Source organism: Geodermatophilus sp. SYSU D00758 (genome assembly GCF_054049955.1).
In genome coordinates this window covers 1-55,839 of the sequence record NZ_JBJGYK010000018.1, presented here as the reverse complement: position 1 = coordinate 55,839, position 55,839 = coordinate 1, and the positions used below count along the sequence as shown (strand labels likewise).

General features: G+C 76.1%; 51 protein-coding genes, 1 tRNA gene and 1 riboswitch. Of the genes, 20 read left to right on the top strand and 32 right to left on the bottom strand.

Annotated elements, in window-relative coordinates; all coding sequences use genetic code 11:
* The first annotated feature begins 114 nt into the window (after positions 1 to 114).
* From ACI8AC_RS14875 to ACI8AC_RS14865, 3 genes are all read left to right on the top strand, one after another.
* Positions 115 to 1,815, top strand: a complete 1,701-nt coding sequence (locus ACI8AC_RS14875) for a CocE/NonD family hydrolase (RefSeq protein ID WP_456898569.1) — start codon at positions 115 to 117, stop codon at positions 1,813 to 1,815.
* Complete coding sequence (locus ACI8AC_RS14870; RefSeq protein WP_456898568.1) at positions 1,812 to 4,214, top strand: ATP-binding cassette domain-containing protein; 2,403 nt, start codon at positions 1,812 to 1,814, stop codon at positions 4,212 to 4,214. The genes ACI8AC_RS14875 and ACI8AC_RS14870 overlap by 4 nt, the downstream gene beginning before the upstream one ends.
* 72 nt (positions 4,215 to 4,286) lie before the next feature.
* Positions 4,287 to 5,204, top strand: a complete 918-nt coding sequence (locus ACI8AC_RS14865) for an oxygenase MpaB family protein (RefSeq protein WP_456898567.1) — start codon at positions 4,287 to 4,289, stop codon at positions 5,202 to 5,204.
* Here the strand turns inward: ACI8AC_RS14865 and ACI8AC_RS14860 are convergent.
* The 7 genes from ACI8AC_RS14860 to paaA form a co-directional block, all read right to left on the bottom strand.
* The gene (locus ACI8AC_RS14860; protein WP_456898566.1) at positions 5,198 to 5,995 is read right to left on the bottom strand and encodes an SDR family NAD(P)-dependent oxidoreductase; all 798 of its coding nucleotides are present in this window, start codon (positions 5,993 to 5,995) and stop codon (positions 5,198 to 5,200) included. The genes ACI8AC_RS14865 and ACI8AC_RS14860 overlap by 7 nt on opposite strands.
* A gap of 75 nt (positions 5,996 to 6,070) precedes the next feature.
* Complete coding sequence (locus ACI8AC_RS14855) at positions 6,071 to 6,472, bottom strand: thioesterase family protein (protein WP_117376860.1); 402 nt, start codon at positions 6,470 to 6,472, stop codon at positions 6,071 to 6,073.
* 1 nt (position 6,473) lies between these two features.
* Entirely contained in the window at positions 6,474 to 7,550 is a 1,077-nt protein-coding gene (gene paaE, locus ACI8AC_RS14850) for a 1,2-phenylacetyl-CoA epoxidase subunit PaaE (RefSeq protein WP_456898565.1), read from the bottom strand.
* Positions 7,550 to 8,068: a 1,2-phenylacetyl-CoA epoxidase subunit PaaD gene (paaD, locus tag ACI8AC_RS14845; protein WP_456898564.1), complete on the bottom strand. Its 519-nt coding sequence runs from the start codon at positions 8,066 to 8,068 to the stop codon at positions 7,550 to 7,552. The genes paaE and paaD overlap by 1 nt, the downstream gene beginning before the upstream one ends.
* Positions 8,069 to 8,073: 5 nt before the next feature.
* Positions 8,074 to 8,985 (bottom strand): 1,2-phenylacetyl-CoA epoxidase subunit PaaC, encoded by a 912-nt coding sequence (paaC, locus tag ACI8AC_RS14840; RefSeq protein WP_456898563.1) that lies wholly within the window; start codon positions 8,983 to 8,985, stop codon positions 8,074 to 8,076.
* A gap of 154 nt (positions 8,986 to 9,139) precedes the next feature.
* Entirely contained in the window at positions 9,140 to 9,511 is a 372-nt protein-coding gene (gene paaB / locus ACI8AC_RS14835; protein WP_456898562.1) for a 1,2-phenylacetyl-CoA epoxidase subunit PaaB, read from the bottom strand.
* Complete coding sequence (gene paaA, locus ACI8AC_RS14830) at positions 9,508 to 10,482, bottom strand: 1,2-phenylacetyl-CoA epoxidase subunit PaaA (protein WP_456898561.1); 975 nt, start codon at positions 10,480 to 10,482, stop codon at positions 9,508 to 9,510. Before paaA ends, paaB begins: the two co-directional genes overlap by 4 nt.
* Positions 10,483 to 10,677: 195 nt before the next feature.
* Between paaA and paaK the strand changes: the two genes are divergently transcribed.
* Genes paaK through paaZ form a run of 3 tightly spaced genes read left to right on the top strand, consistent with a single transcriptional unit; the run spans position 10,678 to position 14,674 of the window.
* Positions 10,678 to 12,018, top strand: a complete 1,341-nt coding sequence (gene paaK / locus ACI8AC_RS14825) for a phenylacetate--CoA ligase PaaK (protein WP_456898560.1) — start codon at positions 10,678 to 10,680, stop codon at positions 12,016 to 12,018.
* Complete coding sequence (locus tag ACI8AC_RS14820) at positions 12,015 to 12,629, top strand: TetR/AcrR family transcriptional regulator (protein WP_456898559.1); 615 nt, start codon at positions 12,015 to 12,017, stop codon at positions 12,627 to 12,629. The genes paaK and ACI8AC_RS14820 overlap by 4 nt, the downstream gene beginning before the upstream one ends.
* Positions 12,626 to 14,674 (top strand): phenylacetic acid degradation bifunctional protein PaaZ, encoded by a 2,049-nt coding sequence (paaZ, locus tag ACI8AC_RS14815; protein WP_456898558.1) that lies wholly within the window; start codon positions 12,626 to 12,628, stop codon positions 14,672 to 14,674. Before ACI8AC_RS14820 ends, paaZ begins: the two co-directional genes overlap by 4 nt.
* Positions 14,675 to 14,716: 42 nt before the next feature.
* On the opposite strand, the gene ACI8AC_RS14810 is transcribed toward paaZ, so the two are convergent.
* Genes ACI8AC_RS14810 through ACI8AC_RS14800 form a run of 3 tightly spaced genes read right to left on the bottom strand, consistent with a single transcriptional unit; the run spans position 14,717 to position 18,279 of the window.
* On the bottom strand, positions 14,717 to 16,039 hold the full coding sequence (locus ACI8AC_RS14810) for a cytochrome P450 (protein ID WP_456898557.1): 1,323 nt from the start codon (positions 16,037 to 16,039) through the stop codon (positions 14,717 to 14,719).
* Between the two features lie 12 nt (positions 16,040 to 16,051).
* A complete protein-coding gene (locus tag ACI8AC_RS14805; protein WP_456898556.1) occupies positions 16,052 to 16,906 on the bottom strand; it encodes a 3-hydroxyacyl-CoA dehydrogenase family protein in 855 nt (284 codons plus the stop codon).
* On the bottom strand, positions 16,903 to 18,279 hold the full coding sequence (locus ACI8AC_RS14800) for an MFS transporter (protein ID WP_456898555.1): 1,377 nt from the start codon (positions 18,277 to 18,279) through the stop codon (positions 16,903 to 16,905). The genes ACI8AC_RS14805 and ACI8AC_RS14800 overlap by 4 nt, the downstream gene beginning before the upstream one ends.
* 244 nt (positions 18,280 to 18,523) lie before the next feature.
* Here ACI8AC_RS14800 and ACI8AC_RS14795 point away from each other — a divergent pair, with 244 nt between their 5' ends.
* Positions 18,524 to 19,087: an AAA family ATPase gene (locus ACI8AC_RS14795; protein ID WP_456898554.1), complete on the top strand. Its 564-nt coding sequence runs from the start codon at positions 18,524 to 18,526 to the stop codon at positions 19,085 to 19,087.
* Between the two features lie 11 nt (positions 19,088 to 19,098).
* Positions 19,099 to 19,830, top strand: coding sequence for a glutamine amidotransferase (locus ACI8AC_RS14790; protein WP_456898553.1), 732 nt, complete (start codon positions 19,099 to 19,101; stop codon positions 19,828 to 19,830).
* A gap of 16 nt (positions 19,831 to 19,846) precedes the next feature.
* Here ACI8AC_RS14790 and ACI8AC_RS14785 read toward each other — a convergent pair whose 3' ends face one another.
* Positions 19,847 to 21,475, bottom strand: a complete 1,629-nt coding sequence (locus tag ACI8AC_RS14785; protein WP_456898552.1) for a glycoside hydrolase family 13 protein — start codon at positions 21,473 to 21,475, stop codon at positions 19,847 to 19,849.
* 236 nt (positions 21,476 to 21,711) lie between these two features.
* Here ACI8AC_RS14785 and ACI8AC_RS14780 point away from each other — a divergent pair, with 236 nt between their 5' ends.
* A complete protein-coding gene (locus tag ACI8AC_RS14780; protein ID WP_456898551.1) occupies positions 21,712 to 23,220 on the top strand; it encodes an AAA family ATPase in 1,509 nt (502 codons plus the stop codon).
* Here the strand turns inward: ACI8AC_RS14780 and ACI8AC_RS14775 are convergent.
* From ACI8AC_RS14775 to ACI8AC_RS14765, 3 genes are read right to left on the bottom strand one after another with little or no spacing between them, the layout of a single operon-like run.
* On the bottom strand, positions 23,208 to 23,840 hold the full coding sequence (locus ACI8AC_RS14775) for a LutC/YkgG family protein (RefSeq protein WP_456898550.1): 633 nt from the start codon (positions 23,838 to 23,840) through the stop codon (positions 23,208 to 23,210). The genes ACI8AC_RS14780 and ACI8AC_RS14775 overlap by 13 nt on opposite strands.
* Positions 23,837 to 25,357: a LutB/LldF family L-lactate oxidation iron-sulfur protein gene (locus tag ACI8AC_RS14770; RefSeq protein WP_456898549.1), complete on the bottom strand. Its 1,521-nt coding sequence runs from the start codon at positions 25,355 to 25,357 to the stop codon at positions 23,837 to 23,839. The genes ACI8AC_RS14775 and ACI8AC_RS14770 overlap by 4 nt, the downstream gene beginning before the upstream one ends.
* Positions 25,354 to 26,142, bottom strand: a complete 789-nt coding sequence (locus ACI8AC_RS14765; RefSeq protein WP_456898548.1) for a (Fe-S)-binding protein — start codon at positions 26,140 to 26,142, stop codon at positions 25,354 to 25,356. The genes ACI8AC_RS14770 and ACI8AC_RS14765 overlap by 4 nt, the downstream gene beginning before the upstream one ends.
* A 147-nt stretch (positions 26,143 to 26,289) precedes the next feature.
* Between ACI8AC_RS14765 and ACI8AC_RS14760 the strand changes: the two genes are divergently transcribed.
* From ACI8AC_RS14760 to nhaA, 3 genes are all read left to right on the top strand, one after another.
* Entirely contained in the window at positions 26,290 to 27,147 is an 858-nt protein-coding gene (locus ACI8AC_RS14760) for an aldo/keto reductase (RefSeq protein WP_456898547.1), read from the top strand.
* Between the two features lie 114 nt (positions 27,148 to 27,261).
* The gene (locus tag ACI8AC_RS14755; protein ID WP_456898546.1) at positions 27,262 to 28,812 is read left to right on the top strand and encodes an MFS transporter; all 1,551 of its coding nucleotides are present in this window, start codon (positions 27,262 to 27,264) and stop codon (positions 28,810 to 28,812) included.
* A complete protein-coding gene (gene nhaA, locus ACI8AC_RS14750) occupies positions 28,809 to 31,505 on the top strand; it encodes a Na+/H+ antiporter NhaA (RefSeq protein ID WP_456898545.1) in 2,697 nt (898 codons plus the stop codon). The genes ACI8AC_RS14755 and nhaA overlap by 4 nt, the downstream gene beginning before the upstream one ends.
* A gap of 6 nt (positions 31,506 to 31,511) precedes the next feature.
* Here nhaA and ACI8AC_RS14745 read toward each other — a convergent pair whose 3' ends face one another.
* From ACI8AC_RS14745 to ACI8AC_RS14735, 3 genes are all read right to left on the bottom strand, one after another.
* Entirely contained in the window at positions 31,512 to 32,375 is an 864-nt protein-coding gene (locus tag ACI8AC_RS14745; protein WP_456898544.1) for a hypothetical protein, read from the bottom strand.
* Between the two features lie 83 nt (positions 32,376 to 32,458).
* Positions 32,459 to 32,764 (bottom strand): hypothetical protein, encoded by a 306-nt coding sequence (locus tag ACI8AC_RS14740; protein ID WP_456898543.1) that lies wholly within the window; start codon positions 32,762 to 32,764, stop codon positions 32,459 to 32,461.
* Positions 32,765 to 32,831: 67 nt separating this feature from the next.
* Positions 32,832 to 33,404 (bottom strand): hemerythrin domain-containing protein, encoded by a 573-nt coding sequence (locus ACI8AC_RS14735; protein ID WP_456898542.1) that lies wholly within the window; start codon positions 33,402 to 33,404, stop codon positions 32,832 to 32,834.
* A gap of 195 nt (positions 33,405 to 33,599) precedes the next feature.
* Between ACI8AC_RS14735 and ACI8AC_RS14730 the strand changes: the two genes are divergently transcribed.
* Positions 33,600 to 33,860: a hypothetical protein gene (locus ACI8AC_RS14730; protein ID WP_456898541.1), complete on the top strand. Its 261-nt coding sequence runs from the start codon at positions 33,600 to 33,602 to the stop codon at positions 33,858 to 33,860.
* 14 nt (positions 33,861 to 33,874) lie between these two features.
* On the opposite strand, the gene ACI8AC_RS14725 is transcribed toward ACI8AC_RS14730, so the two are convergent.
* A complete protein-coding gene (locus ACI8AC_RS14725; RefSeq protein ID WP_456898540.1) occupies positions 33,875 to 35,059 on the bottom strand; it encodes an acyl-CoA dehydrogenase family protein in 1,185 nt (394 codons plus the stop codon).
* Between the two features lie 102 nt (positions 35,060 to 35,161).
* Here ACI8AC_RS14725 and ACI8AC_RS14720 point away from each other — a divergent pair, with 102 nt between their 5' ends.
* A complete protein-coding gene (locus ACI8AC_RS14720; protein ID WP_456898539.1) occupies positions 35,162 to 36,193 on the top strand; it encodes an NAD-binding protein in 1,032 nt (343 codons plus the stop codon).
* 111 nt (positions 36,194 to 36,304) lie between these two features.
* Here ACI8AC_RS14720 and ACI8AC_RS14715 read toward each other — a convergent pair whose 3' ends face one another.
* Genes ACI8AC_RS14715 through ACI8AC_RS14700 form a run of 4 tightly spaced genes read right to left on the bottom strand, consistent with a single transcriptional unit; the run spans position 36,305 to position 39,631 of the window.
* On the bottom strand, positions 36,305 to 36,811 hold the full coding sequence (locus tag ACI8AC_RS14715) for a mycothiol transferase (protein WP_456898538.1): 507 nt from the start codon (positions 36,809 to 36,811) through the stop codon (positions 36,305 to 36,307).
* A 2-nt stretch (positions 36,812 to 36,813) separates the two neighbouring features.
* Positions 36,814 to 38,250, bottom strand: a complete 1,437-nt coding sequence (locus tag ACI8AC_RS14710) for an arylsulfotransferase family protein (RefSeq protein ID WP_456898537.1) — start codon at positions 38,248 to 38,250, stop codon at positions 36,814 to 36,816.
* Between the two features lie 2 nt (positions 38,251 to 38,252).
* Complete coding sequence (locus ACI8AC_RS14705; protein WP_456898536.1) at positions 38,253 to 39,473, bottom strand: serine/threonine-protein kinase; 1,221 nt, start codon at positions 39,471 to 39,473, stop codon at positions 38,253 to 38,255.
* A 29-nt stretch (positions 39,474 to 39,502) separates the two neighbouring features.
* Entirely contained in the window at positions 39,503 to 39,631 is a 129-nt protein-coding gene (locus ACI8AC_RS14700; protein ID WP_456898535.1) for a hypothetical protein, read from the bottom strand.
* A 161-nt stretch (positions 39,632 to 39,792) separates the two neighbouring features.
* Between ACI8AC_RS14700 and ACI8AC_RS14695 the strand changes: the two genes are divergently transcribed.
* A complete protein-coding gene (locus ACI8AC_RS14695; protein ID WP_456898534.1) occupies positions 39,793 to 40,314 on the top strand; it encodes a universal stress protein in 522 nt (173 codons plus the stop codon).
* Between the two features lie 53 nt (positions 40,315 to 40,367).
* Entirely contained in the window at positions 40,368 to 40,826 is a 459-nt protein-coding gene (locus tag ACI8AC_RS14690) for an N-acetyltransferase family protein (protein WP_456898533.1), read from the top strand.
* A gap of 138 nt (positions 40,827 to 40,964) precedes the next feature.
* Here the strand turns inward: ACI8AC_RS14690 and ACI8AC_RS14685 are convergent, their stop codons facing one another.
* The 8 genes from ACI8AC_RS14685 to ACI8AC_RS14650 form a co-directional block, all read right to left on the bottom strand.
* Positions 40,965 to 42,032 (bottom strand): DUF222 domain-containing protein, encoded by a 1,068-nt coding sequence (locus ACI8AC_RS14685; RefSeq protein ID WP_456898532.1) that lies wholly within the window; start codon positions 42,030 to 42,032, stop codon positions 40,965 to 40,967.
* A 270-nt stretch (positions 42,033 to 42,302) separates the two neighbouring features.
* The gene (locus ACI8AC_RS14680) at positions 42,303 to 43,055 is read right to left on the bottom strand and encodes a DUF2505 domain-containing protein (protein WP_456898531.1); all 753 of its coding nucleotides are present in this window, start codon (positions 43,053 to 43,055) and stop codon (positions 42,303 to 42,305) included.
* 277 nt (positions 43,056 to 43,332) lie between these two features.
* Positions 43,333 to 44,202, bottom strand: coding sequence for an alpha/beta fold hydrolase (locus ACI8AC_RS14675; protein WP_456898530.1), 870 nt, complete (start codon positions 44,200 to 44,202; stop codon positions 43,333 to 43,335).
* Complete coding sequence (locus tag ACI8AC_RS14670; protein ID WP_456898529.1) at positions 44,199 to 45,092, bottom strand: metallophosphoesterase; 894 nt, start codon at positions 45,090 to 45,092, stop codon at positions 44,199 to 44,201. The genes ACI8AC_RS14675 and ACI8AC_RS14670 overlap by 4 nt, the downstream gene beginning before the upstream one ends.
* On the bottom strand, positions 45,089 to 46,555 hold the full coding sequence (locus tag ACI8AC_RS14665) for a phosphatase PAP2 family protein (protein WP_456898528.1): 1,467 nt from the start codon (positions 46,553 to 46,555) through the stop codon (positions 45,089 to 45,091). The genes ACI8AC_RS14670 and ACI8AC_RS14665 overlap by 4 nt, the downstream gene beginning before the upstream one ends.
* A gap of 70 nt (positions 46,556 to 46,625) precedes the next feature.
* On the bottom strand, positions 46,626 to 48,029 hold the full coding sequence (locus tag ACI8AC_RS14660) for a purple acid phosphatase family protein (protein WP_456898527.1): 1,404 nt from the start codon (positions 48,027 to 48,029) through the stop codon (positions 46,626 to 46,628).
* Positions 48,029 to 48,946: an alpha/beta fold hydrolase gene (locus ACI8AC_RS14655; protein WP_456898526.1), complete on the bottom strand. Its 918-nt coding sequence runs from the start codon at positions 48,944 to 48,946 to the stop codon at positions 48,029 to 48,031. The genes ACI8AC_RS14660 and ACI8AC_RS14655 overlap by 1 nt, the downstream gene beginning before the upstream one ends.
* A gap of 115 nt (positions 48,947 to 49,061) precedes the next feature.
* Positions 49,062 to 50,312 (bottom strand): phospholipase D-like domain-containing protein, encoded by a 1,251-nt coding sequence (locus ACI8AC_RS14650; RefSeq protein ID WP_456898525.1) that lies wholly within the window; start codon positions 50,310 to 50,312, stop codon positions 49,062 to 49,064.
* A gap of 278 nt (positions 50,313 to 50,590) precedes the next feature.
* Here ACI8AC_RS14650 and ACI8AC_RS14645 point away from each other — a divergent pair, with 278 nt between their 5' ends.
* From ACI8AC_RS14645 to ACI8AC_RS14635, 3 genes are all read left to right on the top strand, one after another.
* A complete protein-coding gene (locus ACI8AC_RS14645; protein WP_456898524.1) occupies positions 50,591 to 51,367 on the top strand; it encodes a TetR/AcrR family transcriptional regulator in 777 nt (258 codons plus the stop codon).
* 96 nt (positions 51,368 to 51,463) lie between these two features.
* On the top strand, positions 51,464 to 51,796 hold the full coding sequence (locus ACI8AC_RS14640; RefSeq protein ID WP_456898523.1) for an STAS domain-containing protein: 333 nt from the start codon (positions 51,464 to 51,466) through the stop codon (positions 51,794 to 51,796).
* A gap of 113 nt (positions 51,797 to 51,909) precedes the next feature.
* Positions 51,910 to 52,749: a DUF2382 domain-containing protein gene (locus ACI8AC_RS14635; protein ID WP_456898522.1), complete on the top strand. Its 840-nt coding sequence runs from the start codon at positions 51,910 to 51,912 to the stop codon at positions 52,747 to 52,749.
* Positions 52,750 to 52,821: 72 nt separating this feature from the next.
* Here the strand turns inward: ACI8AC_RS14635 and ACI8AC_RS14630 are convergent.
* Both ACI8AC_RS14630 and pstS read right to left on the bottom strand, forming a co-directional pair.
* Positions 52,822 to 52,895, bottom strand: a tRNA-Ile gene (locus ACI8AC_RS14630).
* A gap of 52 nt (positions 52,896 to 52,947) precedes the next feature.
* Positions 52,948 to 54,051: a phosphate ABC transporter substrate-binding protein PstS gene (gene pstS, locus ACI8AC_RS14625; protein WP_456898521.1), complete on the bottom strand. Its 1,104-nt coding sequence runs from the start codon at positions 54,049 to 54,051 to the stop codon at positions 52,948 to 52,950.
* A gap of 273 nt (positions 54,052 to 54,324) precedes the next feature.
* Positions 54,325 to 54,473, top strand: a riboswitch (cyclic di-AMP (ydaO/yuaA leader).
* 11 nt (positions 54,474 to 54,484) lie between these two features.
* Here pstS and ACI8AC_RS14620 point away from each other — a divergent pair.
* Positions 54,485 to 55,723 (top strand): M23 family metallopeptidase, encoded by a 1,239-nt coding sequence (locus tag ACI8AC_RS14620; protein WP_456898520.1) that lies wholly within the window; start codon positions 54,485 to 54,487, stop codon positions 55,721 to 55,723.
* Positions 55,724 to 55,839: the final 116 nt, after the last annotated feature.

The window sequence follows — 55,839 nt, the reverse complement described above, 5'->3', positions numbered from 1 at the left end:
CGTCACGGAGCCGTCGCACCCGGCCGGCAGGGGCCGGCCGGGTGGCTTGACGCCCCGGTCGCGCGGGTGCGTGGATGGGCCGCCCGCCCCTGCCGACCCCGGAGGTCCCCGACCGTGACCGCGCCCCTCCCGCCCCGCGTCCGGGGCGCCGGCCGCCGCGTCGCCGACCGGGCGCTGGGCCGGCTGCTCCGGCTGCCGCCCCCGACGACCGGCTACACGGTCACGAGGGACGTGCGCATCCCGATGCGGGACGGCGAGGTGCTCCTGGCCGACCACTGGGCGCCCGACGGCCCGGCGCTCGGCACGCTGCTGCTGCTGTCGCCCTACGGGTGGAGCGGGCCCATGGCCGCCCTCCACGGCGGCACCTTCGCCGCCCGCGGGTACCACGTGGTGCTGGCCCGGTGCCGGGGCACGTTCGGCTCCGGCGGCGACTTCCGGCCGATGGTCCACGAGGTGGAGGACGGCGCCGACACGGTGGCCTGGCTGCGCGGGCAGCCGTGGTTCGGCGGCCGCTTCGCCACGCTCGGGATGTCCTACCTCGGCTTCACCCAGTGGGCGCTGCTCGTGGACCCCCCGCCGGAGCTGGCCACGGCGATCGTGCAGGTGGGCCCGCACGACTTCGGGGAGTCGGTCTACGCCGGCGGGGCCTTCGCGCTGACCGACTTCCTCGGCTGGAGCGACATGGTCGCCTCCCAGGAGGAGGCCCGCGGGGTGCGGGGTCTGGCCCGCTCGGCCACGGCGACCCGCCGGCTGGCGCCGGCGCTGGCCGGCCTCCCGCTGGCCGACGCGGGGGAGGCGTTGCTGGCCGGCTGGTACCGCGACTGGGTCAGCCGCCGCGACCTGGACGACCCGTTCTGGGCGCCGATGCGGCTGGGCGCGGCCCTGGACCGCGTCGAGGTCCCGGTACTGCTGCACACCGGCTGGCAGGACCTCTTCCTCGAGCAGTCCCTGGCCCAGTACGCGCACCTGCGCGCCCGCGGCCTCGACGTCGCGCTCACCGTCGGGCCGTGGACGCACCTGCAGGTGCTCACGCGCGGCGCCGGCCCGCTGCTGCGGGAGTGCCTCGACTGGCTGGGTGAGCACCTGGCCGGCACCGCGGTGCGCACCCGGCCGGCCCCGGTGCGGGTGCACGTGACCGGGGCGGGGGAGTGGCGCGACCTCCCGGGCTGGCCGCCGGCGACCGGCGAGCGGGTCCTGTACCTGGCCCCCGGAGGGGCGCTGGCCCCGATCGCGCCCCCGGCGACCGCCGGCCCGGCCCGGTTCCCGCACGACCCGGCCGACCCCACGCCCACGGTCGGCGGGCGGCTGCTGGGCGCCGGCAGCGGCTACCGCGACGACCGGCGGCTGGCCACGCGGGACGACGTCCTCGTCCTCGACTCCGCCCCGCTGCCCGCGCCGCTGGAGATCGCCGGCTGCCCGGTCGTGGAGCTGGCGCACTCCAGCGACAACCCGCACGTCGACCTCTTCGCCCGCGTCTCCGAGGTCGACGCCCGCGGGCGCTCCCGCAACGTCAGCGACGGGTTCCGGCGGCTCGACCCGGCCGGGCGGGAGGGCGCCGTCCGCCTCGAGCTGGACGCCGTCGCGCACCGCTTCCGCGCCGGGTCCCGGGTGCGGCTGCTGGTCGCCGGCGGGTCGCACCCGCGGTTCGAGCGCAACCTCGGCACCGGGGAGGACCCCGCGACCTCCGCCCGCACCGCCCCCTCGCTCCGGAGCATCACCCTCGCCGGCGGGGCCTCCCGGCTGCTGCTGCCGGTCCTGACCGCCGGGACCCCCGATCCGCCCCCGCAGCCCTCCCCACGGACGGAGACAGCATGACCACGGTCGAGACGGACGCCGCCACGGGCACGGGCGCGCGGCCGCCCGCGCGGCACGCGGCCGACAGCCACGACGTGATCCGCGTGCACGGGGCGCGCGAGAACAACCTCAAGGACGTCAGCGTCGAGATCCCGAAGCGCCGGCTGACGGTCTTCACCGGCGTCTCCGGCTCGGGCAAGAGCTCGCTGGTGTTCGGCACGATCGCCGCGGAGTCGCAGCGGCTGATCAACGAGACCTACAGCGCCTTCGTCCAGGGCTTCATGCCGACCCTCGCCCGCCCGGAGGTCGACCTGCTCGACGGGCTGACCACCGCTATCATCGTCGACCAGGAGCGCATGGGCGCCAACCCGCGCTCCACCGTCGGCACCGCCACCGACGCCAACGCGATGCTGCGCATCCTGTTCAGCCGGCTGGCCCAGCCGCACATCGGCCCGCCCAGCGCCTACTCGTTCAACACGCCCTCGGTCACCGCGAGCGGGGCCATCACGGTCGAGCGCGGCGCGAGGACGAAGTCGGAGAAGGCGACCTTCACCCGCCTCGGCGGGATGTGCCCGCGCTGCGAGGGGATGGGCACGGTCAACGACATCGACCTCACCGCGCTCTACGACGCCGGCAGGTCGCTCAACGACGGGGCGCTGACCATCCCGGGCTACAGCATGGACGGGTGGTACGGCCGGCTGTTCCAGGGCGCCGGCCTGGACATGGACAAGCCGATCGCGGAGTACACCGGGAAGGAGATGCACACGCTCCTGTACGCGGAGCCGACCAAGATCAAGGTCGAGGGCATCAACCTGACCCACGAGGGGATCATCCCGCGCATCCAGAAGTCGATGCTGTCCAAGGACGTCGAGGCGCTGCAGCCGCACGTCCGGCGCTTCGTCGAGCGGGCGGTGACCTTCACGACCTGCCCCGACTGCGACGGCACCCGGCTCGCCCCCGAGGCGCGTTCCTCGACGATCCGGGGCAAGAGCATCGCCGACGTCTGCGCGATGCAGATCAGCGACCTCGCCGAGTGGGTCCGCGAGCTCGACGAGCCCTCGGTGGCCCCGCTGCTCGCGGGTCTGCAGCACCTGTTCGACTCGTTCGCCGAGATCGGGCTGGGCTACCTCTCCCTCGACCGCCCGGCCGGCACGCTGTCCGGTGGCGAGTCGCAGCGGACCAAGATGATCCGCCACCTCGGCTCCTCGCTCACCGACGTCACCTACGTCTTCGACGAGCCCACCATCGGCCTGCACCCGCACGACGTGCAGCGGATGAACGGGCTGCTGCTGCGCCTGCGGGACAAGGGCAACACCGTGCTCGTCGTCGAGCACAAGCCCGAGACGATCGCGATCGCCGACCACGTCGTCGACCTCGGCCCCGGCGCCGGCACCGGCGGTGGCGAGGTGGTCTTCGAGGGGACCGTCGCGGGCCTGCGCCGCGCCGGCACCCTCACCGGCCGGCACCTCGACGACCGGGCGTCGGTGAAGCCGTCGGTGCGCACGCCGTCGGGCGCGCTCGAGGTGCGCGGTGCGGCCACGCACAACCTGCGGGACGTCGACGTCGACATCCCGCTCGGCGTGCTCGTCGTCCTCACCGGCGTGGCCGGGTCGGGCAAGAGCTCGCTGGTCCAGGGCTCGGTGGCCGGCCGGGACGGCGTCGTGGTCGTCGACCAGACCGCGATCCGCGGCTCCCGGCGCAGCAACCCGGCCACCTACACCGGGCTGCTGGAGCCGGTCCGCAAGGCCTTCGCCAAGGCCAACGGCGTGAAGCCGGCCCTGTTCAGCGCCAACTCCGAGGGCGCCTGCCCGACCTGCAACGGCGCCGGGGTCATCTACACCGACCTCGGCATGATGGCCGGCGTCGCCAGCACCTGCGAGGTCTGCGAGGGGCGGCGCTTCCAGGCCGCCGTGCTCGAGTACACCCTCGGCGGCAAGGACATCAGCGAGGTCCTGGCCATGCCGGTGGCCGAGGCCGAGGAGTTCTTCGGGTCCGGCGACGCGCGGACGCCCGCGGCGCACGCGATCCTCGACCGGCTCGCCGACGTCGGGCTCGGCTACCTCACCCTCGGCCAGCCGCTCACCACGCTGTCCGGCGGCGAGCGGCAGCGGCTCAAGCTGGCGACGCAGATGGGGGAGAAGGGCGCCGTCTACGTCCTCGACGAGCCGACCGCCGGACTGCACCTGGCCGACGTCGAGAACCTGCTCGGCCTGCTCGACCGGCTGGTCGACTCCGGGAGGTCGGTGGTCGTGATCGAGCACCACCAGGCGGTCATGGCGCACGCCGACTGGATCATCGACCTCGGCCCCGGCGCCGGCCACGACGGCGGCCGGATCGTCTTCGAGGGGACCCCGGCCGACCTCGTCGCCGCCCGCTCCACCCTCACCGGCGAGCACCTCGCGGCCTACGTCGGCGCCTGACGCCGCCCGGCACGCGCCGGCCGTCCCCGCCGCCGGCCGCGGGGACCGCCCGGACGGTGGGACGCTGGGGGCGTGGCGGGGGTGGTCGAGGGCGCGCGTGCCCGGTTCCGGGCCCGGGTCTCCGGCGACCCGACCGGTGCGCCGGCGTGGGTGCGCGACATCGCGCGCGTGGGCAGCGGGCCGGGGTGGTTCGAGCCCGACGGCGTGGTGTGGCGCGTGCACGGCGACCTGGCCACGCTGGTCGGCGGCGTCGCGGCGCTCCTCGGGCAGGCCGCGCACCCGCTGGCGCTGGCCGGGGTGGAGCGGCACTCGGCCTACCGCGCGGACCCGTGGAAGCGGCTGGCCGGCACCGCCCGCTGGCTCGTGGTGAGCACCTTCGGCTCGGCCGAGCTCGCCGAGCGGGAGGCCGCCCGGGTGCGCCGGATGCACACCACCGTCCGGGGCACCACGCCCGACGGGCGGCCCTACTCCGCCCAGGACCCGGCGTTGCTGCGCTGGGTCCACCTGGCCTTCACCGACGCCTTCCTCGCCGCGCAGCGCGCCGTGGGCACCGACCTCGCCCGGCGCTTCGGCCGGCGCTGGCCGGACGCCTACGTCGCCGAGTGGGCCCGCAGCGCGGCCGCGCTCGGGGCGACCGACCTGCCGGCGAGCGAGGCCGAGCTGGCCGCGGCGCTGGCCGCCTGCGTCCCCGACCTGGAGCCGGTGCCGGAGCACCTGCGGACCTTCCTCGCCGCGCCCCCCGGGCTCGCCGGGGTGGAGGAGGTCTTCTACCGCGGCCTGGCCGGCGCCGCCGGGCTCCTGGTGTCCCCGTCGGTGGCGCCCTTCGCCGGGGTCCCCGGCCGGCGCGGGCCGGCGGCGGTGCGGCTGCCCGCGACGCTGCTGCAGCTGCGGGCCCTGCGCGCGGCGCTGGGCCCGTACAGCCCGTCGGAGGAGGCTGCGCGCTGGCGGCTGGGGACCGGCCCCGCCCCGGGGTGGGCGCGCGCTCAGTAGTGGATGGCGCCCCGGGTGCCCCCGCCGACCGCCACCGCGTCCCCGGTGATGCCGGCGCTGCGGGCCGAGGCGAGGAACACGACCACGTCGGCGACCTCGGCGGCGGTGACCAGCCGGCCGATGCTCGTGCCGGCCGCCAGGCCGCGCTCGGCCTCGGCGGGCGTCGTCCCGTCCCGCTCGGCGCGCGCGGCCAGGACCTGCGGGGTGCGCTCGGTGACGGTGGTGCCCGGGTGCACCACGGTCACCGTGATGCCGGCCGGGCCGAGCTCGTCGGCGAGGTTCTTGGTCATCGCCGCGACGGCCACGTTGCGCACCGAGCCGACCAGGGAGCCGGTGAGCCGCGCGTTGAGCCCGCTGACGTTCACGATCCGGCCCCAGCCGCCCGCGGCCATGTGCGGGGCCACCGCGCGGGCGAGGCGCAGGTAGCCGAGCACCTTGGTCTCGACCTCCTCCCGCAGCGCGTCGTCGGGGAGGTCGGCCAGCGGCGGCACCGGGGCGGAGGAGGCCGGCCGCGCGGCGGCGTTGACCAGCACGTCGACCCCGCCGAGCTCGGCCACCACCCGGTCGACGGCGGCGCGCACCGCCGCGTCGTCCCGGGTGTCGGCCGGGCAGGTGAGCACGGTGGTGCCGTGCCGCCGGACGCGGGCCGCGGCGGCCTCCAGCGCGTCGCGGTCCCGGGCGACGAGCGCCACGTGCGCCCCCTCGGCGGCCAGCCCCTCGGCGACGGCCAGCCCGATGCCGCGGCTGCCGCCGGTCACGATGGCCCGCCTGCCGCCCAGTCCCAGGTCCACGCGCGCGCTCCCTCCGCTCCCGAGGGAGAGGAAGCTATACCTGCGTCCCGGGGCCGCGGACGTGGGAAGAGCTTCCTATGCCCGGGCCGTGCCGGCGAGGCGGGCCTCGAGCAGTTCCCGGGGGAGGACCACCTGCACGGTCGTCCCGGTGCCGAGCTCGCGGCCGGCGGCGTCGGTCGCGGTGCAGGCGCAGGTCAGCCGGTTGCCGCGCACCTCGGTGCAGCGCGCGGTGAGGACGACGACGTCCCCCACGCGGGCGGGCGCGAGGTGCTCCACCGACACCGACCGGCCCACGCCCTCCTCGCCCGGCTCCAGGTGCTCGAGCAGCAGGGTGCGCCCGGCCTCCTCGAAGTGCTTGGCCATCGTGTAGGTGGCGTACACCGGGTGCACCGGGCCGAGCCGGTCGAAGTGCACGGTCATCTCCGGGGTGACCACGACCTCCAGGGTCGCGCTCGCCCCCACCGGGATCTCGCGCACCTCAGGCGTCGAAGTCGACGGTGACGGCGTCGGTCACCGGCAGCGACTGGCAGGTCAGCACGTACCCGGCCTCGACCTCGGCGGCCTCCAGCGCGTAGTTGCGGCGCATCTCCACCTCGCCGTCGGTGACCCGGGCGCGGCAGGTGCCGCAGACCCCGCCCTTGCAGGCGAAGGGCAGGTCACCGCGCACCTTCTGCGCCGAGTCGAGCACCGGCACGTCCCGCGGCAGCGCGAGGGTGGTGGTGCGCCCGTCGAGGACGACGGTCACCTGGCTGCTCGGCCCCTCCACGGTCTCCTCGTCGCCGCGGACCGGCTCCGGCGGGACGTCGTCGACGTAGAACAGCTCCTGGTGCACCCGCTCGGCCGGCACGCCGAGCTCGGCGAGCAGGTCGCGGGCGTCGGAGACCATGCCGTGCGGGCCGCACAGCCACCAGTGGTCGACCTGCGGGGCGTCGACCAGGTTGTCCACCAGCGTGCGCAGCCGGTCCCGGTCGAGCCGGCCGCTGGTCAGCTCGGCGTCGCGGGGCTCCCGGGAGAGCACGTGCACCAGCTGCAGCCGGGTGCCGTAGCGGTCCTTCAGGTCGGCCAGCTCGTCGGCGAACATCACCGTGTTGGTGCGCCGGTTGCCGTAGAAGACGGTGACCGTGGACTCGCCGTCGCGCAGCACGCTGGCGGCCAGCGACAGCGCCGGGGTGATCCCCGAGCCGGCGACGACGAACACGTGGTCGGCCGGCACGGACAGGTCGGCGGTGAAGGTGCCCGACGGCGGGAGCACCTCGATCTCGTCCCCCGGCCGGACCTCGTGCACCAGGTAGGAGGAGAAGAAGCCGCCGGGCACCTCGCGCACGCCGACCCGCGGCGGGGCGCCCACGGGCGCGCAGATGGAGTAGGACCGGCGCTCGTCGCGGTCGCCGTCGACGCGGCGCAGGGTGAGCGCCTGGCCGGGCCGGAAGGCGTAGTCCTCGGCCAGCTCCTCGGGGACGTCGAAGGTGACCGCGACGGCGTCGTCGGTCAGCTGCTCGACGCGCGCCACCTTGAGCGGGTGGAACTGCGGACGGCGTCGCGGGGGCGCGGTCACTAGATCTCCTTGACGTGCTCGAACGGTTCGCCGCAGCTGCGGCACCGGCGCAGGGCCTTGCAGGCGGTGGCGCTGAACTCGCTCTGCTCGACGGTGTCGGCCGAGCCGCACAGCGGGCAGTCGGCGGTGCGGCGGGTGGGGCCCAGCTGGAGGGGTACCGGGCCGGGGGCGCGCACGGGCGCCCGCCCGGGGGGCGCGATCCCGCCCTCGGCGAGCTTGCGGCGGCCGGCGTCGCTGATCCAGTCGGTGGTCCAGGCGGGGGAGAGGACGGTGCGGACGTCGACGTCGGCGAACCCGGCCCGGTGCAGGGCGTGCACCAGGTCGGCGCGCATGACGCCCATGGCCGGGCAGCCGCTGTAGGTCGGGGTGATGTCGACGACCACCGTGCCGTCGTCCTCGATCCGGACATCGCGCAGCACGCCGAGGTCGGCGAGGGTGAGCATGGGCAGCTCGGGGTCGGTCACCGTCTCGGCGACCGCCCGGGCGTCGTCCACGGTGCGCGTCGTCTCCGGGGTCACGGCCGTCACCACGTCGCCGCCGGGTGCTGCCGGGCCAGGCTCTGCATCTCCGCGACCAGCTCGGCCAGCTCCGGGCCGTGCTCGCCGGCCCGCCCGCGCGGCCCGGTGGCGGCCGGCCAGGCCGGGACGGTGAGGGTGGCCCGCTCGAGGACCGTGGTGAGGACCTCCTCGACCTCCTCGCGCACCCCGGCCGGGTCGACCGCGACGCCGGCGTCCACCAGCCGCCGCTCGACGTCGGTGGCGGTGAGGACGTCGGCCAGCAGCGGCCACACCGCGTCGACGCCGTCCTGCGCCCGGCGGTGCGACTCCGCGGTGCCGTCGCCCAGCCGCAGCACCCAGCGGGCGGCGTGGTCGCGGTGGTAGGCCAGCTCGTGCACGCCCTTGGCGGCGATGGCTGCCAGCACCGGGTCCCGGGACCCCCGCAGCCGGGCGAACACCGCCAACCGCACCGTCGCGGCCACCAGCAGCCGCACCACCGTCCGCGCGAAGTCGCCGTTCTCCGCCGCGACCAGGCCGGTGCAGCGGAACTCGTCGGGGTCGCGGAAGTAGGCCAGCGCGTCCTCGTCCGGGATGCTGTCGGTCGCGCGCGACCGGGACCGGCCCAGCACGCCCGCCGAGCCGGCGCGGGCCAGCAGCAGCCGCGCCTGCCCGAGCAGGTCCAGGGCGACGTTGGCGACGGCGACCTCCTCCTCCAGCTCGGGGGAGGCCGTCACCCACTGGGTCAGCCGCTGCGCCAGGACCAGCGCGTCGTCGCCGAGCATCAGGCAGTAGGCGCCCAGGTCGGCGGGGTCGACGCCCTCGGGCACGGTGGTGTCGACCCCGGCCAGCGGGTCGTCGAACCCGGTGCCGAAGGCCCAGTGCCCGTGGTCGTCCGCCGCGTTGCCCAACGCGTCGTACACGGTCTCCTCGTGCCCCATGCCAGTGATACCTCTCGGTGGTTGCGTGCCCAGCAGGTCGGCCCCGGGGTGACCGGGCGGGAACGGCCCCGGTGCAGGGCCCGACCGGGAATGGCCCCCTCTCAGGGCCCCGCCGCCGCGAGGGACGAGCGGTGGTGGGGAAGAGGGGGTCCTCTCACATGTGGGGGACGTTCTCCGGGATCTCGTAGAACGTCGGGTGGCGGTAGACCTTGTCGCCGCTCGGGGCGAACATCGGGTCCTTCTCGTCGGGGCTGGACGCGGTGATGTCGGCGGCCTTGACCACCCAGATGCTCACGCCCTCGTTGCGCCGGGTGTAGAGGTCGCGGGCGGCGTCGATCGCCATCTCGTCGTCCGGCGCGTGCAGGGAGCCCACGTGCACGTGGTTGAGACCGCGCTTGCCCCGCACGAAGACCTCGTACAGCGGCCAGTCCCGCCGGGCCTTCGCCGGCCTGGGCTCGACGGGCACCTCCGGCCCGGTGGGGACGGCGCCGTGGCCGCCCTCGCTGGTCAGGTCGGTCCCGCTCACGCGGCGCTCCCGGCGTGCTTCTCGGCGTAGGCGGTGGCCGCCTCGGTCACCCAGGCGTTGTCGTCGCGGGCGGCCTTGCGGCGGGCGATGCGGACGTCGTTCATCGGCCCGCTGCCGCTGACCACGCGCTTGAACTCCTCCCAGTCGATCGCGCCGAAGCGCCAGTGCCCGCTCTCCTCGTCCAGGGCGAGGTCCGGGTCGGGGAGGGTCACGCCGAGCGCCTGCGCCTGCGGCACGGTCATGTCGACGAAGCGCTGGCGCAGCTCGTCGTTGCTGTGCCGCTTGATGCCCCAGGCCATCGACTGCGCCGAGTTCGGGCTGTCGTCGTCGGGCGGGCCGAACATCATCAGCGACGGCCACCACCAGCGGTCCACGGCGTCCTGCACCATCGCCCGCTGCTCGGGGGTACCGCGCACCATGGTCATCAGCAGCTCGTAGCCCTGCCGCTGGTGGAACGACTCCTCCTTGCAGATGCGGATCATCGCCCGGGCGTAGGGCCCGTAGGAGGAGCGGCACAGCGGCACCTGGTTGCAGATGGCCGCGCCGTCGACCAGCCACCCGATGACGCCGACGTCGGCGTAGGTGAGCGTGGGGTAGTTGAAGATCGAGCTGTACTTCTGCTTGCGCTCGATGAGCTTGTCGGTGAGGTCGGCGCGGTCGGCGCCGAGGGTCTCGGCGGCCGAGTAGAGGTACATGCCGTGGCCGGCCTCGTCCTGCACCTTGGCCAGCAGGATCGCCTTGCGGCGCAGGGACGGCGCGGCCAGCAGCCAGTCGCCCTCCGGCTGCATGCCGATGATCTCGGAGTGCGCGTGCTGGGCGATCTGGCGGATGAGCGTCTTCCGGTAGCCCTCGGGCATCCAGTCGCGCGGCTCGATGCGGTGCCCGGCGGCGATCGTGGCGTCGAACAGGGCCTGCAGGGCCGCCTCGTCGGGCGTCCCGGCGGCGGGGCGGTCCAGGGTGGGCGCGGACATGTCGTCCCCTCGGGTCGGCGGTCAATTACTGACCGGACGGTCGGTAATGAGTGTGCCCCACCGCGGCGCAGATCACAACCCCACTTGACAGGGCGGGGGGTGGCGGGGTTGGTTACCGACCATCCGGTCGGTAATTGAGGCGGCCCGCCTCTGGACACCGGCCGTCCCGGCACCGACCCCGGAGGCGCAGCACCCATGACCGCCAGCACGACCGACACCGACCGGCGGCTGGGCGCCGCCCCCGACCCGGCCCTGCTCGACCCCGCCGAGCGCCTGGGCCCCGACGAGCTGCGCGCCCTCCAGCTGGAGCGGCTGCAGTGGACGCTGCGGCACGCCTACGACAACGTCCCGCACTACCGGCGGGCCTTCGACGAGGCCGGCGTGCACCCCGACGACTGCCGCGAGCTGGCCGACCTCGCCCGGTTCCCGACCACCAGCAAGGCCGACCTGCGCGACAACTACCCGTTCGGCATGTTCGCCGTCCCGCAGGAGCAGGTCCGCCGGGTGCACGCCTCGAGCGGGACGACGGGGCGGCCCACGGTGGTCGGCTACACCGAGCGGGACATCGACACCTGGGCCACCGTCATGGCGCGGTCGATCCGCGCCGCCGGCGGGCGGGCGGGCGACAAGCTGCACAACGCCTACGGCTACGGGCTGTTCACCGGCGGGCTCGGGGCGCACTACGGCGCGGAGAAGCTCGGCTGCACGGTCATCCCGATCTCCGGGGGCATGACCCCGCGCCAGGTCCAGCTGATCCGCGACTTCGAGCCGCGGGTGATCATGGTGACGCCGTCCTACATGCTCACCGTCATCGACGAGTTCGAGAAGCAGGGGATGGACCCCCGCGCGTCGAGCCTGGAGATCGGCATCTTCGGCGCCGAGCCGTGGACCGAGCAGATGCGCCGCGAGATGGAGGAGCGGGCCGGCATCCACGCCGTCGACATCTACGGCCTGTCGGAGGTCATGGGCCCCGGCGTGGCCCAGGAGTGCGTGGAGACCAAGGACGGTCTGCACGTCTGGGAGGACCACTTCTACCCGGAGGTCATCGACCCGGTCACCGGCGAGGTGCTGCCCGACGGCGAGCAGGGCGAGCTGGTCTTCACCTCGCTGACCAAGGAGGCCATGCCGGTCATCCGCTACCGCACCCGCGACCTCACCCGGCTGCTGCCGGGGACGGCGCGGCCCGGCATGCGCCGGATGGAGAAGGTCACCGGCCGCACCGACGACATGATCATCCTGCGCGGGGTCAACGTCTTCCCGACCCAGATCGAGGAGGTCGTGCTCCGCACCCGGGGCCTCTCGCCGCACTTCGCCCTCGAGCTGGTCAGCCGGGGCCGGATGGACCACCTCGTCGCGCGGGTCGAGGCCCGGCCGGACTGCCCGCCGGAGCGCCGCGACCCCGCCGCGCGCGAGGTCGAGAAGGGCGTCAAGGACATGGTGGGCAGCAGCATCGAGGTGCTCGTCGTCGACCCCGAGACCCTCCCGCGGTCCATGGGCAAGCTGCAGCGGCTCACCGACTCCCGGGAGCGTGCGTGACGGCTGCGCCGGTCCGCCGGGGCCGCCCGGGGCACTCGCTGGACACCCTGCTGGACGTCGCGGTGGCGGTCTTCATCGAGCGCGGCTACGACGCCACGAGCATGGAGGAGCTGGCCGGCCGGCTCGGCATCACCAAGTCGGCCATCTACCACCACGTCACCGGCAAGGGGGAGCTGCTGCGGCTGGCCCTGGACCGGGCCCTCGACGCGCTGTTCGCCGTCACCGAGGAGCCCGGCGCCACCACCGGCCGCGCGATCGACCGGCTCGAGCACGTCGTCCGCGGCTCGGTGCGGGTGCTGGCCGCCGAGCTGCCGTTCGTCACCCTGCTGCTGCGGGTGCGGGGCAACTCCGAGGTGGAGCGGGCCGCGCTGGCCCGGCGCCGCCGCTTCGACCGGTTCGTCACCGACCTGGTGCGCGCCGCCGCGGAGGAGGGCGACGTCCGCCCCGACGTCGACCCCGCGGTCACCAGCCGGCTGCTGTTCGGCACCGTCAACTCGCTCACCGAGTGGTACCGCCCCGGCGGTGACCTCTCCGCCGACGACCTGGCCGACGCGCTCGTCACGACCACGTTCTCCGGCCTCCGGGCCCACCCGAAGGGAGCCCTCCGATGACCGCCCCGATGCTCGAGAGCTACGCGGCCGGCCGCTGGTACGCCGCCCCCGACGAGGGGACGCCGATCGCCGACGCGGTGACCGGCGAGACCGTCGTCCGGGTCAGCAGCACCGGCCTCGACGTCGCCGCGATGCTCGACCACGCCCGCACCGTCGGCGGCCCGGCGCTGCGCGAGCTGACCTTCCACCAGCGCGCCGCCCTGCTCAAGCAGCTGGGCCTGAGGCTGATGGCCGGCAAGGACGAGTTCTACGCGCTCTCCCACCGCACCGGCGCCACCGACCGCGACAGCGCGGTGGACGTCGACGGCGGCTTCGGCACCCTGCTGTCCTACGCCCGCAAGGGCCGCCGGGAGCTGCCCGACGACACCGTCGTCCTCGACGGCGCGGTCGAGCCGCTCGGCAAGCGCGGCACCTTCGCCGGCCAGCACCTGTACACGCCGCTGCGGGGTGTGCAGGTGCAGGTCAACGCGTTCAACTTCCCGGTGTGGGGCTTCCTGGAGAAGCTGGCCCCGGCCTTCCTCGCCGGCGTCCCCTCCATCGTGAAGCCGGCGTCGCCGACCGCCTACCTGACCGCGGCGGTGTTCCGGGCGATCGTCGAGAGCGGGCTGCTGCCGGAGGGGTCGGTGCAACTGCTCGCCGGCAGCCCCGCCGGCCTGCTCGACGGGCTGGCCGGGCAGGACCTCGTCGCCTTCACCGGGTCGGCCGCCACCGCCCGCAAGCTGCGCAGCCACCCGGCCGTGGTGGCGAACTCGGTGCGGTTCAACGCCGAGGCCGACAGCCTCAACTGCGCCGTCCTCGGCCCGGACGCCGCCCCGGGCACCCCCGAGTTCGGCCTGTTCGTCGACCAGCTGGTCACGGAGATGACCGTCAAGGCCGGGCAGAAGTGCACCGCCATCCGCCGCGCCCTGGTCCCCCGGGAACTGGTGGACGACGTCGTCGAGGCGGTGCGGGCGGAGCTGGCCCGCGTGGTCGTCGGCGCGCCCGGCGCCGAGGGCGTGACCATGGGCGCCCTGGTGAGCCGCGACCAGCGCGAGGAGGTGCTGCGGGCGGTCAAGGCGCTGCGCGGCGTCGCCGAGCTGGTGTCCGGCGACCCCGAGCGGTTCGACGTGGTCGGCGCCGATCGCGACCGGGGCGCGTTCCTCCCGCCGATGCTGCTGCGCTGCGACGACCTCGCGGCCGGGGAGCCGCACGACGTGGAGGCGTTCGGCCCGGTGAGCACCGTGCTCCCGTACGACGGCGTGGCCCAGGCCGTCGAGCTCGCCGTCCGCGGGCAGGGCAGCCTGGTCGGCTCGATCGTCACCCACGACGAGGCGGTGGCGCGGGAGTTCGTGCTCGGTGCCGCGCACGCCCACGGTCGCATCCTGGTGCTCGACCGCGACGACGCCGGGGAGAACACCGGCCACGGCTCGCCGCTGCCGGTGCTCGTGCACGGCGGTCCCGGCCGGGCCGGGGGCGGCGAGGAGCTCGGCGGCATCCGGGGCGTGCTGCACCACATGCAGCGCACCGCCGTCCAGGCCTCGCCGGACATGCTCACCGCGATCGGCCGGCGCTGGATGACCGGCGCCCGCCGCACCGACGACGGCGTGCACCCGTTCCGCAAGTCGCTGGCCGAGCTGCGCATCGGCGACTCGGTGACCGCGGGGCCGCGCGCGGTGACGCTCGAGGACATCGAGCACTTCGCCGAGTTCACCGGCGACACCTTCTACGCGCACATGGACGAGGCGGCGGCCGCGGCCAACCCGCTGTTCGGCGGCCGCGTGGCGCACGGCTACCTCATCGTCTCCTGGGCCGCGGGCCTCTTCGTCGACCCCGACCCGGGCCCGGTGCTGGCCAACTACGGGGTCGACGACCTGCGCTTCCTCACCCCGGTCAAGCCGGGCGAGGAGCTCACGGTGACGCTGACCTGCAAGCAGATCACCCCGCGCGGGGGCGCCGACCACGGCGAGGTCCGCTGGGACGCCGTCGTGGTCGACTCCCAGGGCAAGCCGGTGGCGACCTACGACGTCCTCACGATGGTCGCCAAGATCTGGCCCCCGTCGGCCTGACCGGAGTGCCCCGTGCGGGGAAACCTCGCACGGGGCACTCCGTCAGGCGGTCCAGCGGATCGGGAGGCGCTTGACGCCGCGCTGGAAGTTCGACCGCAGCAGCACCGGGGGGCCGTCGAGCTCGATCGAGGACGTCCGGCGCAGCAGCGCGGCGAACAGCGCCCGCATCTGCGCCCGGGCCAGCTGCGCGCCCAGGCAGAAGTGCGGCCCGTGGCCGAAGGCCAGCTGGGGGTTCGGCGCACGGCGGACGTCGAAGGCGTCGGGGTCGGCGAACACCGCCTCGTCCCGGTTGGCCGAGGTGAACGACACGACCACCTTGTCGCCGGCCCGCACCCGCGCGCCGCCCAGCTCGGTGTCGCGGGTGGCTGTCCGGCGGAACACCATCACCGGCGTCCACCAGCGCAGCATCTCCTCGACCGCGCCGGGCAGCAGCGACGGGTCGGCCCGGACGGCGGCCAGCGCCTCCGGGTGCTCCAGCAGCGCGACGAGCCCGCCGGGCAGGCCGTTGCGCAGCGTCTCGTTCCCCGCCACGGCGAACAGCCAGAACATGTTCTCGAACTCGGCGTCGCTGACCCGCCCACCGCCCTCGTCGACCTGTGCCAGCAGGATCGACATGACGTCGTCGCCGGGGGAGCGGCGCTTCTCCTCGGCCAGCAGCCGGGCGTAGGCGTAGAGGTCGGGCATGCCGGCCCGGGTGCGCGGATCGGGCATCCGCCCGTCGGGGCCGGGCGCCGGCCGCAGCGCCAGCGCCTCGCGGGCCATCGGCGTCCCGCCGGTGCCGTCGAAGGCCGCCGAGGTCGCGTAGTCCGGGTCCTGCCAGCCGATCACCCGGTTGGACCAGTCGAACATCAGCCAGCGGTCCTCGGCCGGCACGCCGAGGACGTCGGCGAGCGTGAGCAGCGGCAGGTCGGCGGCGACGTCCTTGGCGAAGTCGCACCGGCCCTCGCCGAGCCCGCCGGTCATGCGCGCCACCAGCCCGTCCGCGGTCGCCTCGATGGCGGCGGTCAGCGCCGCCACGGCGCGCGGGGTGAACGAGCGGGAGAGCAGCCGCCGCAGCCGGGAGTGGTCCGGCGGGTCCATGTTGAGCATCATCCGGCGCACCCACCCCAGGTCCGCGGCGTCGCGGACCTGGGTGGCGCCCAGCCACGAGGAGAACATCGCCGGGTCCCGCAGCACGTCCTCGACCTCGGCGTGCCGCAGCACCAGCCAGAACCCCGGGCCGGCGGGCTGGCCGTGCAGCGCCGGCTCGTCGACCCAGGTCACCGGCCCCTCGGCCCGCAGCCGGCGCAGCAGGTCCAGCGGCGGACCCGACTCGTAGGTCGCCGGGTCGACGAGCGCGGTGGTGTCCGCCGGTCCGACGGTCATGGCCCCCCCGGGTCAGTCGTAGGTGTGGAAGCCGCGGCCGGTCTTGCGGCCGAGCTCGCCCGCGGCCACCTTGTCCCGCAGCAGCTGCGGTGGCGCGAACCGCTCGCCGAGCGTGCGGTGCAGGTACTCGGCGATGGCCAGCCGCACGTCCAGGCCGACCAGGTCGGTGGAGCGCAGCGGGCCCATCGGGTGCCGGTAGCCCAGCTCCATCGCGGTGTCGATGGCCTCGGCGTCGGCGACGCCCTCCTCGAGCATCCGGATCGCCTCCAGCCCGAGCAGCACGCCCAGCCGCGACGACGCGAAGCCGGGGGAGTCGCGCACCACGACGTCGGTCTTGCCCAGCGCCCGCACCCAGCCGCTCGCCGTCTCCGCCAGGGCGGGGTCGGTCTCCTGCGCGACCACGACCTCGACCAGCCGGGACGCCGGCACCGGGTTGAAGAAGTGCAGGCCCAGGAAGCGGGCCGGGCGCTCCAGGGCGGCGGCGAGCTCGGTGACCGAGAGCGAGCTGGTGTTGGTGGCCAGGACGGCGTCGGGGCCGGCGGCGGCCTCCGCGGCCCGCAGCACCTCGGCCTTGAGGTCGGCCCGCTCCGGGACCGCCTCGACCACGAGGCCGGTCCCGGAGCCCAGCTCGGCGGGCGAGTCCAGCAGGGCCAGCCGGCCGAGGACGTCGTCGACGTCCTCGGCCAGCTTCCCCCGGCGGGCCGCCTCCGCCAGCCCGGAGGCCACCCGCCCGCGGGCGGCCTCCGCGGCGTCCGCCCCGGCCTCCACCACGGCGACGCGCGCCCCCGCGGCGAGGAAGGCCTGCGCGATGCCGGCGCCCATGCGGCCGCCGCCGATCACGCCGACCCGGGACGGGAGGCTGCTCACGCGCGCCCGCCGGCCGCCCGCCCGGCCCCGGTGTGCCCGGCGGGCTCGTGGACGTCGGCGACCCGCAGGTCGGCACCGCGGGTCTCGCCGATCGCGGTGACGGCGGCGAAGGAGATCACGCAGAGGCCCATGATGTAGAGGCCGATCGAGCCCGACCAGCCGGTCGACTGGATGAGCACCTCGGCGATCATCGGCGCGAACGCCCCGCCGAGGATGGCGCCGAGCGCGTACCCGATCGAGACGCCGGAGTAGCGGACCGCGACCGGGAACATCTCCGCGTACATGGCCGACATCGGGCCGTAGGACAGGCCCAGGCCGATGGTCAGCGCGAACAGCGCGATGCCGTAGAGCCAGATGTTGCGGGTGTCGATGAGCAGGAACAGCGGGATCATCCACACGAAGACCAGCGCGTAGCCGATCTGGAAGGTGCGCAGCCGGCCGATCCGGTCCGACAGCGCCCCGCCGTAGAGGGTGAACACCAGCCAGCCGAACGAGGCGAGGGTGGTGGCCAGCAGGACCGAGGACCGCGGCATCTCCAGCGTGGTGCTGGCGTAGGCGATGAAGAAGGCGATGAGCAGGTAGCCGGCGGCGTTGTTGGCGATGAACGTCAGCGCGGAGAGCACGACCTGCTTGGTGTTGTGGCGGAACAGGTCGCGCAGCGGGGCGGAGGACTCCCGGCGGCGCTGGCGCATCTCCTCGAAGACCGGGCTCTCGTCGACCGCCCGGCGGATCAGGTAGCCGATGCCGATGAGCACCACGGAGAACAGGAACGGGATCCGCCAGCCCCACGACTCGAACTGCTCGGGGGTGGTGACGGTGGTGAGCACCCAGAGCACGCCGGTGGCCAGGATCATCCCGATCGGGACGCCGATCTGCGGGTAGGCGCCGAACAGGCCGCGCCGGTGCAGCGGGGCGTGCTCGACGCTCATCAGCGCCGCGCCGCCCCACTCGCCGCCGGCGGAGAAGCCCTGCAGCACCCGCAGCAGGATCAGCAGCACCGGGGCGAGCACACCGATCTGGCCGTAGGTGGGCAGCAGCCCGATCAGCGCGGTGGCCGCGCCCATGAGGACCAGGGTGAACACGAGCATCCGCTTGCGGCCGAGCCGGTCGCCGAGCCGGCCGGCGACGATCGCCCCGAGCGGGCGGAACAGGAAGCTGATGCCGATGGTGGCCAGCGAGATCACCGTGGCCAGGCCGGGGGAGTCCTCGCTCACCGGGGCCAGGAACAGCGGGGCGAGCACCAGGCCGGCCGCCTGGGCGTAGATGAAGAAGTCGTACCACTCGATCGTGGTGCCGGCGAGGGTGCCGGCGAGCACCTTGCGCTCCTCCCGGCTGGTCCGTGCGCGTGCCTGCGGTGCCGTGTGCGTCGTCATCGACCGTCCCGCTGTCGTGGGGATGTGTGAAACCGACCGTTCGGTCGGTAAACCGTCGGCGGGAACCCTAGCAAGGCTGTGTCCGGCACCACAAACACCCAGCCCGGAGCCCGTTCACCCGGGACCCAGGTCGCTGGCAGGGTGCGCCCAGCATCCAGGGGCATGCTGGGGAGCTGCACCGTTCGGGAGCCGCATCGTTCGGGGCCGCATCGCTCAGGAGCCGTGGTGTGCGGAGGGAGGGCACGTGGACGACGACGGACGTCTCCTGGTCGTGATCGGCGGGCTGCCCGGCTCGGGGAAGACCACGCTGCTGCGCCGGGTGCTGGCCGAGACGCCGCCGGGCGTGGTCGGCCGGGACTCCGAGCAGGTCGCCGGCGCGCTGCGGGACGCCGGCGTGGGCCTGCCCTACGGCCTGCTGCGCCCGCTGGTCCACCTGCTGCACCGGGCGCGCGTGCTGCTCACGCTGGCCGGCCCGGCGCCGGTCGTCGTCCTCACCGACCCCTGGACCGGCCGCGGCTGGCCGGCCGCCGTCCGCGCCGTGGCCCGCTGGTCGGGGCGGCCGCTGCGGCTGGTCCTCCTCGACGTCCCGCAGCGGACCGCCGAGGACGGCCAGGCGGAGCGCCGCCGGCAGGTCTCCGCCCGTGCCATGCGCCGGCACGGCGCCGGCTGGGCGCAGGTGCTGGCGGCCGCGGGCGTCCCGGGCGCGGGCCCGGTGCTGGTGGTCGACCGGCGCGGCGCCGACGCGCTCACCCCCACCGGGCTGCTCGGCCGGGCGCCGGCGGGGCTGGCCGGGCTGTCGGCGCTCTAGCATCCCTGCGCGTGCGGCCCTTCCTGTTCCTCGGCACGCGGCCGGAGGACGACGCCGCGGACGGCGAGTACGCGGCGTTCCTCCGGCTGACCGGGCTCGACGAGGCCGGGCTGCGCCGGGTGCGGCTGGAGGCCGGGCCGCTGCCCGAGGTCGACCTCGGCGCGGTCTCCGGCGTCATCCTCGGCGGCGGGCCGTTCACGGTCAGCGACCCCGAGGGGGCCAAGTCGCCCGTCCAGCGGCGGGTCGAGGCCGACCTGCGCCGGCTGCTCGACGAGGTGGTCGCCCGCGACGTCCCGTTCCTCGGCGCCTGCTACGGCATCGGCACGCTGGGCCGGCACCAGGGCGGGGTGGTGGACCGGACGTTCGGCGAGCCGGTCTCCTGCGTGCCGGTGTCGCTGACCCCCGAGGGCCGCGCCGACCCGCTGCTGGCCGGGCTGCCCGACGTCTTCGACGCGCTGGTCGGGCACAAGGAGGCCTGCCGGGTGCTGCCGCCGTCCACCGTCCTGCTGGCCACCTCGCCGGGCTGCCCGGTGCAGCTGTTCCGGGTCGGCCGCAACGTCTACGCCACCCAGTTCCACCCGGAGCTCGACGTCGCCGGCCTGGTCACCCGCGTGCGGGTGTACCGCAACGCCGGCTACTTCCCGGCCGCGGAGGTCGAGACGGTGGTCGAGCGGGTCTCGACCGCCGTCGTCACCGAGCCCGGCCGCCTGCTCGCCACCTTCGCCGACCGCTACGCCTCCTGAGCCCGCCGGACCGGCGTCACCCCTCGGCGACCCACACCGCGCTGTCCGGGGGCAGGGCCAGGCTGCTGCCCGAGGAGCGCACCCGGGAGGTCGAGGCCAGCAGCACCCGGCCGGGGTCGGCCACCAGCCGGGTGCTGCGGCCCATGTTGACCACGCAGCGCACCGCACCGCCGGCCCCGGTGCAGCGCACGGTGAGCAGGCCGTCCTCGACGGAGACCTCCGCGGCACCCGAGCCGAGCGCCGGGTGGGCCCTGCGGAGCGCGAGCGCCCGCCGGTAGAGGGTCAGCGTGGAGCCGCCCTCGCCGGCCTGGCGGGAGACCGCGTGCCGGTCCCAGCCGGCGGGCACCGGCAGCCACGGGTCGGCGGCGCCGGTGGGGGAGAAGCCCAGCCCGGGGGCGGTGTTCCAGGGCAGCGGCACCCGGCAGCCGTCCCGGCCGGCCCGGGCCCCGCCGCTGCGGTGGAAGATCGGGTCCTGCCGCGCCGCCTCCGGCACGTGCGCCTGGGGCAGGCCGAGCTCGTCGCCGGCGTAGACGTAGGCCGAGCCGGGCAGCGCGAGCAGCAGCAGGGCCGCGGCGCGGGCGCGCGCGGTGCCCACCGCCCCGCCGCCGAAGCGGGTGACCATGCGGTCCTTGTCGTGGTTGCCCAGGACCCAGGAGACCGGCGCCCCCACCCGGCCGAAGGCGTCGAGCGCACCGGTGGCGGCCTCGGCGAAGGCCGTGGCGTCCCAGGAGGACTTCAGCAGCCGGAAGGCCAGCGACTGGTGCAGCTCGTCGGGGCGGGAGTACCGCGCCACGCGGTCGAGGTCGGCGAGGCACACCTCGCCGACGAGCATCGTGCCGGGGTACTCGTCGCAGACCGACCGCCAGCGGCGCCACACGTCGTGCACCTCGGGCTGGTCCCAGGTCATGGCCTGCTCCGGGCCGTGGCCGAAGAGGGTGGGGGAGTAGCTGCCGGGGTTGTCGCGCAGCGCGGCGTCCTTGAACAGCCCGTAGGCCACGTCGACGCGGAAACCGCTCACCCCGCGGTCCAGCCAGAAGCGCAGGGAGTCCTCGAAGTCGGCGGCGACGGCGGGGTCGCGCCAGTTGAGGTCGGGCTGCTCGGGGGAGAACAGGTGCAGGTACCAGCGGCCGTCCGGCGTCCGCGACCAGGCCGGGCCGCCGAACAGCGACCGCCAGTTGTTGGGCGGGGCCTCCGACGGCGGGGCGAAGTGGTAGCGCCCGGCCTCGGGGGAGGCCGGGTCGGCCAGCGCCCGCCGGAACCACGGGTGCTGGTCCGAGCTGTGGTTGGGGACCACGTCGAGCAGCACCCGCAGGCCCAGTGCCCGGGCGTCCTCGACGAGGGCCTCGACGTCGGCGACGTCCCCGTAGTCGGGGTCCACCGCCCGGTGGTCGACGACGTCGTAACCCCCGTCGGCCCCGCCGGACGGGTAGTGCGGGTTCACCCACACCGCGTCCACGCCGAGCCAGGCCAGGTAGGGCAGGCGGGCGCGCAGCCCGGCGAGGTCGCCGATCCCGTCCCCGTTCCCGTCGGCGAACGAGCGCAGGTAGACCTGGTAGACCACGGCGTCCCGCCACCAGGGGGACGACGGTGCGGCCGCGACCCCGGGGCGGGGAGCGGTCCGCGCGGTGGACAGCCGGCGTGTCATGCCCGCAGCATCGGCGCCCCGCCCGGCGTGTGCTGTGACGCAGGCCGCACGCAATCGCGCCGTCCCGTTGGCAGGAGTTGCCGAGCGAGCGCCCGGTCCCGGCCGCCGTCCGCGTCGGCCGGTCCGCGGCGTGATCGCCTACGCTGCGCTCCTGCGCTGCGGCGTCGCGGCGTCGCGGCGTCGCTGCGTCCGGGGGCCAGGGCCGGGCGGTGGAGACCGGGGACGGGGTGGGCGGGGTGGCGACGGAGGCATCGGGAGCCGGGGCGGGGGAGTCGGGAGCCGGGCCGGCGGAGCAGCGGGACTTCGCCGCGGGGCTGCGCGCGCTGCTCGAGTGGCTGCACGCCCCGGTCGGCGGGGTCCGCAACGAGGTCGTCGCCCTGGTGCAGGACGCCCTCGGGCCGGCCGGCCTGGAGCAGTCGGTGGTCGCCCGGCGGCTGCCGCTCTTCGAGCAGGTCAACCTCCAGGCCGCCCTGGACACCTGGACGAGGGCCGACGGGCGGAGCGTCGAGGTGCGTGGGATCGTGCTGCCCCCGCACTTCGGCGGGCTGGACCTCCAGCAGCTGGTCACCGGGGAGGCGCTGCCACCCGTGCGGCTGAGCGCGCCCACGGTGGTCGACCTGCCCGACGGGCCGGGCTCGACCCGGGCCTGCCTGAAGCTGGCCCTGCTGGTGGTCACCGACGCGGCGGGCCGCTACGTGCTGCTGGTCCAGGGACCCGACGAGCACGAGCCGCGGCTGACCGTCGAGGTGGCCGGCCTCCCGGTGGCGCGGGCGCAGGCCGTGCTCGCCGAGCTGGACCGGCTGCGCCGGGAGCTCAACGTCTACCGCGGCCGGCTGGTCGAGGTCACCCCGACGCCGATGGGCGGGGTGGAGCTGACCTTCCTGGCGCCCCCCGGGACGGCGCGCGAGGACGTCGTGCTGCCCGAACCGGTGCTGGACCGGATCGAGCAGCACGCCCTGGGGGTGGCCGAGCACCGCGACGCGCTGGCCGCCGCCGGGCAGCACCTCAAGCGCGGCCTGCTGCTGTACGGGCCGCCGGGCACCGGCAAGACCCACACCGTGCGCTACCTGCTCGGGCGGATGTCCGGCTACACCCGGCTGCTGCTGACCGGGCGGTCCCTGGGCGCCGTCGGCTCGATGGCCGAGCTGGCCCGCGACCTGCAGCCGGCGGTGGTCGTGCTCGAGGACGTGGACCTGGTCGCCGCCGACCGCTCCTTCGGCCCGGGCGCCGGCCCGGTGCTGTTCGACCTGCTCGACGCGATGGACGGCGCCGCCCCGGACGCCGACCTGCTGTTCGTGCTCACCACCAACCGGGCCGACCTGCTCGAGCCGGCGCTGGCCGCCCGGCCGGGCCGCGTCGACGTCGCCGTCGAGGTCGACCTGCCCGACGCCGCCGCCCGGCGCCGGCTGCTGGACCTCTACGGCTCCGGTGTCCCCCTGCGGGTCTCGGACGCCGACCTGGCCGCGGCCGTCGAGCGCAGCGACGGCGTCACCGCCTCGTTCCTCAAGGAGCTGCTGCGGCGGGCGGTGCTGGAGGCTCTGCGCGAGCAGGCGCCGCTCACCGCGGTGACCGGCCGCCACCTGTCCCGCGCGCTCGACGACCTGCTGGACTCCACCCAGCAGGTGACCCGCACCCTGCTGGGCGTGGGCGTCGACCCGGCCGACCTGCCCGCGGGGGTGCCGGAGCCGACCCCCGGCGTGGCGTGGACCTCGGTGCGGCGCTTCCGGGGCGGCTACCGCCCCTGAGCCACCAGCACGACGACCAGCGTGCGCGGGCCGTGCACGCCCTCGACCCGCTGCAGCTCGATGTCGCTGGTGGCCGAGGGGCCGCTGATCATCGTCAGCGGGGCGCGGGGGTCGAGGCGGGCGAGGCCCTCCGGCACCCCGCCGACCACCTGGTCGGGCTCGACGACGCAGACCAGGCAGTCGGGCAGCAGGGACAGCGCCCGGCGGCCGGAGCACGGAGAGCCGTCGAGCACCAGGGTGCCGGTCTCGGCGATCGCGACCGCCACGCCGGTGAGGGTGGCGGCGAAGGCGGTGAGGTCGGCGGCGGGGCGGCCGTCGTCCTCGGCCGAGCCGCCCGGTCGCCAGGCGGCCGGGACACCGGGGGCGACCACGACGTCGGCCGGGGACCACCCGCCGCCCAGCCCGGTGTCCAGCGCGGCGGCCACGGTGGCCGGGACGTCGTCCGCGGAGCAGCGCAGCACGGTGGCCCGGTAGTCCTCCAGCCGGTCGGTGAGGACGTCGAGCAGCGCGCCGGCCGGCCGGTCGTCGGTGGTGCGGTAGCCGCGGGGGACCTCGACCTCCGGGCGCCGGTCGCCGAGCGCGGTGCGGATGCGGGCGAGCACCTCCTCGCGCGCGGTCATGCGCCGTGCTCCCGGGTCCACTGCTGCACGAACGACCGCGCCGGCGGGGTGGGCAGGTCGCGGGTGCGGGTCCAGGCGCTCGCCGGCGGGGGCAGCGCGGCCGGCAGCGTGGGCCGGCCGCGGGCCAGGAACCGGCCCAGCCCGGCGGCGCGCTGGGCGGCCCGCCACAGCCGGGGGTGGGACATGGCCCTGGCCAGCGCGCGGAAGGCGACCGCCTCCGGGGTGGGGCGCCGCCTCTCCCGGGCGACGGCTTCGACGTGCTCGGCGCGCAGGTGCACCAGGATCTGCGGGATGTCGATGGCCACCGGGCAGGCGTCGAAGCAGGCCCCGCACAGCGAGCTCGCGTAGGGAAGGGAGGCGTTGTCCTCGACGCCGGTGAGCTGCGGGGAGAGCACGGCGCCGATCGGGCCGGGGTAGACCGAGCCGTAGGCGTGCCCGCCGGTGCGCTCGTAGACCGGGCAGACGTTGAGGCAGGCCGAGCAGCGGATGCAGTGCAGTGCCTCCCGGCCGGTCTCGTCGGCGAGCACCGCCGTCCGCCCGTTGTCCAGCAGCACGAGGTGGAACTCCTGCGGGCCGTCGCCGGGGGTGACCCCGGTCCACAGCGAGGTGTAGGGGTTCATCCGCTCACCGGTGGAGCTCCTCGGCAGCAGCTGGAGGAAGACCTCCAGGTCCCGCCAGGTCGGCACGAGCTTCTCGATGCCCATGACGGTGACCAGGGTGTCGGGGAGGGTGAGGCACATCCGGCCGTTGCCCTCGCTCTCGACGACGGCGAGGGTGCCGGTCTCGGCGACGGCGAAGTTGGCGCCGCTGACGGCGACCTTCGCCCGCAGGAACCGCTCGCGCAGGTGGGCGCGGGCGGCCATGGCCAGCCGCCGCGGGTCGTCGGTGAGGTCGCCCGCGCCGCCCGGGCCGGCGAACTGCGGCATGGTCCGGGCGAAGATCTCGCGGATCTCGGCGCGGTTCTTGTGGATGGCCGGCACCAGGATGTGGGAGGGGGTGTCCTCGCCGAGCTGCACGATCAGCTCGGCGAGGTCGGTCTCGTGCGCGGTGATGCCGGCGGCGTCCAGTGCCTCGTTGAGGCCGATCTCCTGGGTGGCCATCGACTTGACCTTGACCACCTCACCCGAGCCGGTGGCCCGGACCAGCCCGGTGACGATCCGGTTGGCCTCGGCGGCGTCGCGGGCCCAGTGCACCACCCCGCCGCGCTCGGTGACCCGGGCCTCCAGGGCCAGCAGGTGCTCGTCGAGGCGGGCCATGGTGGCCCGTTTGATGCCCGCGCCGGCCTGGCGGAGGGACTCCCAGTCGGGCACCTCGCCGACGACCGCGGCCCGCTTGGCGCGGATGGTGGCGGTGGCGTGGCCGAGGTTGGCGCGCAGCTGGCCGTCGCGCAGCGCGTCGCGGGCGGCGGCGGGGAAGGGGCGGTCGCCGCGCAGGTGCCCCACACCCGCCGGGGCGGTGGGGAGGGTGGGCCGTCGGGCGGTCGGCGGGGCCGGCATCCCGAGGTGGACGGCGCTCACGCCCGCACCGCCGGCGCCGTGGCCTGCTGCGGGCCGACGGCCTGCTCGGTGGAGGCGAGGACCTCGGCCAGGTGCACCGTCCGGGTGCCCGAGCGCAGCCGGGACAGCCCGCCGCCGATGTGCAGCAGGCAGGAGGCGTCCCCGGCGGTGCACACCTCGGCCCGGGTGGAGAGCACGTTCGCCATCTTGTCGGTGAGCATGGCCGTCGAGGTGTCGGCGTTCTTCACCGCGAAGGTCCCGCCGAAACCGCAGCAGGACTCCGCTCCCGGCAGCTCGACCAGCTCCAGCCCGCGGACGGCGCGCAGCAGCGCGAGCGGCCGGTCCCCGACCCGTAGCAGCCGCAGCGAGTGGCAGGTCGGGTGGTAGGTGACCCGGTGCGGGTAGTAGGCGCCGACGTCGACGACGCCGAGGACGTCGACCAGGAACTGCGACAGCTCGTACGTCCGCCCGGCCAGCGCCTCGGCGTCGGCGGCCAGCCCGTGCTCGCCGGCCCGGCGCAGCACCGCCGCCTGCTGGTGGTGGACCGAGGCCACGCACGACCCGGACGGCGCCACCACCGCCTCCACCCCCGACGACAGCGCGTCGGCGAAGGCGCGCACGTGGTTGGCGACCACCGGCACCGCCTCCCGCCGGTAGCCGGTGTTGACGTGCATCTGCCCGCAGCAGGCCTGCCCCGGCGGGACGACGACCTCGTGGCCCAGCCGCTGCAGCAGCCGCGCCGTGGCCATCGCCACCTGCGGCACCACCGTGTCCACCAGGCAGGTGGCGAACAGCGCGACCCTCATCCGGCCCCCTCCCGGTCGGTCCCCGGCATCGTCGGCCATGGGTGGCGACGTGTCGAGGCAGCCCGCCCGCGCGGCCCGCGGAGGGGCACCGGTCCCGGCGTCCCGACCCGACCGGCGGCCGGGGGCGGCCGCCCCTAGCCTGGCCGCATGGTCCCCCGGATGCCGTTCGGCGCCACCGGTCACGAGTCCAGCCGCGTGGTCTTCGGCGCCGCGGCGCTGGCGTCGGTCGCCAAGGCCGACGCCGACCGCACGCTCGACGTGCTGCTCGAGCACGGGGTCAACCACATCGACGTCGCGGCGAGCTACGGCGACGCCGAGCTGCGGATCGCCAGCTGGCTCCGGCGGCACCCCGGCACCTTCTTCCTCGCCACGAAGACCGGGGAGCGCGGCTACCGGGCCGCCCGGGAGGAGATCCGGCGGTCGCTGGACCGGCTCGGGGTCGACCGGGTGGACCTCCTGCAGCTGCACAACCTGGTCGACGTCATCGAGTGGGAGACCGCGCTGGGCGCCGGCGGCGCGCTCGAGGCGGCCGTGGAGGCGCGCGAGGAGGGGCTGGTCCGGTTCATCGGCGTGACCGGGCACGGGTTGTCGGTGCCGGAGGTGCACCGGCGCAGCCTCGAGCGCTTCCCGTTCGACTCGGTGCTGCTGCCCTACAACCACGTGCAGATGCAGGACGAGCGCTATGCCGACCGGTTCGAGTCGCTCGCCGCGGTCTGCGCCGAGCGCGGGGTGGCGCTGCAGACCATCAAGGGCCTCGCCCGCCGCCGCTGGGACGGCCGCGCGGCCACGGCGGCGACCTGGTACGAGCCGCTGCGGGAGCAGGCCGACATCGACCTCGCCGTGCACTGGGTGCTGGGCCGCCCGGAGGCCTTCCTGCTCAGCACCGGGGACGTCGACGTCCTGCCCCGGCTGCTCGACGCGGCCGAGCGCTTCGAGCGGCGTCCCTCCGACGCGGAGATGGCCGCCCTCGCCGATCGGCAGGAGGCCACCCCGCTGTTCGTGTAGCCGCTGCCCGTCCAGGTCCGGCACCCGGTTACCGGGCCGGGGCTCCCGCGCGGGCCCGCCGCCGGGCAGACTTCTGGCGGGGCGAGGGGCCGCGCGGCCCCCGGAGGAGGCGTGATGGTCCGGGCGGCGACCGGTCCGGACGGCGGGCTGCGGATGGGGACCCCGCGGGGCCGCTGGGTGCTGTTCACCACCGTGCTGGGTTCGAGCCTGGCGATGCTCGACGCGACGGTGGTCAACGTGGCCCTGGAGCGGATCGGCGAGGACCTGGACGCCGGCTTCTCCGGGCTGCAGTGGACGGTCAACGCCTACACCCTCACCCTGGCCTCGCTCATCCTCCTCGGCGGCTCGCTCGGCGACCGGCTGGGGCGGCGCCGGGTCTTCCTCGTCGGGGTCGTCTGGTTCGCGGCGGCCTCGCTGCTGTGCGGGCTGGCCCCGAACATCACCACGCTGGTGGTGGCCCGGGCGCTGCAGGGCGTCGGGGGCGCGCTGCTGACCCCCGGCAGCCTGGCGATCATCTCGGCCTCGTTCCACGGGTCGGACCGGGCCGCCGCGGTCGGGGCCTGGTCGGGGCTGTCCGGGGTGGCCGGGGCCGTGGGTCCTTTCGTCGGCGGGTGGCTGGTCGAGTGGAGCTGGCGGGCGGTGTTCCTCGTCAACCTGCCGCTGGCGGCGGTCATCGTCGTCGTGGCCGCCCGGCACGTGCCCGAGTCCCGCGACCCGGAGGCCGTCGGGAAGCTGGACTGGGCCGGGACGGTCCTGGTCGCCGTCGGCCTCGGCGGCCTCACCTTCGGGCTGACCGCGGCGGGGGAGGCCGGGGGCGGGGCCGGGTACCTGCTGTGGATCGCGCTCGGGCTGGTGGCGCTCGCCTCGTTCGCGCTGGTCCAGCGGCGCGCGGCGGCCCCGCTGGTGCCGCCGCAGCTGTTCGGCAACCCGCAGTTCACCGCCGCCAACGGCGTGACGCTGCTGGTGTACGCAGCGCTGGGGGCGATCTTCGTCCTGCTGGTGCTGCACCTGCAGGTGGTCCCGGGCTTCTCCCCGCTCGTCGCCGGGACCGCGCTGCTCCCGGTCACCGTGCTGATGCTGCTGTTCTCGGCGCGCGCGGGCGCGCTGGCGCAGCGGATCGGGCCGCGGGCCCTGCTGACCGCCGGGCCGCTGGTCGCCGCCGCGGGGGTGCTGCTCATGGCGCGCATCGACGAGGACGCCGGCTACCTCACCGAGGTGCTGCCCGCGGCGGTGCTGTTCGGCGCCGGGCTGACGCTCCTGGTCGCCCCGCTGACCGCGACCGTGCTCGACTCCGCGTCGGACCGCCACGCCGGGATCGCCTCGGGGGTCAACAACGCCGTCGCCCGGGCCGCCTCCCTGCTCGCCGTCGCCGTGGTGCCGGTCGCGGCCGGCATCGGCGGGGACGACTACACCGACCCGGACCTCTTCGCCGCCGGCTTCCGGACGGCGATGCTCATCTGCGCCGGGCTGCTGGTGGCCGGCGCGGTCCTCGCGCTGATCTGGGTCCGGCGCCCGCTGGTCGCGGAGGGGGCCGGGGAGAGGGCGGCCGCCGCGGAGGAGCCGGCCGCGCGGGAGCGGCTGCACCTCGAGGAGTGCATGCACTGCGCCGTCACCGGGCCCCAGCTCTACCCGGTCGACGCGACCACCCGGGAGGGGACCCGATGACGGCCACCGCCACCGGCCGGTCCGCGCCCGGGGGCTCGGGCCTGCTCGCCCGCGTCGCGCCGCTGCGCCGGCGGCTGCGCACCGAGGCCGGCGGCGCCGGCCTGCTGCTGCTCGCGACCGTCGTGGCCGTGCTGTGGGCCAACTCCCCGTTCGGCGACAGCTACGACGGCTTCTGGCACACCGAGTTCGCCGTCCGCGTGGGCGGCGCCGAGCTGTCGCTGGACCTGCAGCACTGGGTCAACGACGGCCTGATGGTGTTCTTCTTCTTCGTCGTGGGGCTGGAGATCAAGCGCGAGCTCGTCATGGGTGAGCTCACCGACCGGCGGCGGGCGGCGGTGCCGGCGGTGGCCGCGGTGGCCGGGCTCGTGGTGCCGGCGCTGGTCTACGTGGCCTTCACCCTGGGGGACGAGGCGGTGACCGCGTGGGGGGTGGTCATCTCCACGGACACCGCCTTCCTGCTGGGCGTCCTGGCGCTGGTCGGACCGGCCTGCCCGGCCCAGCTGCGGGTGTTCCTGCTGACCCTGGCCATCGCCGACGACGTCGGGGCGCTGAGCGTGATCGCGCTGTTCTACACCGACGACCTCCAGCTGGCGCCGCTGGCGCTGGCCGTCGCCGGCCTGGCGCTCATGGTGGGGCTGCGGTACCTGCGGGTCTGGCGCGGGCCGGCCTACCTCGTGCTCGGGGTGGCGGTGTGGGTGTTCATGTACCTCTCCGGCGTGCACCCCACGCTCGCCGGGGTGGTCATCGCGCTGTTCACCCCCGCCTACCCCGCCCGCCGCGACGAGGTGGCGGCCGCAGCCCGGCTCGCCCGCGCCTACCAGCAGTCGCCCAACCCCGAGTACGCGCGGCTGGCCCGGCTGTCGATCGACCGCTCGGTGTCGGCCAGCGAGCGGCTGCAGCAGCTGTGGCAGCCGTGGACGAGCTTCGTCATCGTCCCGGTGTTCGCCCTGGCCAACGCCGGCGTGAGCCTGTCGGCGCAGACCCTGTCCGAGGCGGCGACCTCGCCGATCACCCTCGGCGTCGTCGCCGGGCTGGTGCTGGGCAAGCTCTTCGGCATCCTGCTCGGAACCGGCCTGGCCGTGCGGCTGCGGATGGGGGAGCTGGCCCCCGGCCTCGGCGCCTTCCAGGTCGCCGGTGGCGCCGCGCTGTCGGGCATCGGGTTCACGATCTCGCTGTTCATCGTCGACCTCGCCTTCACCGACGAGGCGCGGGCCGACCAGGCGCGGGTCGGCGTCCTCGCCGCCTCGCTGCTCGCCGCGCTGCTGGGCTGGGCGCTGTTCCGCCTCGGCGACCGGCGCCGGCCCGAGGGGGGCGCGGGCCGCCCGCTGCTGCTCGACCCGCCGGTGGACCCGGCCCGCGACCACGTCCGCGGCCCGGTCGACGCGCCCCTCACCCTGGTCGAGTACGGCGACTTCGAGTGCCCGTTCTGCGGCCGGGCCACCGGCACGGTCGAGGAGCTGCTCGAGCGCTTCGGCCCGCGGCTGCGCTACGTGTTCCGGCACGTCCCGCTGGTCGACGTCCACCCGCACGCGCAGCTGGCCGCCGAGGCCGCCGAGGCCGCGGCGGCACAGGGCCGGTTCTGGGAGATGCACGACCGGCTCTTCGCCGAGCAGGACCGGCTCACCGCCCCCGACCTGCTGCAGTACGCGGCGGCGCTCGGGCTGGACGTGCAGCGCTTCGCCCACGACCTCGGCTCCGGCCGCTACGCCCGCCGGGTGGAGGAGGACGTCGAGTCCGCCGAGGCCGGCGGCGTCGAGGGGACGCCGACCTTCTTCGTCGGCGGACGGCGGCACGCCGGCCCGCACGACACCGAGTCGCTGGCCGCGGCCCTGCTGGCCACCCCGGAGGCCGAGGACCTCCCGCCGGCCGAGCGGGCCGCCGCCGACCCGCGGGTGCTGCCGGCGGTCGGCCCGCGCCGCGACCCCGTGCCGTCGCCCCGCGAGGAGGGGGAGTCGCCCCGCGAGGAGGGGGAGTCGCCCCGCGAGGAGGGGGAGTCGCCCCGCGAGGAGGAGCCGGTCCCCCCGGTTCCCCGTGACCTGCCGGAGACCCCCGACCGGGACGGCGCCTTCCCCCGGCTGGACGACGACCAGCTCGCCCTGCTCGCCCGGTACGGGACCCGCCGGGAGATCGAGCCCGGGGACACGCTCTTCCGCGCCGGCGACCCCGGGTACGAGTTCCAGGTCGTGCTCTCCGGCGCGGTCGCCGTCGTGGACGACCTCGGCCGGCCGGGCCAGCGGGTCGTCTCCGTGCACGGGCCCGGCCGCTTCCTCGGCGAGCTGGACCTCTTCAGCGACGAGCCGGTGTCCCTCACGGCGCTGGTGCTCCGCGGTGGCGCGGCCATCGGCGTCCCCGACGACCGGATGCGCGAGGTCTTCACCGCCGACCCGGCGCTCAAGGAGCTGGTGCTGCGGGCCTTCCTGGTCCGCCGCTCGCGGCTGCTGGAGCTGGCCGCCGACCTCCGCATCGTGGGCCGTGCCGGTACGGCCGACACCGAGCGGCTCCGGGAGTTCGCCCGCGCCCGGCGGCTGTCGACGGCGTTCGTCGAGCTCGACGGCTCGGCCGAGCACGCCGACCTGCTCGCCGAGCTCGGGGTCACCGAGGCCGACCTGCCGGTGGTGGTGTGGCGCCGGGGCCGCGTGCTGCGCAACCCCAGCGACGCGGAGGTGGCCGCGGCGGTCGAGGCGGGGGGCTGAACCGGCTCAGCCCGCGGTCGAGCCGGTCAGCTCGACCTCCGCCCGCAGGTCCCGGCGCAGCCGCCGGTCGAGCACCGCGCGCAGCAGCCAGCGGGCCGTCCAGGCCGGGGTCCGCACCGTCGGGGCCGGCAGCCGGTCGGGGGCGCGCAGGGTGAACCGCGGGACGGCGCCCCGGTCGACGGCGGGTGCGAGGACGGTGCGGGCCACCACGGTCTCGGCGTCCGCCTCCTGCTGGAGCGGCGCTCCGGGCGCGGGCGGCACGTGCTCGGCGAGCACCAGCTCGACCCGCAGGCCCCGGGCGGTGCCGCCCGGGGCGACCGGCACGGCGCCGGAGACGAGCGCCCCGCCGGTCAGCCGCCCGGCCGCGCCGTCCACCCGCAGGTCGTCGATCCGCAGGCCGCCGCCCCGCAGGCCCGCCGGCGCGTCCCCGGGAGCACGGTCCCCGGGGGCCGGCACGCGCAGCGGCTCGTCCAGCACGGCGTCCCGGGCGCCGTCCACCCGGACGCGGGCCCGCAGGCGCCACCCCTGCTGGACGAGCCGGCCGTCGACGGTGGCGGCACCCGCCGTCGGGACCAGGAGATCGGCGGGGACGTCCCGGTGCTCCCCGGCGGCCAGCCGGCCGGAGAGGGGGAGAGGTGCCGTGTCCTCGACGGTGCTGCAGCGCTCCCCGACGGTGTGCCGGTGCCCGGTCCACGTCACGCTGCCCCGGGTGAGGGTCAGGTCGCGGACGAGCTCGACCACACCCCCGGTCACGACGGCGTCCCGGTCGGCGGTCGCCCGCACCACCAGCGGGACGGGGTCTCCCTGGGGCACCGCGGCGGGAGCGGCGCGGAACGTCAGCCGCAGGGGGCAGGTGAGCACGTCGAGCACCCCGGCCACGCTGCCCGTCCGGCGCGGGGGAGGTCAGGGTCCTGCGACCCGCGGTGCCGCGTCGTCCGGCCCGGTGCGCCGGGTCAGTCGGCCGGTGGCAGCACCCGGGGCACGAACACCTCGTCGACCGGGCGGGGCCCGACGTACTGCCGGCAGGTGCAGGCCACCCAGGTGTGCCCGGCCCAGCGCCCGCGCTTGTCGTAGCTGTCGCGGCGCAGCTCGGCGTAGCAGGTGTTGCTCTCGCGGTCGTGCTGGGACAGGGGGTGGCCGCAGCCGCAGATCGGCGTCAGCTGCGGGGGAGGGGCGGGGGGCCGTCGCCGTCCGACGCGCCCGGCCGCGAAGCCGACGGCGAGCAGCGCCGCGCCGACGAGCAGACTGACTGGTTCCACCGCTGTCCCTCCCGGTCCGTGCACCCAGAACGGTAGCGCGGACCGGGAGCGGACGACGTCGCCCCGCTCAGCCCTGACCGCGTCCGGTGACGGCATCACGCATGCGGTCGAACAGCCCGGCAACGGGGCCGGTGGCCAGCCGGGCGCCCTTCTCGTGCGGGACCGAGGGGTGCGGGCGGGTGGGCGCGACCGTCTTGACCCGCTCCACCTGCTGGGCCATGTCGACGAGCTCGTCCTCCGAGAAGACGGTGCGCATGTGCGGGAACATCTGCCCCTCCTCCTCGGCGACGTGCTCCCGGATCTCCCGCATCAGCGTCTCGAGGTGCCGGTCGAAGGCCGGGTCGTCGGGGTCCATGCCGTCGAGGGCCTTCATGGTCTCCTCGGCCTCGCCGTGCTCGTGCTTGGCCCGCTCGGCCTCCTCGGCGCTGACCTTCTCCTGCACCTTCGGGTAGACCTGGGTCTCCTCGGCGACCGAGTGGCGCACCAGCTCGATGACCACCTGGTCGACGAGTTCCTTGCGGCGGCTCTTCGCGGCCTCGCCGGTCTGGCCGCGCAGCCCCTCCAGCTCGACGAACACCGACTCCACCTCGCGGTGGTCGTGGGTCAGCACCTCGATGACGTCCCGGCGGGTCTCGGTCATGGCGATCTCCTCGTCGTCGGCTGGTCCGCGGGACGCGTCCCTCTGCCCGGGTGCCGCCCCGCTGGTGGTGACGTACCCACCCATCCCCGGGGACGGGCCCCCGCACACATCCGGCCCGCGCCGATCCGCATCCCCGCCCCGGCCGTTTGGCCCGCTGCGCACCGGGCAGGAGATCAGGGTCACAGGAGGTGGACAGTGAAGTCCTACGCCGTGGGGTTCGCCCGCCCGGACAGGTGGTCCAAGGGCGATCCCCGAGGGAACGACCGGCCGTGGCACGCCGTCGAGGCGCACCGACCGAGCGACGAGCTCGACGGGGAGGTCGAGCTCGCCGTCTGCGGGGCGATCGTGCAGGTCTGGGGGTCCCAGCGCTGGGACCGCATCGGTGCGGGGACCAGCGCCTGCCCCGAGTGCCGGCAGCGCACCGGCCTGGTCCGCGAGCTGAGCCGGGCCGGCTGAGCGCGGCGCTCCCGTCAGCGGGCGGGGCGCCGCCCCGAGATCGCCGACAACCCGGTGATCTCCCGCCCCACGATGAGCGCCTGCACCGAGTCGGTGCCCTCGAACGTGTAGATCGCCTCGATGTCGGCGTGGTGGCGCGCCACGTGGTGCTCGAGCAGGATGCCGTCGCCGCCGAGGACGTCGCGGGCCTCGGCCACGACGGCGCGCGCCCGGGCGGCGCAGTGCCGCTTGGCCAGGGAGGCCATCGCGGGGGTCATCCGCCCGGCGTCGGCGAGCGTCGACAGCCGCCAGCACATCAGCTGCATCGTGGTGATGTCGGCCAGCATCCGGGCCAGCTTCTCCTGGACGAGCTGGTAGCCGGCGATCGGCTGGCCGAACTGCTCGCGGCGCAGGGCGTGCGCCAGGGCCAGCTCGTAGGAGGCGGTGGCCAGCCCGAGCGCGCGCCAGGCGACGGTGTAGCGGGTGCGGTCGAGCACCTGGGAGACGTCCTTGAAGGACGCGCAGTTGGCCAGACGGTTCTCCGCCGGCACCCGCACCCCGTCGAGGGTCAGCTCGGCCTGCCATACGGCCCGCAGGGCGGTCTTGCCCGTCATCACGGTCGCCGAGAAGCCCGGCGTCCCCTTCTCGACGACGTAGCCGCCGACCGCGCCGTCCTCGCCCCGGGCCCAGATGATCACCAGGTCGGCGATCGACCCGTTGCCGATCCACTTCTTCCGACCGTCGAGGACGTAGCCGTCGCCGTCCCGCCGGGCCGACGTCTCCAGCGCGACGGCGTCGGAGCCGTGCTGCGGCTCGGTGAGCCCGAAGGCGCCGATCAGCTCCATCCGGGCCATCGCCGGCAGCCACCGCTCGCGCTGCTCCTCGTCGCCCAGGAGCGCGATCGACTGCATGGCGAGGAAGCTGTGCACCCCGTTGAACGTGCCGATGCTGCCGTCGGCGCGGGCCAGCTCGGCGGCCACCAGCCCCGCGGCCACGGCGCTCATCCCCGGCGAGCCGTACCCCTGGACCGTGCCGCCGGCGATGCCGAGCTCGGCGAACCTGGGCACCAGGTCGAACGGGAACTCCGCCCGCTCCCACCAGTCGTTGACGTACGGCGTCACCTCCCGCGCGCAGAAGGCCCGGACCCGGTCGCGGATCTCGACCTCCTCCGGCGAGAGGAGGTCCTCGAAGGCGTAGAAGTCCGGGCTCGGCTCGCTCACGCACCCGACGCTACGACCGGGCGCGCCCCGCCGCCCGTCGCAGCGGCCGGCCGGCGCCCCGGCCGCGGTAGCGTCCCCCGGTCGCCGTCCGTGGGGGTGCCCGTGCCGTTCCTGCTGCAGCGGCTGCTGCGCACCGTGCGGCTGCGGCTGACGGGGTGGCGGCTGCCCCTGGCGGTGGCGCTGGCGGTCTTCCTCTCCAGCTGGCTGGCCATGGCGCTGGTCGAGCCGGCCGGCAGCGCGATCGTCCGGCCGGACACCTACTGGTGGTACTTCGTCATCACCGCCGCCACCGTCGGGTACGGCGACGTCTTCCCGGCCTCCCTCGGCGGCCGCGTCGTCGGCGCCTACGTCGTGGTCGGCGGCATCGTCACGCTCACCCTGCTGTTCACCGAGCTGGCCTCCGCGTTGCAGTCGGTGCGGGGCCGACGCCTGAGGGGGCTGGTCGACCTGGACCTCACCGACCACGTCGTGCTGCTGGGCTACACGCCCGGCCGCACCGGCCGGATCATCGCCGAGCTCACCGCCGAGGCCGGCACCCGGGTGGTGCTGTGCGCCTGGGACGACGTGGCCGAGGACCCCCTCCCGGAGCGGACCGAGGTGCACTTCGTGCGGGGCGACCTCACCTCCGAGGACGTCATGGAGCGCGCGGCGGTGGCCGGGGCCCGGACGGCGGTCGTCGACGCCCGGGACGACAACGAGACCCTCGCCGTCGCGCTGGCCGTGGTGCACGCCAACCCCGGCATCCACCTGGTGGCCGCGCTGCGCGACCTGTCCCGGCTGTCGGTGCTGCGCTACGTCTCCCCGACGGTGCAGGCGGTGCAGTGGCACATGCCCTACCTGCTGACCGAGGAGGCCACCGACCCGGGGATCGCGCAGGTCTACAACGACCTGATGACCAGCGGTGGGCACGGCAACACCTACTCCGCGCGCGTGCCGGCGGGCTTCCCGCACACCACGTTCGGGGCCTGCCAGACGTGGTTCGGGCAGACCTTCGGGGCGACCGTGCTGGCGCTGCGCACGGCGGAGGGGCTGACCGTCAGCCCGGCCTGGGCGGCCCCGGTGCCGGCGGGCTCCACGCTGTACTACGTGGCGCCCCGGCGGGTGGAGGCCGGCCGGCTGGCCGCCGGCCGCTGAGCGCTCGGCCGCGCCCTGCCCGCGACCGTGCCGTGCCCGCCGTGTCCTGCCCGCCGTGTCCTGCCCGCCTCCGGGCCCGGCCCTGCCCCCCGGATCCCGGCGGCCCGGCCCTCAGCCGCCGAGCAGGCCGTGGGCGTAGCCGATCTGGCCGAGGTGCTGCAGGTCGTCGGAGAGCACGCTGACCAGGCGGACGCCCAGGGTGACGGGCGGGTCCCAGCGCTCGTCGACGACCCGGTCGAGGTCGTCCTCGGTGAGCCCGCGCAGGAACGCGCCGGTCGCGGCGTGCACCGCCCCGGAGTAGCCGAGCAGCAGGTCGACCGACGGCACCCGGACGGCGGCGACCTCGTCGCGGCTCATCCCGTAGCCGGTCGCCGCGGTGTCGACCGGGAGGGCGAACCGGTCGGCCCACCCCTCGGCGGTCCACACCTGCTCGGTGCCGGCGACCTCGGCCACGTGGTCGTCCTGCACGCGCAGCAGGTGCCAGGCCAGCCAGCCGATCGGGTTGGCGTCCGGGCCGGGGCGCTGCGCGAGCCGGTCGGCGTCCAGGCCGCGCAGGGCATCGCGCAGCGTCGCGGCGACCTGCTCGTAGGCGTAGGTGAGGAGGGTCCGGCTGTCCACGGTCACCCCACCTCCGCGGCGCCGATGACCTCGCCGGCGTCGTCGAGCGCCTCGACGCGGAGGTCGTCGGCCCCCTCGGGCACCGGCAGCTCCGTCTCGAAGCCGTCCCGGGGCACCGGGTCGGCCTCGACGCCGTCGGCGACCAGCCGCCACTCGGCCACCTCGGTGGCGCCGTTCCAGCTGACGAACACCGAGTCGCCGTCCCGGACGGCGTCCGGGTCGGTCGTCGGTCGCCCGGTCCACGGTGCCCGGTCGGCCCGGTAGTTGTCGCCGCTGCCCAGCGCGGCGTCGTAGAGCAGGGTGCCGTCGGCGGCGAACTCCGACCAGAAGCCCCGCGACCCCCACCCGACGACCACGGTGCCGTCGGGCAGCTGCTGGAAGCTGCCCTGGCTGCCGGCCAGCCGGTCGTCGTCGGGCGGGAGGTACTCGGTGACCAGGGTCGTGGTGCGGGCGGTCTCGTCGAGGGCCAACCGCAGGCCCCGGGACACCGGGCCGACGTCGGGCTCGGACTGGTTGTCGAAGAGGGTCAGCGTGCCGTCGGGCTGCCGCTCGGCGTCGTGCTGCCAGGCGAACTCGGTGCCCGGGCCCATGGCGAAGTCGCTGCCCTCCCCGCCGAGGGTCCACAGCACCTCACCGGTGGTGCGGTCGAGGTCGTAGACGGCCCAGGTGTTGCGGGCCGAGACGAGCAGCGAGCCGTCGGCGTCCACGGACATGGAGTTGATGTGGAACCAGTCGAACGGGTCCTCCTCGGTGCCCTCGCCCTCACCGAGCTCGGACGCGGTCTCCTCGATGGGGACGTGGTCGCGGGCCGACCACTCGAACACGACCTCACCGGTGGCCACGTCGACCTCCTGGATGAGGTTGTCGTAGACCCAGCCGTCCTCCGGTCCGCCGAAGGCGGTGAGGTCGGCCGGCTCGGCGACGTAGGCCGGGATGAGCATGGTGCCCTCGGGCGTGAGCCGGCCCTCGTGGAAGTCGGCCTGCCCGGAGCCGACCTCACCCCCGGTGGTGACGGTCGCGACCTCCTCGTAGGAGGTGTCGACGATGCGGAACTCGCCCCAGCCGACGCCGATCTTCTGCTCGCCCTCCCACCAGGTGAGCACCGGCTCGCCCTGGTACTCCTGGATCCGGACGTCGAAGGCGCTGCCCTCGGTGGGGTGCACCCAGACCGGCTCGCCCGCGGCGTCGACGAGCAGCGGTCCGGTGTGCGGTGCGTCGTCGCCCTTGGGGCCGAGGGCGAGCACGGTGCCGTCCTCCGCGCGGGCGGTGCCGGTCACGGTGACCTGCGGCGGGGTGAGGTCCGGCCGGCTGACGAAGGTCCAGTGCGGTCCGGGCTCGGAGGCCTCCTCGTCGGCGGCCTCGGACGTGGAGCAGGCCGGCAGCAGGAGCAGACCGGCGGCGACGAGCAGCGGCGCGCGTCGGCGGGAGAGCACGTGCATGGTCACAACCACCCCAACTCGGAGGCCGCGAGCAGGAACAGACCCGCGGCGACGGCCAGCAGCACGACGATGACGACGAGCGTGGGAACCACGATCCAGCGGCGCTTGAAGCGCCACCGGCGGGTCGGTTCCCCCTCGGGCGACGTGCGAGCGGCCCCGTTCTCGGGCCGGGGCTCGCGCCCGGCCCGCCGCTCCCGGTGCCGCTCGGCGAGGTGGTGGACCTGGTCGCGGGCGTCGCGGGCCACCGTGCCCAGGGCCTGCACCGAGGCCGAGGCGAGGGTGGCGAGATCGGCGGCGTCGAAGCGCTGCACGCGCTGGCCACCCTCGTCGACCGGCGGCGGGTTCGGCGCGCCGGCCGGCGCGGGCGGTGGCGGGCGCAGCGGTGCCGGGGAGCGCCCGGCCAGCACCGCCTCCAGCTGGTCGCGCAACCCGGCCGGCGTCGGTCGCTGCCCGGGGTCCTTGGCCAGCAGCCCGAGCAGCACCGGCTCGAGGGGGCCGGCGCGGACGGCGGGCGCGGGGGGCTCGGAGACGACGGCCATGAGGGTGGCCATCGGTTCGGGCCGGGAGAAGGCCGGTCGCCCCTCGACCGCGGTCCAGAGCGTCGCCCCCAGGGACCACAGGTCCGCCGGCGGCCCGGGCCGGCCGCCGTGGGCGCGCTCGGGGGCCATGTAGGACGGCGAGCCGATGATCGCCCCGGTGGTGGTGATGCTGGACTCGCCGGTGGCCGTGGCGATGCCGAAGTCGGTGAGCAGCGCCCGGCCGTCGGGGCAGACGAGGACGTTGGCCGGCTTGACGTCGCGGTGCACGATCCCCGCGGCGTGCGCCGCCTCCAGTCCGGCGAGGACGTCGAGGCCGATCCGTGCGGCCACGTCCCAGGCGATCGGCCCGCCCTCGTCGACGACCTGCTGGAGGCTGCGGGAGGGGACGTACTCCAGCACCAGCCAGGGGCGGCCGTCCTCCTCCACCACGTCGAGGACGTGCGTGACGCAGGGGTGGTCGATGCGGGCCGCGGTCCGCGCCTCGCGGAGGGTCCGCTCCCGCAGCACCCGTCGCTCACCGTCGTCGAGGTGGACCCCGAAGGTGACCTCCTTGACCGCGACGGTGCGGTCGAGGAGCCGGTCGGCGGCCGTCCAGACGACGCCCATGCCGCCGCGGCCGACCACGTCGCGCAGCGTGTACCGACCGGCCAGGGTGCGGCCGGGTGCGGGCGGCTGGGTGGCCACGTGCGGGCGGGGCGGGCGGCGGAGGGCGGTCAGTCCCGCTCCGGGTGCTGGGCCGCGTCGCCGTCGCTCTGGGCCTCGAGCTCCGCGGCCTGCTCGGGCGTGGCCATCTCGAGGGCGATGTCCCGGGGCTCGGGGGTCTCGGGGTCCGGAGTCGTCATGGGGTCAGACTGCCGCAGACGGGACCCGCGTGCCCTGTCGTGGCCGATGGGTCCTCCGGCCCCGGGCCACGTCGACCGAGGACCCTGCCCCGCGACCGCGGCCACGGGGAGGCTGAGGGCGCCGGCGGGCGGAGGGCCTCACCGGCGGTGGGAGGCTGGACATGGACGGGGAACCGGGTACGGGACGCGGTGCGTCGGGACGGGTGGTCGTCGGCGTCGACGGGTCGGCCGGGGCGCGCGCAGCGCTGCGGTTCGCCGCCGAGGACGCCGTGCGCCGCGGCGTCCCGCTGGAGGCCGTCGCCGCCTACCGTCCGCCCGAGGCGTGGATGGACTTCTACGCGATCGGCGAGTACGAGCCGGACCGGGCCCGGGTCGCCGCGGAGGAGCAGGCGCACAGGAACGTGGCCGAGGTCCTCGGGGAGATGGCCGGGCCGGCTCCGGAGGTCCGGGTCATGGCGGTCCAGGGCGCGGCGGCCGACGTCCTGGTCGACGCGTCGACCGGTGCGGACCTGCTCGTCGTGGGCAGCCGCGGGCACGGCGGTTTCTCCAGCGTCCTGCTGGGGTCGGTGGGCATGCACTGCGTGCTGCACGCCTCCTGCCCGGTGACCGTCGTCCACTCGGCGGAGGCGCACGGGACCCGGGTCCGCCTGCGCCGCCAGCACGGGCGGGAACCGGTCTCCTGAGCGACACCCCTGCGGTAGGGGCGGCCACCCCCGCGGCGGGGGTGGATCCCCCTGTGGTGCGGGCGGCCACGCCCGCGGACGCCGCCGCGGTGGCGGCCGTGCACGCGCCGGCCGGTCGGGCGGCGTGGTCGTCCTTCCTCGGGGACGTGCTCGCCGAACCGGACGTCCCGACGTGGGCCGCGCGGGTGACCGAGCCGGGCTTCGTGGTGGCCGAGCGGTCCGGCCGCGTGGTGGCCTTCGCCCGTGCCGACGAGCAGGCCGGCGAGGTGGCCCTGCTCTACGTCGACCCCGACGAGCAGGGGCGCGGCACCGGACGCCTGCTGCTGCGGCTGGTCCTCGACCGACTGCGGGCCGCCGGCCACGCGGTGGCGCGGCTGCGCACCGAGGAGCGCAACGCCGGCCCGCGGCGCTTCTACGAGGCCGAGGGGTTCGTGCCGACCGGTGAGGTGCTCGAGCGCACCTGGCAGGGCCGGCCGCTGCGGGAGGTCTGGTACGCCCGGCCGCTGCCCTGACCGCCGCGTTCCGCCTGTGCGGTACCGCGCACGGCCGGCTCCCTTCCATCGTCCGGCTTCCGGGCACGCCGGGTGCCCGGCGCACGGGTGGGTGCGCCGGGTCGGCCGATCCGTCGGCCCCTGGCTTCGGCCGCGGGATCAGGCGGCGGTCAGGGGTGGGGCCAGGATGCGGATCTGGGTGCCGTCAGGGCGCCGGGTGCGCCAGTGCCCGTCGGGTCGGCGTTCCACCCGGAAGCCGTGGTGGACACAAGGTGCGAGTGGCGCTCGCACAGCAAGGCGCTGTTCTCCAGGGACGTCTCCCCGCCGAGGGCCCACTCGAGCAGGTGGTGGACGTCGCACCAGCCGGCCCGCGGGCCCGGGCGGCGGAGACGGTGGCGCCGAAGCCCAGCTCCGCGGCACCGGGCCGGTGCTGGGGTCGATGAGGTCGTCGGCGTCGAGGACGACGGCGACGTGCGGCTTGACCGTGCGCAGGGTGGGCAGGTGCCCGGCGGCGAGCTGGTTGTCGCAGAGCTGGACCAGGGCGTCGGCCTGCTGCTGGACCCCCGACCGGTCGTCGCCGGCGCAGCGGCCGGCCTGCCGCACCGCCTCCAGCGCGGCCTGCAGCTTCTCCCCGCCGGCGGCGTCGAGCTCGCCGCGCACGGAGATCGAGCCGTCGGCGTGGCGGACCCAGGACAGCCGGCGGCCCGCGGTGGGGTCGGGTTCGGTGCCGTCGGGGTCCAGGCCGGCCAGGTAGTGCCGCACGACCTGCACCAGGTCGGTGTGCGGGAGCCGGGCGGCGACGCCGGTGAGCAGCCGGTCGATCGCATCGAGGTCGACGCCGGAGGCCCGTGCGGCGGCGAGCTCGTCCTCCCGGGTGATCGGGGTGATCACCGCCACCGCCTCGGCCGACACCGCCCCGGCGGCGTGCGCGGCCGCGAGGGCGGGAGGTGCTCCAGCGCGCGCCCGGCGCGCACGAGCCCGGCGGCGGCGGGGGTCGACAGGCGCCCGTGCCCGCGCAGCCAGGCGGCCATGGTCGTGAGCCCGTCGAACTCCGGTGCCCCGGCCGGCTCGCCGGCGCGCACGGTGCGGGCGACCTCGGCGGCCAGCCGGTGCTGGGCGACCAGCAGCCCATCCAGCCGTTCCAGCAGTTCCGGGCCGAACGCCGAGGTCAACTCGGCCCCGGCCAGCTCGTCCAGCGCGCTCGACAGCCGCTCCACGCCGGGTCACCTCCCGCTCCCACCGCCCCGAACGTGTGTACGAGCACTACCGCACGGCGGGGCTCGCCGCGCCACGTATCCGCAGCTCAGACGGCTGTCCACACATCCATGCCAGGGGTTGACGCGGGTCCGGTCGGGTCACCACCGGGCCCGGCGGCAGGTCCTCGGCAGGGGCCGCGCAAGCGTCCAGCGCAGCGCAGCCGGCTCGGCGCGGGTGGGGCGCCGTCCACCCACGCCCGCGCCCGCGAGATTCACGCCCCCGCCGAGGAGGGACGACCGTTCAGGCCGGCGAGGCCAGCCAGCGACGGAGCACCTCGTCCTCGCGCCGCAGCACCACCAGGGCCAGCTCCCGCACCGCTGCCTCCGCCTGCCGGCCCACGAAGGGGGCGTCGACCTCGGCCTCGCCGGTGACCGTGGAGCGGGTGCCGTCGTCCACGGCCACCAGCCGCCGCTCGCCCCGGACCGTCACCGACCGGCCGAACACCTCGGCCTGCACGTCGAGCAGCCCGCGGTGCGCGCCGTCGGGCGAGCGCGTCCAGCTGCGGCGGTCGACGACGGCCACCTCCCGGCCGACGAAGCGGGCGAACACCGACGGGACGCCGGTCGTGGGGACCAGCAGGCGCACGGTGGTCCGCGGCCCGTCGGCGGACTCCTCGGCCGACACGCCCTGCAGCTGCGCCCCCAGCGCCCGGGCGACGTCGCGCAGGAAGACCTCGTCGGTGAGGACGGCCAGGACCTCGTCGGGGGAGCCGGCGAGCAGTGCGGTGTGGTCGATGGGCACGCCGCAGTGTCCGCCGAACTCCGGCCGGGCGCGCGGCGGGGGTGGCCCCCGCGGCGGGCGCGGGTCCAGCGTCCGCGCCGTGCGGCTGTTCGCCTCCCTGAACTGCGGGACGCGCTGCCCGCGCTGCGGTGGCTGGTGGCCCTCGGGTTCGAGGAGGTGCGCCGGCAGCACGGCGAACCCGGGCAGGTGCTGCACGCCGAGCTGCGCGCCGGCGACGCGGTGGTCATGGTCGCCGGCGACGACGCCGACCACCGGCGCGCCTTCCTGGTCGGCCCGGCCGACCGGCTCCGGGCCTTACCAGCTCGTGGACGACGTCGACGAGGTCCACGCCCGCGCGCCGGCCGCCGGGGGCGCGAGGTGTCCGCGCGCGCAACCCGGCCGGCCGCTGGTCCCGGCGGAACGAGGACCGCGTCGAGCGGCTGCGGGCCGCTGGCCTGCGCGGCCGCCACCACCGGCGGGTGCAGACGGCCGAGGCCGAGGCCGGCCGCCGCGCCCACCAGTGGCGGCAACCGCGGGGGGCGCTGAGGGGTCAGCCGGGCCGGACCCGCGCCGCCCAGCGGGCCACCTCGGCCGCGACCTGCGGGCCGTGCGTCAGCGGCAGGAAGTGGCCGGCGCCGGGGTAGGAGACCAGCGCGGCGTCGGGCAGCGCGGCCAGCAGCGCGCGGAGGTCCTCCTCGGGTACCTCGGGGTCGCGGGTGCCGTGCAGGACCAGCGCCGGCACGTCCAGGGTCCGGGCGAGCTCGGTCCCGTCGTGGCTGAGGCTGGCCAGCGTGGTCGCCGACAACGCCGGCGCCCGCGTGGTGAGCAGGTCGTCGCGGACGCGCTCCACCAGCTCCTCCGGCTCCCCGGGGGCGAAGCCGAACCGGCGGACCAGCCGGTTGGACACCCACGCGACCGGCCGCAGCCGCCGGCCGGCCGCCGTCCCGGCCCGCAGGGCGGCGAACCAGGCACCGTGCAGGGCGCCGGCCAGCCGCGGGGGCAGCCGGCGGGCGGGCAGGCCGGGCGCGGTGACGCGGGAGCCGCCGGACCCGACGAAGACCGCCCCGGCGTACCGCCCGGTGCCGGCCAGCCGGGCGCCGGCCAGCAGCACACCGCCCCCGAGGCTGTGCCCCACCACCAGCGCGCGGGTGCCCGGGTCGAGGCACCCCTCGAGCACCGCCAGCAGGTCCCGGCCGTGCGTCTCCAGCGTGTAGCCCGCCGCTCCGGCGTCCCCGCTGCCCCCGTGCCCGCGCAGGTCGTAGGCGATCACCCGGTGCTCCCGGGACAGCCGGGCGGCCACGTCGTCCCACCCCCGGGAGGACATGCCGAGCCCGTGGACGAGCACCACGGGCCGGGCCTCCCGGGGGCCGCGGACGGTGACCGCCAGCCGGGTCCCGTCGACGGTGGCCGGCTCGGTCACGGCGCTCCCTCCTCGCCGGACCGCAGGACGAACGTGGCGACCTGGGGCGGCGCGTTGATGCGGACCGGTGCGACGCTGAAGCCGGTGCCGCACGTGACGAACATGGCGTTGCCGGCAGCGCCGTAGTCCTCGGGTGCCCACCCGTCGGCGACGATGCGCTCCTCGCTGGTCAGCGCCAGGTAGGCCCAGCGCGGCCGGCCGGGCAGGGCGACCTGGCCGCAGTGGGTGTGCCCGGCCAGGGTCAGCGGCGCGCTGCCGGCCGGCAGTCGGTCGAAGACGGTGGGGTTGTGCATGAGCACCACCCGCGGCGCGTCGCCGGGGACCCCGGAGAACGCGGCGTCGACGTCCACCAGGTTCGGCAGGTCGGGCCCGACACCGACCACCCACAGCGCCCGCCCCGGTTCCCCGCCGGTGCCCGGCACGCGGGCCGCCTCGTTGCGCAGGACGGGGACGCCGGCGCCCTCGAGCGCCCGGGTCAGCTCGTCGGCGGCCCCGATCGCGTGGTCGTGGTTGCCGAGCACCGCGTAGGTCGGGATGCCGGCGTCCGACAGCGGAGCCAGCAGGTCGAGCAGTGCGTCGATCCGGGGGGCGATGTCCGGTTCGGTGCTGTAGAGGAAATCGCCCCCCAGCAGGGCGACGTCGGGCTCCTCCTCGGCGATGGCCTCGACCGCCCGCGCGCTCATCCCGGGGTTGCCGAACCACATGCCCAGCTGGAAGTCGGACACGACGGCCACCTCGGTGCCGTCGAGGTCCGGACCCAGCCGGGGCAGCACCACCTCGGCCCGCTCCCGGTCCAGGACGAAGCGCGGCTCGACCAGCGTCCCGTAGGCCAGCAGCAGCACGACGACGACGCCCAGGGCGAGCGCGAGCCTGCCCAGCACCCGCGTCACGGGGCAGGCACCTCCCGGCGGCGCACGCCCGCGCGCGAGCCCCGGCCGGGCGGTGCCAGCAGCAGGCGGGTGCAGGCGTACACCCACACCCCGCCGAGCACCAGCCCGGCGAGGACGTCGGTGGGGTAGTGGGCGGCCACGTAGAGCCGGCTGACCGCCACGACCGGGGCGACGACCAGCGGCAGGACCAGCACCCACCAGCGCCACCGCGAGCGGCCGTGGACGACGACCAGCGCGGCGGCGGCCCCGTACAGCGCCATCGCGGCGGCGGCGTGCCCCGAGGGCCAGCTCGCCCCGGTCGGCAGCCCCTGCGTCAGGTCGGCCACGGTGGGCCGCAGCCGACCCACCAGCTGCGCCGTGACCCAGTAGAGCAGCACCTCGCCCACCAGCGTGACGACGACGAAGACCATCGGCCGCCAGCTCGCGGCCACGGCCACCCCGAGGACCCCCAGCGCCAGGCCGCCGCCCACCACGGCGCGGGTCCCGGCCAGCGTGCCCACCGCCTCCACCACGGCGGTCAGCCCGCTGCTGCGGAACTGCACGAACCACTCGACGACCGCCCGGTCGAACCGGCCGACCCAGGTGTCGCCCAGGACCCCGGTGACCAGCAGCCCCAGGCCGCCGAGCGTGGCCACCAGGGCCGCGGCGACGGCGAGCAGGCGCAGCACGGCCTGTCGGCTGCGGGGGAGCGGGGGAACCGGCCCCGGCGCCGCGTGGGCCGCCTCCGCCGACGGGACGTCGAGCGGGTCCAGCGGCTCGTGCGCCGGTGGGTGGTGCTCGTGCTCCCAGGCGCGGAAGGACGCCGTCGTGGCCGCCAGCCAGCCGATCCCCAGCGCCCAGCCGGCGAGCACGTCCGAGACGAAGTGCACGCCCAGCGCCAGCCGGGTGAAGCCGACGGCCACGACCACCACCACGGTCGCCGCGATCAGCCAGCGCCGGGCCCGGCGGTGCACCGCGGGCAGGGCCACCAGCAGCACCACGCCCCAGGTGACCAGCGCGGTCATGGAGTGCCCGCTCGGGAAACTGGCGTTCGACGGCGTGGAGACCACGGGGGACTCGACCACCGGCCGGGCGCGGTCGACCACCGCCTTGGTGACCGGGCCGAGGACGGCCAGCCCCAGACCCGTCGTCGCCACGAACGCCGCCAGCCGCCGGCGGTCCCGGATCACGAGGACCACCGTCAGCAGCACCAGCACGAACACCGCCGTCCCGGTGCCCCCGAGGTCGGTCACCACCCGCAGGGCGGTCACCAGGAGGGGCCAGTCGCTGACCGCGTCGTTGAGCCCGGCGGCGACGTCGCCGTCCAGGCCGGCCAGCGGGGACCACGACCGCTGCACGAGCAGCCACAGCAGGAGGAAGGGCACGGCGCCGACGAGGACGGCCAGCCCGGCGAGGGCGGACCGCCGCTCGAACCGGCCGAGGCCGGCGGTGTCCGCGTGGCGGGTGGGGGGTGGAGCAGTCATCCCCTGCCGCATACCCGCCGTCCCACCGGCGGGCTCTGACGGTTCCGTGACGGTTCCCCGGGCCGGTGCCTCAGCCGACCCGCACCCTGAGGGGGACCTCCACGAGGTGGCCGTCGGGGGTGCGGGGCGTCATCGCCTCCGGCTCGCCGTCCGGGCCGACCGCCGACAGCGGGGTGAGGGTCATCTCCGGCCCGTCGATGCGGGCCAGCAGCAGGTGCGCCTGCGCGGCCCACGCCACGGTGCGGGCGTCGTCGAACCCCTGCGGCGGCTCCTCGCGGACCTGGCCGCCGGCGCCGGAGACGACGTAGTCGATGCCGTCGGCCCGGGAGAGCTGGAAGTTGTGCTCGTGCCCGGCGAGGGCGACGCGTACCCCCGCCCGGCGGAACAGCGGCACGAGGCGCTCGACCATCGCGGCGGTGTTCGGGTGGTGCGGACCGGCGCAGTAGGCGGGGTGGTGGGAGAACGGGATCCGCCAGCGCGGGCCCCGGGCTCCCGGCAGGGCCTCCTCGAGGAACCGCCGGTGCCGGGGGTGCTCGAAGAAGTGCGTGGTCGGCAGGTCGCGGGACAGCGACGTGTCGATGCACACGAACTCGACGTCGGCGCCGAAACCGAGGCGGTAGAACATGCCCGGGTCCACCGAGGCCCGGGAGCCGAGCACCTCCGGGGTGAACCGGGCGTCGGTGTGGAAGTTGTCGCGGATGCGGGCGCGGTCGTCGCTGGACTCCTCGTCGGCGGTGTCGTGGTTGCCCACCGTCGGGTAGACCGGCACGCGGGCGAGGACGTACCGGTAGGGCTGGTAGAAGCTGCCGTACCAGTCGTCGTCGGAGTCCCCGCTGCCCTCCGACCCGCGCCGGCCGGGAGTGGCGTAGACGTTGTCCCCCACGGTGAGGACCAGCCGGATCCCCGGCCGGTCGGCCACCCGGTCCAGCACCTCGGCCACCCGCCGCTGGCGCCGGCCGGCCTCGGTGTCGGCGACCACGCCCACGCCGAAGTCCCCGAGGACGGCGAAGTCCAGCGGCGCGGACCGGTCGGGCGCCGGGTGCGTCCGGAAGGCGAGGTCGTAGCCGCGCCCACCGGGCCGCAGGTCGAGACCGCCGCGGGGCACCGGTCCCCAGTCCCAGCGCTCGCCGTCGGCCCACGGCCGGCCGTCCACGGTCACCCGGTAGCGGTAGCCGGTGTCGGGCGACAGGCCGGTGACCCAGGCGTGGTTGACGTCGGTGGCCGTGGCCCGGCCCACGACGGTCCCGTCGGGGTCGAGCACCTCCACCGTGGCCCGGCCGTAGGGCTCGGCGTTCGCGCCGATGCTGCCGGTGCGGCCCGGGTCCACCTCGTGCAGCTCCCCGTCGGCGAGGACCCGCCACCGCCCGCCCGTTGCGTCGCGGCGGAACCAGAAGCCGCCCCAGGCGACCAGCGCCCGGTCGGGGCCGACGTCGACCAGGTGCACGTACGGCTCGAACCGGGTCGGCGCCGGCATCAGGCGGCCGTCCTGGCGACCCAGCGGGCGATCTGCTCGGCGACGAACTCCGGGTGCAGCATCGGCAGCATGTGGCCGGCGCCGGGCAGCTCCACGACCTCCCCGTCGGGCAGGGCGTCCATGAGCTCGCGGAGCTCGTCGGAGGGCACCTCGGGGTCCCGCTCCCCGTGCACCACGAGCGTGGGGACGTCGAGATCCGGGGCGATCCGGGTGCCGTCGTGGCTGACGCTGGCCAGGGTGGTCCCGGCGAGCGCGAGCGGCCGGGTGGTGAGGAAGCTGTCGCGGACCCTCCGCACGGCCTCCTGGGGGGCGTCGGGGGTGAAGGCCGCCCGGCGGACCAGCCGGTCGGACAGCGCCTCCGCCGCGCGCAGCCGGCGTCCGACGAGCGCGACCAGCCGCAGCAGCCGGAACCAGCCCTGCTCGACCGCCACCTGGGCTCGGCGGGGCAGCCGGCGGGCCGGCAGCCCGGGCGCGGTGACCCCCGAGCCACCCGAGCCGGCGAAGACGACCCCGGCCATCCGGGCGGTGCCGCAGCGCTGGGCGGCCTCGAGGATGATCCCCCCGCCGAGGCTGTGCCCGGCGACGACGGCCCGGCGGCCCTCCGGCAGGCAGGCGGTGAGGACGGCGTCCAGGTCCCGGGCGTGCGCGTCCAGGGAGTAGCCGCCGGCGCGGGCGTCACCGCTCTGCGCGTGCCCGCGCAGGTCGTAGGCGATCACCCGGTGGCGGTCGGCGAGCAGCCGGGGCACCTCGCCCCAGGACTCGGTCGACAGCCCCAGCCCGTGCACGAGGACGACGGCCGGCCCGTCCTCCGGTCCCCACGTGCTGAGCGCGAGCCGGGTCCCGTCGGAGGAGCGGACGTCGGTCGACGTCGTCCCGGCCGCCCGCGCTGCTCCGTCCCTGTCTCCTACCGCGGACATCCTGCCTCTCCCTCCGGTCGACGTGCCTCCGGCACGGTGTTCGTCGTCCTCCACGCCCGGCGCGTCCGGCCACCACCCGCGGGCCGCTCGCCGGCGGGTGCTGCGCCCGGGCCCGTCAGCGGCGGCCCGGGCGGCGCCCGGCCAGCCCGATGCCGCCCCAGCCCCGCAGCGGGCGCCCCACCACGTCGGCGGCCCTCTCCAGGGCGCGGTGGGTCGGCGGCCGCGCGGCCCAGCCGGCCGGGGTCACCCGCGCGCTGCGGGTGAGGTCCTCGTCGAAGTGCTCGTCCAGGGTGGCGACGACCGCGGGGTCCTCGACGACCAGGCACACCTGCTCGTTGAGGGCGAGCGAGCGGACGTCGAGGTTCGTGGTGCCGCCCATGGCGATCGCGCCGTCCACCGTGACCACCTTCGCGTGCATGAGGCTGGGCTGGTAACGCCAGATCTCCGCACCGGCCTCCAGCAGCGGCCCGAAGTCACGCTCGCCCTGCAGGTGCACCGCCGGCCGCTCGACGCGCGGGCCGGCGACGAGCAGCTGGACGTGGACCCCGCGCCCGGCCGTCTCGAGGACCAGGTCCCGCAGCCAGCCGGGCAGCCGCACGTAGGGCGTGGTCACCCGCACGCGGGTGCGCGCGGTCTGGAGGAGCAGCGCGACGGCCAGCGCGGCGTCGTTCCACCCGGGCCCGGACTTCGGGCGGAGCACCTGCACCGGGCTGGACCCGGCCGGCTCGAGGGCGGGGAACCGGTCGGCGTCGGAGAGGGGGTGGCCGGTGCCCTGGTGCAGCTCGGCCTGGAGCCACGTCTCGGTGAAGGCGCCCCGCAGGCCCGCCACGGCCGGCCCGCGCACCCGGAAGGCGGTGTCCCGCCAGTCGCCGGGGGAGGAGCCGCCACCCGCCCAGGTGTCCGCGACCCCCGTGCCGCCGGTGAACGCCACCGACCCGTCGCAGACGAGGACCCGGCGGTGCGTGCGCAGGTTCCACACGGTGGGGCGCCAGCTCGGCAGCGGCCGGTAGGTGAACAGCGTGCACCCGGTGCGGCGCAGGAGCTCGACCTCGTCGCGGCCCATGTGCCCGGCCCCGTAGTCGTCGAGCAGCACCCGGACCCGCACCCCGGAGCGAGCGCGCTCGGCGAGGGCCGCGGCCAGCTCCGTCCCGATGTCGCTGCCACGCCAGGCGAACCACAGCATGTCGACGGTCCGCGTCGCCCCGGCGATCGCGTCGAGCAGGGCCGGGAACGTCTCCCGGCCGTCGCGCAGGACGTCGACCCGGTTGCCCTCGGTGAACGGGATCCCGAGCAGCCCCTCCAGCACGTGGCGGGGAGCGGCGGCGTCCTGCACCTGCCCACCGGGCTGCGCGCGCGGGTCCGGCACGGGGATCTCCCTCCTCGTCGGGTCGGCCGCGCCCGGCTGGACCGTGGCCACGGGGGACAGTGCCCGGGTGCCGGTGTACCCATGGGCGCACCGGGCAGACCGTCACGAAGCCGTCACCCCGTTCCCGCCCTGCAGGGGTTCCGGGCGCCCGGACGGGGGACCGGTGTGCGGGCCGCCGGGGGTGGCGGGGATCCTCGGGGGAGGGGACGGCGGTGGGCGCGGGCGGGGGCACCGTGGCCTGCGCCGTGGCCCCGCCCGTGCCGGTGGGAGGAGGTCGCGTGGAGGACGTGCGCACGCCCGGCGACCCGGACGAGCCCGAGGCCCGGGGCGGGGCGTCGATGGTCGTCCCCGCGGCCGGCCAGAGCTCGGCACGCGGGAGCCTGGACCGGCGGCGGGTGCTGGGTGCGGCGCTCACGTTCATCGACGAGCACGGCATCGACGCGCTGACCATGCGCCGGCTCGGGGCCCACCTCGGGGTGGAGGCGATGGCGCTGTACCGCTACGTGCCGAGCCGGGAGCAGCTGCTCGACGGCGTGGTCGAGACCGTCGTCGACGAGCTCTACGGCGATCCGGACGTCCACCTCACCGCATCCCACGGGTGGCAGGACTACCTGCAGCGGCTGGCCCACGGGGTGCGCCGGATCGCGCTGGCGCACCCGGCCGTCTTCCCCCTGGTGGCCACCCGGCCACCGGCCGCCCCGTGGATCCGCCCGCCGCTGCGCAGCCTGCGGTGGGTGGAGTCGTTCCTGACCACCCTCACCGACCACGGGTTCTCCGACGGGACGGCGGTCGCCGCCTACCGCGCCTACACGAGCTTCCTGCTCGGCCACCTGCTGCTCGAGATCTCGCAGCGCGGCGTCCCCATCAGCTCCCGGGACGACCCCGACCCGCAGGGCGGGGCGGACACCGACCTGGGGCAGTACCCGTCGGTGGTGCGGCTGGAGCCGCTGCTCAGCGAGGACGAGTCCGCGGCCGAGTTCGAGGAGTCGCTGGAGAACCTCCTGGACCGGCTGGACCGGCTCCTGCGCGAGTCCCACCGCCGCCCGCAGGGATGACCTCGCGGCCTGTCGTCCGGGCGCCTGCTCCCTTTACGATGTAAACGACCGGGCGTCGCGAGCGCCGAGGCGGGGAGCTCACGGAGGCCGCGGCCGATGGTGTCCAGCACGCCCGGCCCCCCGGCGCCGGGGGAGATCCGGTTCGCCGTCGAGGACGGCGTGGTCGTGCTCCACCTCGTGGGCGAGATCGACGCCGCCGCCGTCGCCGCCTTCGAGGGCGCCGACGGGGACGTGCCCCCCGGGCTGCTCCGGGTCGTGGACGCCTCGGCGGTCACCTTCCTGAACTCCGTGGGCGTGGTCCTGGTGATCCGGCTGACGCAGCCGGCCCGGGTGGCGGGGCTGCGCCCGGTGCTGCGCCGTCCCTCGGAGGCGGCGCTGCAGGTCCTCCGCCTCGCCGGGCTGGAGCGGCTGTTCGACCGGGCCGGCTGACCGGCCGCCGTCGTCCGTTTACGTCGTAAACCGGCGGGTAGGTCTTCCTCCCGTCGGCCCGGGGCCTCCGGGTCGCTACCCGGGCAGAAGCGCCACGACCCCCAGGAGCCACGATGATCGGTACCGACAGCATCAGCCGTGTGATCGGCAAGGACGTCTACGACCAGACCGGCGACAAGATCGGCTCGGCGTCGGAGGTCTACCTCGACGACGAGACCGGCCGCCCGGAGTGGGTCACCGTCCGCACCGGGCTGTTCGGGACCAAGGAGTCCTTCGTCCCGATCCGGGACGCCGACCTGACCGACGACGGCCTGCGGGTCGCCGTCAGCAAGGACCGGGTGAAGGGCGCGCCGAAGATCGACACCGACGGGCACCTCTCCCCGCAGGAGGAGCAGGAGCTCTACCGCTACTACGACCTCGGCCCCGCCACGACCGGGACGCAGGTCACCGGCACGGAGACCACCCGCTCGACGACCGGCGTGGCCGGCACCGCGCGGGCGGACCGCGACGGCGACGGCGTGTACGACGACGTCCAGGGCCGCGCCGTGGGCCGCGACACGTCCGGCCCCACGACCGACGACGCGATGACCCGTTCCGAGGAGCGGCTCGCCGTGGGCACCCGCACCGAGGAGGTCGGCCGCGCCCGGCTGCGCAAGCACGTCGTCACGGAGAGCGTGACCGAGACCGTCCCGGTCTCCCGCGAGGAGGTCCGGGTCGAGCGCGAGCCGATCACCGACGCCAACGTCGGCAACGCTCTCGACGGACCGGCGATCAGCGAGGAGGAGCACGAGGTCACCCTCCACGCCGAGCGCCCCGTGGTGGAGAAGGAGGCCGTGCCGGTCGAGCGCGTCCGCCTCGACACCGAGACCGTCACCGAGCAGGAGCGGGTGTCGGCCGACGTCCGCAAGGAGGAGATCGAGCTGGACGCCGACCGCTCCGTCGACCGCCGCTGACCCGTGACCCGACCGGGCGGTCCGCACGCCCTCGCGGGCTGCGGGCCGCCCCGGTGGCTCGTCGGACCCCGGTGGGGCGGGTGGGGCTCGAACCCACGACCCAGGGATTATGAGTCCCATGCTCTGACCGGCTGAGCTACCGCCCCGGCGCGGTCCAGCCTGCCAGACGGGCGAGCCGCCCGGCGCCGGGGCCCGCGGTCAGGACCGGGCGCGGATCGACTCCACCACCGGTCGGGCCTGCTCGCGCAGCTCGTCGGAGATCGGTGCGGAGCCGGCCACCTCGGCCGCGGCCTCCTGGCCCTCCTCGCTGATCACGTGGCCCATGAAGGAACGCACCAGGTCGGCGGTCTGCTGGTCGGCGTACTCGACGCAGCCGATGTGGTAGCTGACCAGCACGATCGGGTAGCGGCCACCCTCGACCGTGGCGCGGTCGAGCTCGATGGCGAGGTCGGCCGGCCCGCGGCCCTCCCGCCGCGGGGACCCGGCCACCACCGCGGCGGCGGCCTCCGCGGTCGGCCCCACGTAGGTGTCCCCGACCCGGACGGCGGCGACGCCGAGGTCCCCGGCCTGGCTGAGGTCGGCGTACCCGATGGTGCCCTCCCCGCCCGCGACCGCGGCCACCACGCCGGAGTTGCCCTGGGCCGCCTCGCCGCCCGGGAGCGGCCACTCGCCGTCCGGCTCGTACGGCCAAGCTGCACCCGCCGTCTCGGCCAGGTAGGCGGTGAAGTTCTCCGTCGTCCCGGACTCGTCGCTGCGGTGGACGGGGGCGATGCGCTGGTCCGGCAGCGTCACGCCGGGGTTGTCGGCCGCGACGGCCGGGTCGTCCCAGCGGGTGATCGTGCCGGAGAAGATGCCGGCCAGGGTCGCCGGCGACAGCTGCAGGTCCTCGACGCCGGACACCTGGAAGACCACGGCGATCGGCGCGATGTAGTTCGGCAGCTCGAAGACGCCGGCGTCCCCGCAGCGCTCCCGGGCCTCCTCGAGCTCCTCCTCGTCGAGTGCGGCGTCCGAGCCGGCGAAGTCCACCCCGCCGGCGAGGAACTGCTCCCGGCCGCCGCCCGAGCCGACCGGGTCGTAGCTGATCCGCACGTCGGGCTGCACCGCCGAGTAGCTGGCCAGCCAGCCCTGCATGGCGGCCTGCTGGCTGCTCGCACCCGCGCCGACGAGCTCGCCTCCGAGCCGGTCACCGGCGGCGACCGGGGTCCGGCGCTCGTTGGGCGGGGTCCAGGTGGCGGCCGCGGCGACCCCGGCGGCGACCACCGCGACGCCGGCCAGGCCGACGAGCTTCCTCCGTGCTGACACGCCCTACCTCTGCCGATCGACTGCGGGACCCGGCGGCCGTCCCCCGGCTCGGGCGCTGGTGGTGCCATCCTCCCAGCCCGCGCCGAGCCGGGCCGGGTGGGCACCGGAGTGCAGTCATCCGGCCACGCCGCGTAGTGAGCATCACCCGAGAGGGCAAGGAGGCACGCGATCTGCGTTACCCGATCGTGACCGCAGGGGTCGTCCCGTAGTAGCGTCTCGTCGGCCCTGCCGGGCAGCGCCCCGAATCCCGGGGGGCCTCGGCCGGGCCCCGCCGAACCGCCGACGCCCTCCGGGGTCGAGGCGGACCGGGGACCCACCGAACCTCTGGGGTGAGTCCTGGGTGCGCAGGGGGGCGCATCCGGGTAGGGCGACGTCCGGCCCGAACCCGTCAGCTAACCCGGTAGGCGGTCGCGAGGATGGGAGAACCGTCGCGTTGGCGACCCTGCACCGCCTGACCACCGAGCACGTCCGCAACACGTCACGCCGCGGCCGCCTGCGCGCCCCCCGACTGACGCTCGTCGCCGCCGTCGCCGCCGTCGCTGCCCTCGGCCTCCTGGCCGGCACCCCGGCCGCCGTCGCGGCCCCCAGCTCGAGCGAGATCGCCGCCGAGCAGGCGCAGCTGTCCGCCGAGGTCGACCGCCTCGCCGGAGAGGTGCGCGCCGCCGAGGAGCAGCTGCAGCGCATGACCGTGGAGGCCGAGGCCGCCGCGGACGCCGCGCTCGTCGCCCGCGCCGAGCTGGCCCGGGCCCAGGCCGACGCCGAGGCCACGGCCCGCGAGCTCGCCGACGCCCAGGCCGCCGTCGTCGCGGCGGAGGAGGACATCGCCGATCTCGGTCGAGAGGCCTACATGGGCGCCGACGACCGCTACGGCGACATCCAGCTGCTGCTCGACGCCGAGAACCCCACGGAGCTGCTCCAGCAGGCCGCCACCATGGAGGTGATCGGCGACCACCGCGCCGACCGGCTGGCCGAGTTCCTGACCGTCCAGCAGCGCGTCGAGGACGCCGACCGCGCCGCCAAGGCCGCCGTCGCGCGCCTCGACGAGGTCTCCCGGGCCGCCGACGAGGCCGAGGCGGCCGCCAACGCCCACCTCGCCGAGGCGCAGGGCCGCTACGACCAGATGGCGGCGCAGAAGGCCGCCCTCGACGAGCAGCTGCGCCAGGCCGGCGAGCGCCTGGCCGCCGCCCAGGGCGCCGAGGACGCCGCCGCGGCCTGGGCCGCGCAGCAGGCCGCCACCGCCGCGGCAGCCGCCCCGGCCCTCACCGCCGCCTCCGGCAGCGGCAGCGGTCTCGTCGACGGCCGGGTGACCTCCTGCTACGGCCCGCGCTGGGGCACGATGCACCAGGGCGTCGACATCGCCGCGCCGATCGGCACGCCCATCTACGTCCCCGAGGGCGGGGTCGTGCTGCAGGCCGGCCCGGCCAGCGGCTTCGGCCTGGCCGTCTACGTGCAGCACTCCGACGGGCAGATCACGCTGTACGGGCACGTCAACCAGTTCTTCGTCAGCGCGGGGCAGGTCGTCGAGGCCGGGCAGCAGATCGCCGAGGTCGGCAACCGCGGCCAGTCCACCGGCCCGCACCTGCACTTCGAGGTCCACCAGGGCGGGCTGTACGCCAGCCGGGTCAACCCGGCGCCCTGGCTCCAGGCGCACGGCATCGCGGTCAACTGCTGACCACGGTCGTCCCAGGGCCCGGGGGGCCCCCCGGCCCCGCCGGCGGGGGGCCGCGGCCGCCCCCGGCGCCCCGCCGGCCGGGCGCCCGCGGGGGACGGCGGCCCCGCGGGTGAGGC

Bases quoted from the DNA above. Each gene is read 5' to 3' on its own strand.
- ACI8AC_RS14735 (WP_456898542.1), bottom strand. From the start codon at position 33,404: ATGACCGAGACCCGCCGGGACGTCATCGAGGTGCTGACCCACGACCAC.
- ACI8AC_RS14870 (WP_456898568.1), top strand. From the start codon at position 1,812: ATGACCACGGTCGAGACGGACGCCGCCACGGGCACGGGCGCGCGGCCG.
- paaC (WP_456898563.1), bottom strand. From the start codon at position 8,985: ATGGGGCACGAGGAGACCGTGTACGACGCGTTGGGCAACGCGGCGGAC.
- ACI8AC_RS14695 (WP_456898534.1), top strand. From the start codon at position 39,793: ATGGACGGGGAACCGGGTACGGGACGCGGTGCGTCGGGACGGGTGGTC.
- ACI8AC_RS14655 (WP_456898526.1), bottom strand. From the start codon at position 48,946: ATGTCCGCGGTAGGAGACAGGGACGGAGCAGCGCGGGCGGCCGGGACG.
- ACI8AC_RS14665 (WP_456898528.1), bottom strand. From the start codon at position 46,555: ATGACTGCTCCACCCCCCACCCGCCACGCGGACACCGCCGGCCTCGGC.
- nhaA (WP_456898545.1), top strand. From the start codon at position 28,809: ATGACGGCCACCGCCACCGGCCGGTCCGCGCCCGGGGGCTCGGGCCTG.
- ACI8AC_RS14660 (WP_456898527.1), bottom strand. From the start codon at position 48,029: ATGCCGGCGCCGACCCGGTTCGAGCCGTACGTGCACCTGGTCGACGTC.
- paaZ (WP_456898558.1), top strand. From the start codon at position 12,626: ATGACCGCCCCGATGCTCGAGAGCTACGCGGCCGGCCGCTGGTACGCC.
- ACI8AC_RS14700 (WP_456898535.1), bottom strand. From the start codon at position 39,631: ATGACGACTCCGGACCCCGAGACCCCCGAGCCCCGGGACATCGCCCTC.
- ACI8AC_RS14760 (WP_456898547.1), top strand. From the start codon at position 26,290: ATGGTCCCCCGGATGCCGTTCGGCGCCACCGGTCACGAGTCCAGCCGC.
- paaA (WP_456898561.1), bottom strand. From the start codon at position 10,482: ATGTCCGCGCCCACCCTGGACCGCCCCGCCGCCGGGACGCCCGACGAG.
- ACI8AC_RS14810 (WP_456898557.1), bottom strand. From the start codon at position 16,039: ATGACCGTCGGACCGGCGGACACCACCGCGCTCGTCGACCCGGCGACC.
- ACI8AC_RS14755 (WP_456898546.1), top strand. From the start codon at position 27,262: ATGGTCCGGGCGGCGACCGGTCCGGACGGCGGGCTGCGGATGGGGACC.
- ACI8AC_RS14775 (WP_456898550.1), bottom strand. From the start codon at position 23,840: ATGACCGCGCGCGAGGAGGTGCTCGCCCGCATCCGCACCGCGCTCGGC.
- ACI8AC_RS14635 (WP_456898522.1), top strand. From the start codon at position 51,910: ATGATCGGTACCGACAGCATCAGCCGTGTGATCGGCAAGGACGTCTAC.
- ACI8AC_RS14710 (WP_456898537.1), bottom strand. From the start codon at position 38,250: ATGCACGTGCTCTCCCGCCGACGCGCGCCGCTGCTCGTCGCCGCCGGT.
- ACI8AC_RS14640 (WP_456898523.1), top strand. From the start codon at position 51,464: ATGGTGTCCAGCACGCCCGGCCCCCCGGCGCCGGGGGAGATCCGGTTC.
- ACI8AC_RS14765 (WP_456898548.1), bottom strand. From the start codon at position 26,142: ATGAGGGTCGCGCTGTTCGCCACCTGCCTGGTGGACACGGTGGTGCCG.
- ACI8AC_RS14800 (WP_456898555.1), bottom strand. From the start codon at position 18,279: ATGACGACGCACACGGCACCGCAGGCACGCGCACGGACCAGCCGGGAG.
- ACI8AC_RS14785 (WP_456898552.1), bottom strand. From the start codon at position 21,475: ATGACACGCCGGCTGTCCACCGCGCGGACCGCTCCCCGCCCCGGGGTC.
- paaK (WP_456898560.1), top strand. From the start codon at position 10,678: ATGACCGCCAGCACGACCGACACCGACCGGCGGCTGGGCGCCGCCCCC.